Here is a 55,977-nt window from a genome sequence, read left to right as displayed (position 1 = left end):
TCGCGCAAAAACCACGACAGCACAAAGGCCAGCACCATAATGCCTGCGGCCATCAGGAATACCGCGTGAATGGCGGAGCCAAAGGCGTCCAGGTAGTCAAGGCGCAGGGTGTCAGGCAGATGATGAATGGCGGTCGGGTTCATCTCCCGCGGCAGTTCGGTACCCTCGGGTATCCGCGCCATCAGGCCCGACTGCAACACGTGGGTGAAGACCGCGCCAAACAGCGCCACGCCAATCGCCCCGCCAATAGAGCGGAACAGCGTCACCCCGGAGGTCGCCACTCCATATTGATCCGCAGAGACGCTGTTCTGTACCGCCAGCACCAGCACCTGCATTACCAGACCCAGCCCCGCCCCCAGCACGCCGGTAAACAGGTACAGCTGCCAGACCGGCGAATCAATAGTGATCCGCGTGAGCAACGCCATGCCGACTACCCCCAGCAGGGTGCCGAGGATTGGGAACAGGCGGTATTTCCCGGTGCGGCTGATAATGCGACCGCTGATAATCGAGGTCAGCAGCAGTCCGCCCATCAGCGGGATCAGCTGTAGCCCGGCCTGAGTCGGCGTGGCCTCTTTGACAATCTGCAGATAGAGCGGCAGGAAGGTCACCGAGCCAAACAGCGACATCCCGATAATAAAACCAATCAGGCTGCACAGCAGGAAGCTGCGATCCCGGAACAGCGACAGGGGGATAATCGGCTCCCACGCCAGCCGCTCCTCATAGATAAATCCGGCGATACCCGTCAGGCCAAAGGCCAGAATGCACCACAGCTGCGGATCGCTCCACTCGCGGACCGTGCCCCCTTCGCTGGTAAACAGGATGATGCACAGCAGCGCCATACTGAGGTAAATCGCCCCCAGATAGTCGATCTCATGCTTGTTGCGCTTCGCGCTGCCGTGGAAGACCGCGCCGATCACCAGCAGGGCAAACAGCCCCAGCGGCAGGTTGATATAGAAAATCCAGCGCCAGGAGGCGTGTTGCACCAGAAAGCCGCCGACCAGCGGGCCGATCACCGTCGCCAGACCAAAGACCCCGCCGAACAGGCCCTGATAGCGACCGCGCTCCGCCGGTGGGATAACATCGGCCACCGCCGCCATGCTGATCACCATCAGCCCGCCGCCGCCCAGCCCCTGCAGGGCGCGCATCAGCACCAGCTGGGTCATGTTCTGTGCCAATCCGCACAGAGCGGAGCCCACCAGAAACAGCACAATCGCGATTTGCAGCACGATTTTGCGGCCAAAAAGGTCGCCAAACTTGCCGTACAGCGGCACCACGATAGTGGAACTCAGAATATAGGCCGTCACCACCCAGGAGAGCTTATCCAGCCCGCCCAGCTCACCCACAATGGTGGGCAGCGCCGTCGAGACGATGGTCTGATCGAGAGCCGAAAGCAGCATCACCAGCAGGAGCGCGCTGAACAGCAGTCGGACAGAGGGCGCGTTTTTGGTTTGCGTTGTCGATTCGGACGCCATAAAACACCGCTTGAAATTAATTAATTGGGTAATTAATATTTAATGAAGTTATGAATCAGGTCAAGGGATGCCCCGCGTATGTCAGCACATAAAGATAATTCTGAGCCCACGCCCCAGGCCCGCCGCCCGGGACGTCCGCGTGGGAGCAAACCCACCGCCACCAGCCGGGAGCAGCTGCTGGATATCGCCCTCGATCTCTTTGCCCGCCAGGGAATTGCCCGCACCTCCCTTAATGCCATTGCTAAAGAAGCGGGCGTGACGCCGGCGATGCTGCACTACTACTTCAACTCGCGGGAGCAGCTGCTTGATGCCATGATCGAGGAGCGTTTTCTGCCGCTGCGCAGCGCTATTGCGACGCTTTTCAGCGATCACCCGGACGATCCGGTGACCGCCCTGACGTTAATGGTAAAAAAGCTGGCCGAACTGGCCGTTGAGCACCGCTGGTTCGCGCCGCTGTGGATGCAGGAGGTGATTGGTGAAATGCCGGTGCTGCGCGCGCACCTGCAGGCCAGGTTTGGTGATGAGAAATATCAGGCGACGCTGGATACCGTTGCCCGCTGGCAGCAGGAGGGAAAGCTGAACCGCGATCTGGCCCCGGAACTGCTGTTCACCACCCTGCTAAGCCTGGTGCTGGTGCCCTTTTCCCGGATGCGCAATGACGAGAGGTTACACACCCTCTCGCCTGACAGCATCGTGCGCCATGCGCTGGCGGTGATAGGTCATGGTATTGGCGCTTAAAGCGCCTTCGACAGGTAGTGCCGCTGTATTCCCGCATACGGAAAATCATCCAGCGTCATGGTCACCGCATAACCCTGCTTTTCATAAAACGGACGCGCCTGGAAACTGAAGGTATCCACCAGCGCATGGCGGCATCCCTGACGACGGGCCTCCTCTTCGGCGGCCCGCATCAGCTGACCGCCCAGCCCGGTACCGCGCGTTTCGTCGCTGACCCACAGATATTTAATGTTCAGCCACTCGCCCTGGCGGTTGCCGATCAGCCCGCCGCGCAGTGTGCCCCCCTCATCGCGGGCATAGACGGCAATATCACTCGCTATACGGGAAAAACTAATAAACTGGCTGTTATAGATCCGCAACCCTTGCAGTAACTCTTCCTGTTCGTGTTCAGTAATGGTGTCGGTAATACTCAGTTGCATATCATTCTCCCGTTACGTTGCACCCCGACTATCCCACATTCTGCCGACGATAAAAACCGCAAACTCTGGCGTAACGCGCTTAAAAAAATGTAAGTGCAATCAAGGCTAAATTGCCTTTGCGAACCGCATCACCCTTTACTACTCGTCAGCCGCCTGCCGTCACAAATTTTTCTTCCGGGCTGGCCTGTCCGTCAAATTCTGCGGCTACGCTTATTCGTACCTCTGCGCAACTATTGGCAAAATTAATACTTTCGGCTTGGGTCGCAAAGGCGGGTGTAACGATATATTTCATAAACGTGTGTGGTTTTTCCGGAGGTTTCCATGAAGTCAGCGCACCTGTTTTGCCTGGTCGTCTGCCTGCTTTTTGCCGCCTTCGTTCATGCTCAGGAACAGGTACTGAACGACCCGGTCAAATTAGAACAGATGAAACAGTCGGTTTTGAAGGATGTGAAGAAAGCCTGTGCCCCGCAACGCAAGCAGAGTGATAAAGAGTGGCAGGCGATGATCATGGCCTCTGAGGCCAATCAGATGCTGGTCAAAAATGCGGTGGTGGCGATGGAGCGGAACAACCAGGAAGGTTACTGGGATGCCGTGAGTCAGGTGGACTGCATGGAGGATTACTGATTACGCATTAAGGGGCCATCCAGCCCCCTTAATTTTTTAGCGTCGCACATCCGGAATAATTAAATCCCCGCGCAGCACATACGAACCCAGCATCTGGGTCTTCTCATTCAGCCAGCTGACGATCCGTGCCGCCATGGCGTCCATCGAGTACTCAATGGCCGGAATGGTCGGAATGCCCGGCAGATGCAGCGAGCCCGCCAGACTGAATACCATGATGTCCCCCGGAACGGATCTGTTGAACGCCTGCAACTGCGGAATGACCCGCTGCGCTTCCTGCTCGTCGGCCACCAGCAAAGCATTGAAATTGACCGTGGTGGCGTTGTTAAGCAGCTCCTGCAGGGCCACGGAGGATGACGTGGCATCCATAAAGACCAGGTTGCGATTAAACGGCAGGAAGTTCTTTTCCAGCCCATGCTTGTAGCCCAGCAGCACCTGATCGGCAAAACCGCTGCCGTGCGGGTGGATCAGGGCAATCTGACGTCGCCCCTGGCTGGCGAGGAAGTTACAGGCGGTTTCCGCGGCAAAAGCGTGGTCGTACTGGATGCTGTTGACGTTATTGGTTGCCATGCAATCCACCAGGATGACGTTCTCCTGATCGATCTGCAGCGGGAAACGGGCGCCGATAATCAGAATGTCATCGCATAACCCGCAGGAGAGTTCATCCAGCGCGCTCATCACTTCGGCTTTGGTGTTGGCGAAGCGAAGCAGCAGGTGCTTCTGGTGCTGGCTGAGCTGTTTTTCCAGCGCGTAAAGGTAACCGGTGGTCTGGTTGATGTTGTCCTGCGCGCAAATGACGCCGATACAGCCGGTAGACTGGCTGAGCAGCGACTGGGCAATCACGTTGGGCCGATAGTTCAGCTCATCCACCGCTTTCAGTACGGCCTGACGGCTGGCTTCCTTCACGCCGCGCGACCCGCTCAACACCCGTGATACCGTGGCTTTGGACACCCCGGCCAGACGTGATACATCGTTGATTGTAGACATCTTTATCCCCTGACAGGTCTCTCCAGGCCCCTGTAATTCCTGATTCCACTTCGGCTCATATTATAGCCACTCGGGAGTATATCTGTTTCCGTTTTCCATGGAAACCGATTTTCCGTTTCCACTCCATGTGATGCAAAAACAGCCAAAATACGTGACCTGAATCCGATAATCAGGGCCCATAAGTAAGGGATCTTGATGGCTGTCACACTTCTGTCTTATACCGATGGAAACCGGTTTCCATATGTTATCCAATCATCTCCGCAATAACTTTTTACATTTTGAGGATGGTTGTCGATGTTCAAGATTATGCTGTGCTGTTCTGCCGGGATGTCCACCAGCCTGCTGGTACGGAAAATGGTCGAAGCCGCGAACGAACGCGGTTTACCGGTCAAAATCGATGCGTACGGTGTTTCAGAATTTGATACAGAGTTTCCCAACTACCAGGTGGTACTTCTCGGACCCCAGGTCAAATACATGTTAAAAACGCTCTCAGACAAGGCTGCCACCCAGGGCATACCCGTACAGTCCATAGATACAATGGATTACGGTATGCAACGTGGCGATAAGGTGCTGGACTATGCTCTGTCGCTCATCGAAGCGGCACACTAAGAAGGTGTTCTCATGAGTTCGTTATATCAATCTATGGTTGCCGTCATTGAGCAGTCCATTGCGCCGCTGGCAGGCAAGCTGGGCCAGCAGAAGTACGTGATTGCCATCCGCGACGGCTTTACCGCCGCGCTGCCGTTTATGATCATCGGCTCGTTTATGCTGGTGTTCATCTTCCCGCCGTTCTCCGCCGACACGACCAACAGCTTTGCCCGCGGCTGGCTCGATTTCTCCGAGACCTACCGCGAACAGCTGATGCTGCCGTTTAACCTCAGCATGGGCGTGATGACCTTCTTCATCTCGGTGGGGATTGGTGCGAGCCTGGGCCGTCAGTTTAATCTCGACCCGGTGATGTCCGGCCTGCTGGCCTTTATGGCGTTCCTGCTGGTGGCCGCCCCCTATGCCGACGGTAAAATCTCTACCCAGTATCTGTCGGGCCAGGGGATCTTCACCGCGCTGATCACCTCTATCTATGCCACCCGCGTTTACGCCTGGCTGAAGGATCACAAAGTCACCATCCGTCTGCCGAAAGAAGTGCCGACCGGCGTGGCGCGCTCGTTTGAGATCCTGATCCCGGTCGTGGTGATCATCGGTACGCTGCACCCGCTGAACCTGTTTATCGAAGCGCAAACCGGGATGATCATCCCGCAGGCAATTATGCACCTGCTGGAGCCGCTGGTTTCCGCCTCTGACTCCCTGCCCGCCATTCTGCTCTCCGTACTGCTGTGCCAGATCTTCTGGTTCGCCGGCATCCACGGCGCGCTGATTGTCACCGGCATCATGAACCCGTTCTGGATGGCTAACCTCTCCGCCAACCAGGCCGCACTGGCTGCCGGTGCTGCGCTGCCGCACGTCTACCTGCAGGGCTTCTGGGATCACTACCTGCTGATTGGTGGCGTGGGCTCCACCCTGCCGCTGGCCTTCCTGCTGCTGCGCAGTCGCGTAACTCATCTGCGTACGATCGGCAAAATGGGCGTTGTGCCCAGTTTCTTTAACATCAACGAACCTATTCTGTTCGGTGCGCCGATCATCATGAACCCGATGCTGTTTATTCCGTTCGTGTTCGTTCCGATGATCAACGCTTGTCTGGCGTATACCGCCACCAAACTCGGCTGGCTGGCTCAGGTCGTCTCGCTGACGCCGTGGACCACTCCGGCGCCAATTGGTGCCTCCTGGGCAGCAAACTGGGCCCTCAGTCCGGTGGTGATGTGCGTCATTTGTATGGTGATGTCGGCGGTGATGTACTTACCGTTCCTGCGTGCTTATGAGCGTTCTTTGCTGAAAACCGAAGAGCAAAAAGCGCAGGCCAGCGTAGGTGCAGCAGAGACCGTCGGTAATTAAGTCAAAGAGGACGTTTTATGAAATATGCATTTCCCGAAAACTTCTGGTGGGGTAGCGCCAGTTCTGCAACTCAAACAGAAGGGGAAAGCCAGGGCAGTGGTAAAGGATTATCCATCTGGGATCACTGGTTTGCCGCAGAGCCGAATCGCTTTCACAACGGGGTGGGGCCGCAGAATACCTCCACGTTTTATCAGCACTGGAAAGCCGACATTCAGCTGTTAAAGCAGCTGAACCACAATAGCTTTCGCACCTCGATAAGCTGGGCGCGTCTGATCCCGGAAGGCGTTGGTGAAGTGAACCAGGAAGCGGTTGCTTTCTACAATCAGGTGATCGACGAACTGCTTGCCCAGGGCATCAAGCCGTTTATCACCCTGTTCCACTTCGACATGCCGATGGCGATGCAGGAGATTGGCGGGTGGGAGAACCGTGATGTGGTAGCGGCCTATGCCCGCTACGCAGAAACCTGCTTTGAGCTTTTTGGCGATCGGGTGATGCACTGGTTTACCTTTAACGAGCCGATTGTGCCGGTAGAGGGCGGGTATCTGTATGACTTCCACTACCCGAACGTGGTCGATTTCCGTCGCGCGGCGACCGTGGCTTATCACACCGTGCTGGCCCATGCCCAGGCGGTTCGCGCCTTCCGCGCCGGGCATTACCCTGGTGAGATTGGCATCGTGCTGAACCTGACGCCGTCCTATCCGCGCTCGCAGAACCCGGCGGACGTGAAAGCCGCACACCATTGCGATCTGCTGTTTAACCGCAGCTTCCTCGATCCGGTGCTGTGTGGCGAATACCCGGCGGATCTGGTGGCGATGCTGAAAGCGCACGATCAGCTGCCTGCCTGTCTGCCGGAAGACAGCGCGCTGATTGCCGACGGTAAAATCGACCTGCTGGGGGTTAACTACTACCAGCCGCGTCGGGTGAAGTGTCGTGATACGGCCATCAACCCGCAGGCACCGTTTATGCCGGAGTGGTTCTTCGATAGCTACGAGATGCCGGGCCGCAAGATGAACCCGTATCGCGGTTGGGAAATCTACGAACCGGGTATTTACGATATTCTCATTAACCTGCGGGATAATTACGGCAACCCACGCTGTTTTATTTCTGAAAACGGAATGGGCGTCGAAAACGAGCAGCGTTTTATTGAGAACGGTCAGATTAACGACCAGTATCGTATCGAGTTTATTTCTGAACACCTTAAATGGTTACATAAAGGAATTAGCGAAGGCTGTAATTGTCTTGGCTACCATATGTGGACATTTATTGACAACTGGTCGTGGTGCAATGCGTATAAAAACCGTTATGGCTTTGTCCAGCTCGATTTGGAAACGCAGCAGCGCACCATTAAAAAGAGCGGAGAGTGGTTTGCCGCCACCTCTGTGAATAATAGTTTCGATATATAGAGTAGAAGATGATGATTGCCTTAGAAGAAGCCGTAATGGAAATCATCGTCAATGCTGGTCAGTCGCGCAGCCTGTGCTTTGAAGCACTGCATGCTGCGCGGCAGGGCAACTTTGACGAAGCGAAAAGCCTGCTGCGCGAAGCCGATGGCTACGCGCGCCAGGCTCACCATATGCAGACCAAACTTATCGAGCAGGACGCAGGCGAAGCCCGTCAGCCGATGACGTTAATTATGGTGCACGCCCAGGATCACTTAATGAACTCGCTGCTGGCCCGTGAATTATCCGAAGAGATTATTCATTTATATCAGCGTTAATTATTAAATATCAGCGCCGGAGATACCGTTACGATAATAGTGTAAAGCCTCTGCATCCTAAAAAATATAAAATCAACTTGTTCTGATGATAGCGACATATTCTGTCCATCCAGAACCGGGTGGTTATTGTCTGAATAAAATTTAACTATATTGAGATAACCATGAATATGATTAAAAAACTTCCATTAACAATGGCGGTTATCGCCGCGCTTTGCCCGATTTCTGTCCTCGCCCAGGAGTTCACGCAGGAGCAAATCGACGCCATTGTGGCCAAAGCGGTGGATAAAGCCCTGGCGGATCGCCAGGCGAAAATGGATGCCGCGGTGGCGAAAAAGGCCGACGTGGTGACCGAGCCGCAAAGCGCCGCCCAGTCCCCGGATATGGCCATCCCGTTCGGGATTAAATTTACCGGCTATGCCCGCTACGGGGCGCACTTCCAGGCCGCCGATCAGAAATACGTCGCGGTGGACGGCTCCTACAACGGCGCGTCCGCGATTGGTCGTCTGGGTAACGAAGGCAACGGCGGCGAGTTCCAGCTCTCCAAAGCCTTCAGGGGTGAAAACGGCGCCATCTGGGACGTCAACGTGATGATCGACCACTGGGGCGACGAGGTTAACCTGAAAAAGGCCTACGCCGGGGTGACCAACATTCTGGAATCCAACCCGAACGCCTATCTGTGGGCCGGGCGTGACTTCCACCAGCGTCCGCAGCAGGGCATCAACGACTACTTCTGGATGAACCACGACGGCCAGGGTGCCGGGGTGAAGAACTTCGACATCGGCGGCGTGCAGTTTGACGTGGCCACCGTGGCGGCGGTGGAATCCTGCAGCCCGCAGGTGATGAATGACGAGGCCAACCCGTCGCGCATCACCTGTACCGGCGGCTCCGGCACCGGCGACAAGGGCAACTATGCCGCCACCTCCAAAATTCACGGCATGAAGCTCGGCCCCGTCGACCTGGAGCTGTACGCCAACTACGGCTTTGACTCGAAGGCCATCGACACTGAAGAGCGCACCAACGCCTGGCAGGGCGGCGTGGTCCTGAGCCACACCAACGACAGCGGCGTGAACAAGGTGATTGCCCGCTACTCGGATAACTCGGACAACAGCGTGTTCAACAAAACCGAGGACCTGACCACGGTGTACGCCAGCTTCGAAGGGCTGCACAAGTTCACCCAGGCGACCCAGGTGGAGTACATTCTGGCCTTCCACGACTACGACAACAGCCGGGACAGCACCGACAACCGCAAGAACTACAACGCCATCGTGCGTCCGATGCACTGGTGGAACGACGTGCACTCCACCTGGCTGGAAGCGGGCTGGCAGCATGTGGATTATGACAAGGGCGGGGATAACAAGGGCTGGAAGCTGACCCTGTCGCAGAACATCTCCATCGCCATGGGGCCGGAGTTCCGTCCGATGCTGCGCTTCTACGTCACCGGCGGCAAGGTGGATAACGAACGCACCGCCCGCGTGAACAACACCCAGGACGAGACCCTGGACGACTTCAACGTCGGCGCGATGTGGGAGGCCTGGTTCTGAGGTAAGTATTGCCGGGTGGCGCTGCGCTCACCCGGCCTACTAATTTTGTAGGCCCGTGCAAGCACAGCGCCGCCGGGCAAGGCTCCCATGTTATGCTAGAAAAAAATCGACATAGCAGGGGAGAACATGGGTTCCACACGTAAAGGGATGCTGAACGTCCTGATCGCCGCCATTTTATGGGGCAGCTCAGGGGTTTGCGCGCAGTACATCATGGAGAAAAGTCAGATCCCCTCGCCCTATCTGACCATGATCCGCCTGCTGTTTGCCGGCGTGATCCTGCTGACCCTCTCATTCGTCCACGGCGACAAGATTTTCTCGGTCATCAAAAATCGCAAAGATGCCCTCAGCCTGCTGATCTTCTCCCTGTTCGGGGCGCTGATCGTGCAGCTCACCTTCCTGGTGACGATTGAAAAATCCAACGCCGCCACCGCCACCGTGCTGCAGTTCCTCTCCCCGACCATTATCGTGGCGTGGTTCGCGCTGGCGCGTAAAAAGCGCCCGGGCATTTTCGTGCTGGCGGCGATCATGACCTCGCTGGTCGGCACCTTTTTACTGGTGACTCACGGCGATCCCACCTCGCTGACCATCTCCCCGGCCGCGCTCTGCTGGGGCATCGCCTCCGCCTTCGCTGCGGCGTTCTATACCACCTACCCCTCCACCCTGATTGCCCGCTACGGCACCCTGCCGATAGTCGGCTGGAGCATGCTGCTGGCCGGGTTAATGCTGACGCCGTTCTATGCCGGGCGCGGCACCGCCTTCGTGGTCGACGGCAGCCTGCTACTGGCGTTTTTCTACCTGGTGGTGATTGGCACGGCGGTGACGTTCAGCCTGTACCTGAAAGGCGCGCAGATGATTGGCGGACCAAAGGCGAGCATTCTGAGCTGCGCCGAGCCGCTGAGCAGCGCGTTACTGTCGGTGATGTTGCTGGGCGTGGCGTTCACCCTGCCGGACTGGCTGGGCACGCTGCTGATTGTGTCGTCGGTGGTGTTGATTTCGATGGACTCGAGAAGACGGGTTAAGGCATCGGCATAGCCTGATGCCCTCCCCCCAACCCTCTCCCACGGGAGAGGGAGAAAAGTACTACTTCGCCTTAACCTTCCCCGCCACCAGCAGCGCCGTCAGCAGCATTAGCGTGCCGGAAATCACCAGCGGTGACGTCAGTCCCAGATGGTCGAGCGCAACGCCGCCCACTGCCGCACCGCAGGTATTCGCCAGCTGGATCACCGCCACCTGAATCGACCCGGCTTTTTCGGCCTGGTCGGCCAGCGAGCGGGTGATCCACGTCGACCAGCCCACCGGGATCAGCGCAAAGGCAAAGCCCCAGATAATGGCAATCGCCGAGGCCACCCACTTGTCGCTACCCCACAGGATCAGCACCGCGGCGCTGATGGCCAGCACCAGCGGAGCCCCCGCCAGAGCCACTTTCAGGGAGCGTTTCAGGAACTGCGCCGACAGCGAGGTGCCGACAAAGCTGGCGATACCAAAGCTCAGCAGCACCAGCGTCAGGCCGTCAACGTCAAACCCGGCCATGGTCATAAACACCGGGCGGATATAGGTAAAGAAGGCAAACTGTCCGGCAAAAGACATAAAGATGGCAATCATCCCCGCCAGCACGCCGGGGCGTTTCAGCAGGCTGAACATGTTCTGTTTATGATGCGCGGCTTCGCCCGGCAGCGACGGTAGCGCTTTCCAGACCCACAGGATGCATAGCAGCCCCATCACCGCGGCACCGTTGAAAACATTACGCCAGCCGATAATCCCCCCGAGGAAGCTGCCCAGCGGCGCGGCAATCACCAGCGCGATGGAGACCGCGCCGAAGATAACGGAGAGCGCTTTCGGCACGGTACGCGCCGGCACCAGCCGCATGGTGAGCGAGGCCGACATCGCCCAGAATCCACCGAGCCCCAGCCCGAGGCAGGCGCGTCCCAGCAGCAGCAACATAAAGTTATCGGCAAAGGAGACCAGCAGGCAGGAGAGGGTCAGCAGGACAGAGAAGAGGATCACCACCTTACGGCGATCGGTAGTGCCAATCGCCTGGGTAATAAACAGGCTGGCAAACATGGCGACAAAGGCGGTAACGGTGACCGACTGCCCCGCCACCCCTTCAGAAATGCCCAGATCCTGCGCCATCGGCGTCAGCAGGCTGACCGGCAAAAACTCCACGGTAATCAGGCAGGCGACGCAAAACGCCACGGAAAAAACCGCCGACCAGTTCGGGCGGGAGACCGCTTTAGCATGGGGCGAAGGGGCGGATTGGATCTGTTCTGTCATGGCATCACCTGGGGAGAAAACGAGCGGGAAAGCCGTGCAGTTTAACAGTTAAAGTGTGATCTATTTAACGTTTCGACAACTTTTGGCACTTTTTGCCGGGCGGCGCTGCGCTTGCACCGGCCTACGGGGGCTGCAGGCCCGGTAAGCGCAGCGCCACCGGGGGATGTTAGCCACGTGCCGCCTTCGCCAGCCCGACAATCCACTCCTGATGCCCGTTGATCATCGGGTTTGGTACGGTGCGCGCCAGTTCCTGCGCCGGAACGCCTTTCTGCGACTCCTGGGTCAGGATGCGTACCCGGTTGCCAGGCAGGTCTTCAAACAGCCAGGCGTGAATCACGTCCAGTCGGGTGTCAGCCTCCCCCTCCACCCAGCCGTGCCAGGCGATACGCGCGGCCTGCCCCGCCATCGGCGGCACATACTCGGTAACCCGGGCTTCTACCGGAAAGCCGAAGGTGGTGAAGCGAAAACGGGCGTTGGCGCTGAGCAGCGGGCCGCTGTCGTCATGAAAGCGAATGTCGTCGGCATTGCTGTAGTACGTCGGCCACAGGCGGGTATCGTTCAGTTGGTCCCAGACGGCCTGCGCGGTCAGCCCGGCGACGATGATTTCGTTGGATGCAAAGTTATCTGTGGTGCCTGGCAGAAATTCCTGCGGCCAGACAATGGCGGATTGATTCATGGTTCACCTCATCATGTTGTTGATGAGATGATGGTGCGCCGCGTAGTGGTATAAATCTAATGATGATGTTTTATAATCCTCATCACGAGGCGTGATATCAGTGTGGTTTTTTGCCGGGCGGCGCTGCGCTTGCACCGGCCTACGGGTTTTGTAGCCCCGGTAAGCGAAGCGCCACCGGGGGATATCAGTGCAGGAAGAAGACCCCCTCTTCCGGCAGGAAGAGCTGGTTATAGCGCAGCTGGAAAGCATTCAGCTCGTACGGATCGGGCTCCATATCGCGCATAAAGCCGAGCGCCAGGCGGATCTGGGCATCGGTGATCGGCGCGGCGAGACGCGCCTTGCGCAGCAGGCGATACCAGCTCATCAGGTTGTTTTCACTGCTGTCGACAATGCAGACCTGCCAGATCAGCAGCACCTGGGCGGCATTTTGCAGGTGCGCCTCGTCCGGGCGTTCAAGGTAACGGATAAACTCATTGCCAGCGCTTTTGCCAAACTGGTCGATCATCGATTCCAGCGGCACAGGGGTGATCCCCAAACGTTCGCTGAGACGACGGATGGCGCGTCGGGAGCCCGACGTCATGACGCGAAAGCCCACCACAAACACCACGGCAAGCGTAGCCAGCATTATCCAGACCATGAATTCTCCTTACGGTTTGTCGAGCATAATATCGGGAAACGCAGCGCGTCGACAGCGGACAACGTCGTATTAATGCACTGAAAACAGGTGGTAGTGAATAATGAAAACGGATATCCGCACGCTGGATCTGAATCTTTTAAAAACCCTGGATGCGCTGCTGGATGAGCGCAGTGTCACGCGAGCAGCATCGCGCTTATCCCTGACCCAGCCTGCGGTCAGCGGCATGCTCAACCGCCTGCGCGATTATTTTGACGATCCGCTGTTTATCCGCGCCCCGCACGGCATGGTGCCGACCACCCGCGCAGAAACGCTGGCCGCCCCGGTAAAACGCATTCTGGCGGATATCGACGTGCTGCTACAGCCCACCGAATTCGATCCCCTGAGCGCCAGCCTGACCTTTACCGTCGCCGCCACCGACTACGCCCTGCGGGCGGTGATGGTGCCCTTTATTGCCGCCCTCAAAACCCGGGCACCCGCCATCCGTGTGCGGGTGGTACCCGTGGAATCCGACCGTCTGGTCAGCCAGCTTGAGCGGGGAAGCGTTGACGCGGCGCTCATCACTCCGCACACCACGCCAGATGAGCTTCACAGCCGTGCGCTTTATGATGAACGGTACGTCTGCATGATGCGCGCCAACCATCCGGAAGCCGGAAAACCGCTGACGATAGACCGATTTTGCGCCCTGGAGCATGTGCTGGTCTCTTACGAGGGCGCCGGTTTTCGCGGCGTAACGGATGGCGCGCTGGAGAAGATTGGTCGAATGCGGCACGTGGGACTCTCGGTGAGCCACTTTTTGGTCCTGCCGGACGTGCTGGCTCTCAGCGATATGATTGCCGTCGTGCCGTCACGTATAGCGGAAAACCAGACGGGGATGTTTGTCTGCGAGACACCGGTTCCCGTGCCCGGCTTTACCAAAAGCATGGCCTGGCACGGCAGAACGCACCGCAACCCCGCGCAGGCGTGGCTGCGCGGGTTGCTGCTGGAGACGAGTCAGCGCGCCTGAAGCCCTTTCAGCAGCGCCTCGTGGAAGCGTGCAGGATCCTGCATCTGCGGCGCGTGGCCCATGTCGCTAAATTCCACCAGCGTCGCGTGCGGAATGCGCTTCGCCGTCTCTTTGCCCAGCACCGCGTAGTTACCGAGCTGCTTACGCACCTCCGGCGGAGCGAGGTCTTTCCCGATGGCAGTGTTGTCCTTCGTACCGATCATCAATAATACCGGCATCTTTAACTCACTAAATTCATAGATAACCGGCTGGGTGTAGATCATGTCGTAGAGCAGCGCCGAGTTCCAGGCGACACGCTCTTTGCCCGGCCCGTTATTCAGCCCGGCGAGCATGGTGACCCAGCGCTCATACTCCGGCTTCCACTCCCCGGCATAGTAGGTATTTTTCTCGTACTGGCGAATGCCGTCAGCGCTGGTTTTCAGCTCGCGCTGATACCACTGATCGACCGTAATATGCGGCACACCGCGCGCTTTCCAGTCCTCCAGACCAATCGGATTGACCATCACCAGCTGTTCCACCGCCTGCGGCCACATCAGCGCGTAGCGGGTCGCCAGCATGCCGCCGGTCGAATGCCCGATAACCGTCACGCGATCGACGCCCAACGTTTTCAGCAGCGCATGAGTATTGTCCGCCAGCTGCTGGAAGCTGTACTGATACCGCTCCGGCTTGGTAGATTTACAGAAGCCAATCTGGTCAGGAGCGATCACCCGATAACCGCTGGCGGTAAGCGCTCGGATAGTGCCCTCCCAGGTACCGGCGCAGAAGTTTTTGCCGTGCATCAGCACCACCGTGCGGCCGTTGGCTTTTTCCGGCTTCACGTCGAGATACGCCATATCCAGCGACTGATTTTGCGAGGTGAAGGTGAAGTGTTTCACCGGCCAGGCGTAGTCAAACCCTTCCAGCTTTTCGCCGTAGGTGGGGGTATCCGCCGCCATCGCGGGTGAGGCCAGCGCCATCAGCAGCGCAAGGCAGGACAATCGTCGGGTCAACATGCAAGCTCTCCGTTAGCAAAAAGGGCTAAGGCTGCGCGAAAGGCGGCAGCGAAATAAAACTGTAGAGCATAGGGCGGAGTGGATGTGTAAAGCGGGGTAAGGTAATCGGGGTGGGAATGTAAAAAAGCCCGGCATCATGCCGGGCAAAAAGTTACCTGCACACTCAGGCTGCTTTCAAACGTTGCACGCGTTTTTCGCGGCGGATCTTGCGTTCTTCCAGCACCGCGACCATCGCCATCAGGACGATACAGCCGATGGCTGCCGCATCCAGCGCGGCGAAGGTGCCTGCCCAGCCGGTGAGGCCGAAAATCGGCGTGCCGTCGGCGATCATCCCCAGACCCAGTTTGGCGAAGCTGTCGCCGATCAGGTAGGCGAAGGTGCCCTTAATCCCATCGGCGGCGCCGATCGCTTTTTTCGGCACGAAGCCCACTGCCGCCACGCCGATCAGTAATTGCGGACCAAACACCAGGAAGCCGAGCGCGAACAGGGACGCCAGATAAACGTACTGGTTGCTGGCATGCTGGTACACGCCGAGGGTGGCGATAATCAGCGCCAGCGCGACGCAGGCTACCAGCGCGCGACGACCGTTGGCGAGATCCGAGAGCCAGCCCCACAGCAGCGTGCCGACCAGCGCGCCCACTTCGAACAGGGTGAAGCCCTGAATCGCCACCTCTTTAGAGAGTTTCAGCTCCTGGAAGGCATACACGGTCGACCACTGGTCGATACCGATGCGCACCACGTAGAGGAAGATGTTCGAGAAGCAGAGCAGCCAGATCACTTTGTTTTTCAGCACGTACTCAACAAAGATCTGCCATTTGGTCATCTCGTTCTCTTCGGTCTCTTTGTCCTCTTCGCTGATCTCCTCGTCAAACAGCTCTTCGGCTTTCCCCAGACCGTAAGATTCCGGGGAGTCGCTGCCGAAGCGCAGGCCGATAAAGCCGACGATCAGGGCGATAATCGACGGGAAGATAAACATGCCGATCACGTGACCGTCAAACAGGTAGTTCGCGCCGAACAGCGCCACGCCTGCCGCACCCGCTCCGCCGAGGTTGTGGGAGATGTTCCACATGCCGAGGTAGGAACCCCGCTTGCGGCGCGGGGTCCATTTGGTGATGGTGGAGTAACTACACGACCCGCCGGTACTCTGGAAGAAACCGCTCAGGGCGTAGAAGGCGATCATCAGGAACAGGCTAACGGAACCCGCGCCCATGCTGGCGCTGAAGCCGAGCATACAGATAGCGGAGAGGATCAGCATAAACGGCAGGAACTGCTTGGTGTTTTTGCCGTCCGCGTAGTAGGAAACGACCGTTTTCCCCACGCCGTAGGTGATGGAGAAGCCCAGGCCAATCATCCCCAGCTGCGTCATGCTCAGCCCGTAGGTGGAGATCATGTCGTTCTGCGCGATGTTAAAGTTTTTGCGGATCAGGTACATGGTCAGGTAGCCGATAAAGACCACCAGATAAGACTGCATGAAGGGTTTGAACCACATTTTGCGCCGCACATCGAGCGGCAGATCCAGGGTCGGCTTGCGCACCTGGTTTAAGAAGGCCAGCATGACTGAGTTACTCCTGAGCTGATTTTTGCCGCATTGTAAAAATCAGCCGGGAGAGACGCCTGAGACAGCGTCCAGGCGGAACCGGGAAAATTTCTTAGTTTTGCGCCATTCGGGGCGAAAAGGTGAGGCGCATCACGCTTCGCTCACCTCACGCGGGGCCTGCGCACTGAGGAACGGCAGCAGCAGCAGGGCCGAAATCCCCGCCGCGATGGCGATCACTGCGAAGAACCCGCTCCAGTGCCAGACGTCTATCACCCGCGCCAGCGGCCAGCCGGAGAGCGACGCACCGAGGTAGGCAAACAGCCCGACAAAGCCCGTCGCCGCGCCGGCCGCCTCTTTGTGGGAACACTCCGCCGCCGCCATGCCGATCAGCATCTGCGGGCCAAAGACGAAGAAGCCGATGGTGAAGAAGCACGCCGCCTGCATCACGTAGCTGGCAAACGGCATCAGCCACAGCGAGCCGACGGAGAGCAAAATCCCGGCGGCGAAAATCAGGTTCATCGGCCCGCGGTTGCCGTTGAACAGCTTATCCGAGCCCCAGCCCGCCACCAGCGCGCCGATAAACCCGCCCAGCTCGAACATCGTCACCGCCGAGTTGGCGGTCACCAGGTCCACGCCGAGCGTCTCGGACATGTACAGGTTGCCCCAGTCGTTGATCGCCGCACGCACCACGTAGACCAGCACGTAGCAGAGCGACAGTAGCCAGATGTAGGGGTTTTTCAGCACGTACTTAGTGAGGATCTCCCTGCGGGTCAGCCCCGCGCCTTCCTGCTGCTGGGCAATCTCCATCTCGTCGTGCCGCCAGTCACCCACCGCCGGCAGGCCAACGGTTTGCGGCCTGTCGCGCAGGCGCCAGCAGAGGAACAGCCCGGCGACAATCGCGAGGCCACCGGCAATCATCATCCCCGCGCGCCAGCCGTAGTGCAGCGCCGCCGCGCCCACCACCATCGGGATCAGCGCCCCGCCGACGTTATGCGCGGTGTTCCAGACGGCCCACCAGCCGCCGCGCTCGTTGCGCGAGTACCACGCGGTGAGCAGACGGGCGCAGACCGGCGCGCCCCAGCCCTGGAAAAAGGCGTTCAGCGCCCACAGCAGGGCAAAGGCCCATAGCGAGGTGGAGAAACCAAACAGGATGTTCACCACGCCGGTGGCGATCAGCCCGACGCCCATAAAATAGCGCGCGTTGGAGCGGTCGCTGACGATGCCGGAGAAGAACTTCGACAGGCCGTAGGTGATGTAAAACAGCGTCGCCAGCAGGCCAATATCGGTGCGCGTCATCACGCCGCTGGCGAGGATCTCCGGCGCGGCGGCGTTGAAGCTTTTGCGGGTGAAGTAGAACAGCGCGTAGCCGAGCCAGATGGTGATCAGGATATGCCGACGCCAGTAGCGGTAGCGGGCGTCGATTTCCGCTTTATCGGTTATCGGCGCGGCATTGGCGGGGGTTTTAAACATGGTGGCTCCTTAGCGGCAGGCTGACGCTGACGCGCGTCCCGTGGGTGCAGGAGATATTCAGCGTGCCGCCCAGCGCCTTCACGCGCTCGCGCATGCCCGCCAGGCCAAAGCCCTGTTGGCCGGAGCCCGGCGGCAGGCCGCAGCCGTCGTCCTCAATCACCAGCATCAGGCGCTCGTCCTGCTGCCAGCCCTGGATCGTGACCGCGCTGGCACTGGCGTGTTTGACGATATTGTTCAGCCCCTCCTGACAGACGCGGAACAGCGTCACGCGCTGACCTTCGCTCAGGGTAGCTTCATTGATGCGCCAGTCGAGATGGCTGACTATCCCGCGGCTTTCCAGCTCCATCTCGCGCATCAGGGAGCGTACAGCCTGCTCCAGCGTCAGGTCATCGAGCTGGCGCGGGCGCAGCCGTCCCAGCAGGCGGCGAACGGAGTCATACACCCCCAGCGAAAGCTGTTCGATATGCGCCCCGCCCTGCTTCACGCCCGCGTTTTCTGCCGCCAGGCGCTGGACAATACCCGCCTGGGTGCGAATGGCGGTGATGGTCTGGCCGATATCGTCGTGCAGCTCGCGGGCGACCTCCTGCCGCACGCTCTCTTCCGTCTCCAGCAGGCGCTCCGCCAGACGCCGGTTGCGCGCCAGTTCGGTCTGCAGGGACTGGTTCAGCTCGCGCAGGCGCTGAATGCCCGCGCCGAGCAGCAGCCCGGTCAGGCTCTGGGCCAGCAGGGAAAGCAGTAAATCCACAGGATGGTCGTGCCAGGTCTGGCTGGCAATCAGCGCGATGGCGTTCATCAGCGTGGCGATCAGCGCCCCCTGCCAGCCGTAGTGCCAGGCCAGGGCGATAATCGGCAGCGCCAGGCAAAACGGCGTGAAGCGTGACAGCTCGGCGGGCAGGCCAAGCTGTAGCCACAGGCTCACCACAAACAGCAGCAGATACCAGATGAGGTGCCGGGCGCGCCAGTTCACCGGTTGAGATACCAGCGCCGGGCCGAGCGGCTGCCAGACGGTGCTGGTGAGGTAATGCCAGATGACGAGGCAGGTCGGGGCCAGGGTCAGGCCGCCGGTCAGGGTCAGCAGCAGGGCGTTAAGCATCTCCTTCTCGCCAATCCACGGCAGGGACTGTAGCAATGCCGCCGCAATCAGCCCCGCCCCCTGACGCAGCAGGGTGCGCCAGTCGCGCTGGTGACGATAGCGGGAAATCAGCGCAACCGGGAGGAGCGTGAGCACGCTTCCGGTCATCAATAAGGGAAGGTGCGCGAGGGCGACTTCCTGCGCCAGCCAGACCAGCATCAGCCACTCTGCGCCCAGCAAAACGGGCCAGTAGCCGCGCGGGCATTGCAGCATCAGCCCCAGACGCAGGCCGAAGGGAAACAGCAGTACCGCCAGCTCCGGGCGCTCCACCAGATGCAGGCTGATGCTCCACAGGCAGAACCAGGCGGCGGAGAAGATAAAGAAGCTGGCAACGACGGCGATCAGCCGCGAAAAGACGGGACTCATTGCCAGCTGTCAAACATGCGGCGCGCCAGCTCGACGTCGTTGCTGACGTTGAGTTTTTCCATCAGGTTGGCGCGATGAACGTGTACGGTTTTCGGGGACAGATCCAGCTCCGCGGCAATCTCTTTTACCGACATCCCCTGCGCAAGTTTTTCCGCAACCTGACGCTCGCGCTTTGTGAGCGGATCCTGGCGTCCGGCCGCCAGCTTGATGGCGATATCCGGCGTTAAATAGCAGCCGCCGGTGGAGACCGTACGCACCGCGGCGATCAGTTCGTCGGGGCTACAGCGTTTAGAGAGGAACCCGCGCGCGCCCGCGTTAAGCGCCTGCTCGACCAGCGCCGGGCTGTCGTGGACCGAGAGCATGATGGTCGCCATCCCTTTCGGCAGCTGGCTTAACAGCTCAAGCCCCGAGAGATCCGGCATCGAGATATCGCAGATACAGACCTGCACTCCGCGACCCGGCAGGCCCGCCAGCGCCTCGCGACCGGAACCAAACTCGGCCACGACCTGAAAGTCAGGTTCAAGGCTCAAAAGCTGGGCAAATCCGGAGCGGACGATAAGGTGGTCGTCGATGAGAGCGATGGTGGTCATGGTGGGATCCTGATGCGTGAACGCGCCGGATGGCGGCGTAAACGCCTTATCCGGCCTACGGGTAAAGTCCTTGTAGGCCGGCTAAGCGCAGCGCCATCCGGCAAAGCCGCTTACCTTAGCGATAAGCGCGTTGCTGTTCAAGCTATGAACGATTTACACCGTCAGAGGATGCCGGTGGTCACCGTAAAACGTCGCGTTTGCGCCGGGGCCAGCATAATCAGGCTGTCGCTGCGCTGCGCCGCCAGGAACCCTTCCGGGCGGCAGGTGGCCGGGAGGGCGAAGGCTGCCACCTGCTGATCGCCGTTGTAGAGGATCCAGCGGGTGGCGTAGTTCAGCTCGGCGCTGGCGAAGCGGGTCACAAAGGTGACGCCATCGGGGGCGATCATCCGGAATTCCGGGTTATCCGTGTAGCGATCGAGCCGGTCGGTGAAGAAGACAATCTCCGGATCGTAGAATTGCGGTTCAGAGAGGGTCGTCAGGGTCGCTTCGCCCTGCTGGATACGCTGGTTGAACGCCAGCCACTGTTCGGTCGGCTTCACGTGGGCCGGGATCGACTCGCGCAGCTGAATAGCCTCATCCGGCACGTTCTGGCTGAAAGTCGCCCCCTCAACCCAGGCATAGTTCATGTGGCACATGTACTGGAGCGGCATCGGCACCGTCGCCAGATTGGTCACCGACATGACGATATCAAACAGGGCGCTGTCTTTACGCAGCGTCACCGCCGGCTGGGCCTGATAATGATGACCGAATCCCATCACATATTCATAGCGCCCGGTCACCGTCAGGCTGTCACCGTCCAGCACCAGCCAGGCCTCATCCATTGGCGCGCTGGGCATTTCGCCGTGCAGCGGGTGGGTATCTTCCGGCGACGGACAGCCGTTTGCCAGCAGGCCGGAGTGGAAGGCGAAGCAGCCATAGGTTTCGACCACCTCTTTTGCCGCTTTTGGCTGGCTGAACATATTGCGCATCGTCAGATCGCGGCCATCAAACTCCGCATCCCAAATCATCTGCCCCAGCCAGGGGAGGATCACCAGGTGACCGCGGCTGTTTTGCACCCGCAGTCCCTCCACGCCGCTGGCGTAGCGAAACGCCGTCACCGTGAAGTCATCGTTTTGCAGCAGGGTGCGCGGCTGTTCGGTAAAGAGCGCGCGCCACAGGGGAAGTTGCGTCATGGTGATCCTCCTCAGGAAGCGGTGGCTTCGGTCAGCTCGCGGCGCACTTTGCTCTCACGCCAGAAGTAGATGCCCACGTAGACAAAGCACAGCATCGAGACCAGGAACGAGGCCTGCAGGGAGTGGAACAGATCCGCGACATAGCCCTGCACCGCAGGCACCACCGCCGCGCCGACAATCGCCATCACGATAACCGCCCCGGCCATTTCAGTATGCTCGTTGTCCACGGTATCGAGGGTGCCTGCGTAGATGGTGGCCCAGCACGGCCCGAACAGAATGCTCACCAGCACCGCGACGTAGACCGCGCTAAAGCTCGGGGCCAGCGCCACGTAGGCGAGGAACAGCGCGCCGATCGCCGAATACAGAATAAGCACCTTCGCCGGGTTGAAGCGGGTCATCAGAATGTTGGCGACAAACTTGCCGATAAAGAAGCAGGCAAAGCTGTAGACCATAAAGTTGGAGGCGTCGCGTTCGTTGATGTCCCCCAGCTCCAGCGCCAGACGGATGGTGAACGACCACACCGCAACCTGCATGCCCACATAGAGGAACTGGGCCACGATACCGCGACGGAAGCGGGCGTTAGTTGCCAGATAGCGCAGGGTATCCATCGCCGACGGGCGTTTGTGCGTTGCGGTTTGCGCCACTTTACAGGTCGGGAAGCGGGTCAGCAGGAACAGCACCATCACCACGACCAGCACCATAATCATGTACTTGTAGGGCTCGAGGGTGTTCTCCAGCATCAGGATCTTAAAGTTGTGGATCTGCTCGGCGTTCATGCCCGCCATCTGTTTTTCCAGGCTGTCACCTTCGGAGAAGACCAGATATTTACCCAGCAGGATGCCCGCCGCCGCGCCAATCGGGTAGAAGGTCTGGCTGACGTTCAGACGCAGGGTGGCGTAGGCTTTCGGGCCAATCATTGAGCTGTAGGTATTCGCCGCGGTCTCAAGGAAGCTCAGGCCGATGGCGATAGCAAAAATCGCCGCCAGGAACATGGTGTAGGTTGCCATGTGCGAGGCGGGGAAAAAGAGCGTGCAGCCGACAATATAGAGCGTTAATCCAATTAAGATCGCCACTTTATAGCTGGTATTTTTAATCACCAGCGAGGCCGGAATAGCAATAAGGAAATAGCCGCCGTAAAACGCGCTTTGCACCAGCGCCGAGGCAAAATTACTGAGTGCAAAGACACTTTTAAACTGCGTAATTAAAATATCATTTAAAGCAGCAGCGCATCCCCATAACGGGAATAAGCAGGATAACAAAATAAACTGGAACAGAGGGGTTTTATTCAGATAGCCGTCAGGCATCTGAATGATGTTTTTATCGTTCATAGTGCTACCTTTTATTTCGCAGGGTTTTATTATTCGTTCAATGCCAGATACTCATTGAATTGTTCAATGCTGGGGTAAGACGACTGGGTGCCTTTCCCGGTGACGCTAAAAGCGGCAAAGAGGGAGGCTTTTTTCATGGCGGCTTCAACATCGCCGCTCTGGACGTAGTAATGGGCGAAGCAGCCGATAAAGGCATCCCCGGCCCCGCTGGTATCGACGGCATTGACCTTAAATGCCGGGACCTTAACTTCCCGATCGCGGGTCATCCATAGCGCGCCTTTTTCACCCATGGTGACAATAATATTGTTCAGCCCTTTATCCACCAGCGAGCGGGCGGCAAGGCAGATATTTTCGTAGGTATTCACCGGCATCCCGGTCAGTATTTCCAGCTCGGTTTCATTCGGCACGAAGAAATCACATTTACAGGCATAGGACATATCTAATTCACGTAATGCCGGGGCCGGATTTAATAGCACCTGAATACCGTGTTTTTTACCAAACTCGATGGCGTGATAAACCGTCTCCAGCTGCACTTCGAGTTGCAGCACAATAAGCTGGCACTTTTTCAGATCGTCTGCCGCGCGGTCGATATCTTCCGGCGAGAGGAATTTATTGGCCCCCTTCACAATCAGAATGCTGTTGCTGGAGTTGGCGTTCACAAAGATCGGCGCCACGCCGCTGCTGGTGCAGGGCACTTTTTCCACATAGGTGGTATTGATGCCCCAGGACTCCAGATTGCGGATGGTGTTATCGGCAAAAATGTCGTCACCGACCTTGGTCAGCATCATCACCTTCGAATTGAGCTTGGCTGCCGCCACCGCCTGATTCGCCCCTTTGCCGCCGCAGCCGATTTTAAACGCTGGCGCTTCGAGGGTTTCGCCCTCCTTCGGCATCTGATTAATGTAGGTGATGAGATCCACCATGTTGGAGCCGATAACCGCGATATCCATGTTTACTACCTCTCTGAAACAATCACATAACAATGATATTATCGTAACATTATCATGTTATTTCCGTATCATTTGTGACTGCGATCGCGATTAGCGGATCCGCCAGGCTGATTAATGTTTGAGCGACACAGGGCGTGAAAAGTGTGATGCAACGACGCAATTTGAAAATAAAACGATAAATTACAGTGCATTGAAGGTTGCACACAGATGGAGAAGTGGCTTTTCTTTCCTGCCGGGCGGCAGTATAGTATGTCGCATCAAAAATGTTCCTGATGCATCATTAATGTGATTTCAGGAACATCAAAAAGTGCGGAGAGGGTGAATGGAGACGAAGCAAAAAGAACGAATCCGGCGTCTGGTGGAGCTGTTAAAGAAGACCGACCGCATTCACCTGAAAGAGGCCGCCCGGATGCTTGAGGTCTCCGTCATGACCATCCGCCGCGATCTCAGCCCGGATAACCATGACGTCGTGCTCCCCCTGACGCTGCTGGGCGGCTACATCGTGATGGTCAACAAACCGGCCACCGCGCCCGCGGCACCCGTGGTACGCAGCCAGACGCACCACCCCGACGATCTGCCCATCGCCATTCTGGCGGCCGGGATGGTAGCGGAGAACGATCTGGTCTTTTTCGATAACGGGCCGGAAATGCCGCTGGTGATTAGCATGATCCCCGACGACATAACCTTTACCGGCATCTGCTATTCCCATCGCGTGTTTATGGCGCTGAATGAAAAGCCCAACGCCACCGCCATTCTGTGCGGCGGCACCTACCGGGCAAAAAGCGATGCATTTTACGACACCAGCAATCCGTCGGTACTGGACTCCCTGAACCCGCGTAAGGTGTTTATCTCCGCCAGCGGCGTGCATGAGCACTATGGCGTGACCTGGTTTAACCTCGACGACCTGGCCACCAAGCGCAAGGCCATTCAGCACGGCATCCGCAAGATCCTGCTGGCCCGCTACGCCCTGTTTGATGAAGTGGCCCCCGCCAGCATCGGGCCGCTATCGGCTTTTGATGTGCTGATCAGCGACCGCCCGCTTCCGGCAGACTATCCGGCCCACTGCCGGAACGGCTTTGTGAAGATAATCACCCCGGACGCCGCCGGGGAGTAAGTTACTCGAAGAACACCGCAATTTTGTTAAACATGGTGGGATCGGACTGGTTACGCACCACTTTCACCACGTCCTCCAGCTTGTCGATCTGCGCCATCATCTGCTCAAGGCGCTGATCGTCATTCACCAGCAGCCAGATACGGCTGTGCTCGCTACCCTGAATCGGCAGACAGAGAATGCCCTCCACGTTGAACGCCCGGCGGGCAAAGAGCCCGCAGACATGGGTCATGACCCCAGGATGGTTGCGGACGGTCAGCTCCAGGATGACGTTATCATTTTGTTTTTGCATGGCTTATTCCCCCACCATTTCAGTATTGGCCGCACCGGGTGGGACCATCGGATAGACTTTTTGTTGTGGATCGATACGGACGTGGATCAGCGCCGGGCCCGGGCGTGAGATCGCCGCCTGCAGCGCCGCGTGGGCATCCTCTTCGGCATTCAGATCGCAGGTGTGCAGACCAAAACCGGCAGCAATCTGCATAAAGTTAATCATTCCCGGATAGGTGGCAGCAAAGACGCCCTGCTTGTAGAACAGGCTCTGCTGCTGATGCACCAGGCCCAGCGCCTCGTTGTTCATCAGGATGATTTTCACGTCTAACTGGTTTTCGGCCGCGGTGGCCATCTCCTGAATGTTCATCATCAGGCTGCCGTCGCCGGAGAAGCAGATCACCTTGCGGTCCGGGTTCGCCAGCGCCGCGCCCACGGCCGCAGGCAGGCCAAAGCCCATGGTTCCCAGCCCGCCGGAGGTCAGCCACTGGCGCGGACGGTTCAGCGGGTAGGCCTGGGCAGTCCACATCTGGTGCTGGCCCACGTCGGTGGTGATGATGGCGCTGTCGTCCACGCAGGCAGCCACGGCGTTAATCAGCCCGTAATGGCTGAGCGGATCGCCTTCAGTCGGGATGGCACCCGGGAACTCCTGCTGCAAACCGGATACCTGCTGATGCCACGCGCTACGCGGGGTGGCGTCGATGTGCGGCAGCAGCTGCGCCAGCACCTCGTTGACGTCGCCCTGGATCGCCACGTGCGGCTGTTTGATTTTGCCCAGCTCCGCGCGGTCGATATCCACGTGAATGATTTTGGCATTCGGGCAGAACTGCTCGGTTTTGCCAATCGCCCGGTCATCAAAACGCGCCCCGAGAACAATCAGCAGATCCGCCTCCTGCAGAATAAAGTTGGTGCTGCGCGCGCCGTGCATCCCGAGCATCCCCAGCGACAGCGGGTGTGCTTTTGGCAGCATACCCAGCGCCATCAGGGTCATGGTGGTCGGCAGGCTGGCTTTCTCGGCCAGGGCGCGCACCGCGTCAGGCGCGTCGATCACTCCGCCGCCCAGATAGAGCACCGGGCGCTGTGCGGCGTTGATCATTGCCGCCGCCTCGCGCACGCTCTCAACGCTGAAGGCTGGCGATGGCGCGCGGGTGCCGGGCTCCGGCAGCACGTCGATCTCAATTTCAGCGGTCTGCACATCCTTAGGAATGTCTATCCACACCGGGCCCGGACGGCCGGACTGGGCGATACGGAACGCATCGCTGATAACCTGCGGTAATTCGCTGATATCGCGCACTAAATAGTTGTGCTTGGTGATGGGGATAGAGATGCCGTAGGTGTCCACTTCCTGAAACGCATCGGTGCCGATCATCGAGGCAGGCACCTGGCCGGTAATGCAGACTAACGGGATTGAGTCGAGACGCGCGTCGGCGATGGCGGTCACCAGGTTGGTGGCACCCGGCCCGCTACAGGCCATACAGACCGCCGGTTTGCCCTGAGTACGCGCCATGCCCTGGGCGATAAAGCCTGCGCCCTGCTCGTGACGCGCCAGCACGTGGCGGATCTGCGTGCTCTGGCTTAAGGCGTCATACAGCGGGAGTACCGTCCCGCCAGGAATACCCGCTACCGTGGTAATGCCCTGACGTTCCAGCAGATGAACGATTAACTGCGCGCCTGTGAAACGCGTCTTGTGTGATGTTGTGCCCGAACTTGCCATGCTCCAGTCCTTTTCTTCTGGGCCGACTTTCCGGGGGGCTTTTAACGAAAAACCCCGCCGGTTTGCGCCGGCGGGGTTTGGAATCGTGTGTTGATTCAGTCCCTACGGCGCATTGCCGACGACCACCACCACACGCACGACGACCACTGCGGCTGGTTGCGCAGTTTTTAGTAGGGTCGAGGTCAGCATGGAAGCGTTCATTAGGAACCTGTCTCTGGAATCATTGAGTGGATTTATACAAGCACAGGTTTACAGGCGTGACAACGGAATTATTTTCATCTGCCTGAAAATGCGCCAGGGATCACGTTTCGCTTGTCGGGTGATGAAAACAAAAAACCCCGCCGGAGCGAGGTTTTTTTACAGCGTTTGCGGCTGGTGACCGCAGAGCACACTGTGTTACATCAACGCACGAAGTATACGCGATCGCACGGGAACGCGCAATTTACGGCACGGATTTTGACGCCTTTGAGTATGGCTCCCGCTTCACGTTTTGTCCATAAATTACTGTTCATATATACAGTATTTATCTATACTGGGTGTGTTCACAGGGTGTGAGGGGAGCCGCTCGTAGTACACCGGCGCAACGAAGTCCTGGCTGAAACGGGTGGTGCCGTCAGCGCCTCCACTCCCCACCTGAGCACACTGTGTTACATCAACAAAGGTGCTGGTTACAGGCGGCGGAAAGGTACGCCAGCACCGTGCTCCTTAACCAGAGGAGACGCGTATGAGCGTAGTGGATATGGTTGTACTTATCCTCAAACTCATTGTTGCAGCACTGCAACTGCTTGATGCTGTCCTGAAATACGTTAAGTGATTCAGGTTCAAGCCGCACCTGAGAGGGGCGGGAAACCGCCCCTCTTTAATAACGAGGGAATGCTATGTTGCGTTTATTAATTGAGCCTGTCACGCCGGACGAACCGGGGTATATCGCGCTCAAAACCGAGAGCACTGCGCTCAATTTTAATATGTTGCGTCGGCTGGAAGAGAACTGGGAGCGAGGTGAAAACCGTTTTAACGCCCCGGGAGAAAAGCTGCTGGGTGCCTTTCTGAACGGCAAACTGGTGGGGATTTGCGGGCTAAACCGCGATCCGTTCAGCCAGCAGCCGCGGGCCGGTCGCATTCGTCATCTCTATATCAGCGAAAGCTGTCGTGGGCTGGGTATCGGCGGGCAGCTGCTCGCCGTGGTGATGGCCGATGCCAGCGTCTGGTTCGATTTTCTCAATACCCATGCGCCCCACACCGCCTGGGCATTCTACCAGCGGGCTGGCTTTACGCTGGTCGCGGATGAACCGCGCGTCACCCATCGCCTTTTTTGTGCGGTTTAAGCAGCTGGCAGCATCCGGCGGTGAATGTTACATTCTTGTGACAATACATTGTCAGACACGCCATGACCCTTACCGTTTTCTGCATTCTGCTGTTCGCCGCGCTGCTGCATGCCAGCTGGAACGCCATCGTTAAAGCCGGAACGGACAAGCTCTACTCCGCCATTAGCGTGAGCGGTTCCGCAACCCTTATCGCCCTGGTGTTACTCCCGTTCTCACCGCAACCCTCGGCGGCAAGCTGGCCATTTTTGATGGTCTCCTGCGCCTTACAGGTGGTGTATACCGTTCTGGTCGCGAAGACCTATCAGGTCTCGGATATGAGTCAGACCTACCCGCTGATGCGCGGCACCGCACCGCTGCTGGTGGCGCTGATCGGCACGCTGTTGCTCGGCGATCATCTCTCGTGGCTCGCCTGGTCCGGCATCGGCGTGATCTGCCTGTCGATACTGATCATGGCGCTGAACGGACGCATGCAGTCGCGCAAAGGGATCTGGCTGGCGCTGCTGAATGCCTGTTTTATCGCGGGCTATACGCTGGTGGATGGCACCGGCGTGCGGCTGTCGGAAACCGCGCTGGGCTATACGCTGTGGACCTTCTTTATGAATGGTTTTTGCCTGCTCGTCTGGGCGATGGTGGCGCGTCGCCGTGAAGCCTCTGGCTACCTGCGCCTGCACTGGAAAAAAGGTCTGCTCGGTGGCATCGGTACAATGGGTTCTTACGGTCTGGCACTCTGGGCGATGACCCAGGCGCCGCTGGCTGTTGTCGCGGCGCTGCGTGAAACCTCGATACTCTTTGGGGCGCTTATTGCCTTTGTGCTTTTAAAAGAGAAGGTTATGGGTCTGCGTATCGCGGCGGCGCTGGGTATTGCAGGGGGTGCTATTCTGCTGCGCCTGGCCTGAATCGCTGGCAATATTAGTTGCCGATCTTGTTTACAAATCCTGCCTTTTTCCGCTTATCCATTCATCACCGCAATACTCAACTTGCCCTCTCACTGTGGTAGATTCCTCGCGCATTTATGGGAATGCGCAGTCACTTACTCTTTATTTATCACTTTTGGCAAAATTATTCAGCGACATGAAAAGACAGCGGAACGTTAATTTACTCTTGATGTTGATATTGCTGGTCGCCGTCGGTCAGATGGCGCAAACCATCTATATCCCGGCCATTGCGGACATGGCGAAGGCACTCCACGTTCGTGAAGGCGCGGTGCAGAGCGTGATGGGCGCGTACCTGCTGACCTACGGCGTCTCGCAGCTGTTCTACGGCCCGCTCTCGGATCGCGTTGGCCGTCGCCCGGTGATCCTGGTCGGGATGACAATTTTTATGATCGCCACGGTGATTGCCATGACGACCCACAGCCTGAGCGTGCTGATTGCCGCCAGCGCGTTGCAGGGCGTCGGCACCGGCGTCGGCGGGGTGATGGCGCGCACGTTGCCACGCGATATGTATCAGGGCACCCAGCTGCGCCATGCCAACAGCCTGCTGAACATGGGCATTCTGGTCAGCCCGCTGCTGGCCCCGCTGATTGGCGGCATGCTGGATACCCTATGGTCCTGGCGGGCCTGCTACGGCTTCCTGCTGGTGCTGTGCATCATTGTCACCTTCAGCATGGCGCGCTGGATGCCGGAAACCCGGCCTGCCGAAGCGCCGCGCACTAAACTTATCACCAGCTACAAAATCCTCTTCGGCAACGGGGCCTTCAACTGCTACGTGCTGATGCTGGTGGGCGGCCTGGCGGGCATCGCAGTTTTCGAAGCCAGTTCGGGCGTGCTGTTAGGTGCCGGGCTGGGCCTCAGCAGCATGGTGGTCAGTATTCTGTTTATCCTGCCGATCCCGGCGGCGTTTTTCGGCGCCTGGTTTGCCGGACGCGCCAATAAACGCTTCACCACCCTGATGTGGCAGTCGGTAGTGAGCTGCCTGCTGGCAGGGCTGATGATGTGGATCCCGGGGCTGTTCGGAGTGATGAACGTCTGGACCCTGCTGATCCCGGCGGCGCTGTTCTTCTTTGGCGCGGGGATGCTGTTCCCGCTGGCGACCAGCGGCGCGATGGAGCCCTTCCCGTTCCTCGCCGGCACCGCCGGGGCGCTGGTGGGCGGTCTGCAGAATATCGGCTCCGGCGCACTGGCCTGGCTCTCGGCGATGATGCCGCAAAACGGACAGGCGAGCCTCGGGCTGCTGATGACCTTAATGGGGTTGCTGATTGTCCTCTGCTGGCTGCCGCTGGCCTCCCGCGCCTCGCATCACGAGCAGGCGGTGTAATCATATGATGGCCCGATCTGTCTTGCCGGGCTCTCTCCAGCGAACTTCTTTTAGCTTATAGTTAAATTGAGTAGTAGAATTTACGCCTCGTCGAGAAATGACGATTAGGGAGTCTATCGTGACATTCAAAATTCAGCATTTGCAGGCAGCAGTGGCACTGGTTATTGTCAGTCTCCAGCCGCAACCTAAAGCGGTTGCGTGTCAGCCTACGATTGTCGAACGGGTTTACGCGATGGGCGCTAAAGTTAACAAGACCGATATTAGCGAGCTTACAGCGGCACTTAATGATATTGCTGAAGATCTGCGGTCAAGCCGCGCTGAGCTCGCGCGGTATGCGGATAGCGACTTCGACGCCGCAGCTAAACTTGCGATGCAGCTTTCGAGCCAAACTATCTATGCCGCAGGTATCGCAGAATCCTTTGTCCTGATGCTGCCCGAAAAAGATATCATCATGGCGTATGACAAAGGTTCTGTGGAATTTGCGTTTGTAAAAGCCATCAGGATGGTCAGTTTGGCTACAAAAAATTATCTTAGCCTCATTGATCAACTTACGCGTAAGACAAGTCCGCGAGACTCAGGAGTGGATTTCGTGGCGATGCAGCATTTGCTTGAAACCGGCAACAAGGCTGCGTCCAGATGGCTGTAACGGCTGAATACAGCAATGTTACATGGGATGCGTTCTTCCTTCCCACTTTTAGCGTTCATCCCGGCCTCGAACCTCAGCTTAAATCTGAATTTATCACTTACAAATCAACAGGTGCGCCTTCCGATCTCCTTGGACGGGACGCACCTTTTGACTTTCCGCCCTTTGCGGTTGACGCTAACGTTCACCACATACACGTTAATCTGCATTACGAAAAGAACTGGCGAGAGCGTCAAGAGAACTACCACCGGACCAGCGATCATTACCTGATTTATACCGAACATATGTGGGAGTCAGGCAGATTCATGTTGATGGGCCTGATTACACCGGCTCACCAACGTATGTCTTCAGGTGATAACCGTCTACTTAGCTACTTTGCAGATGTTGCAGAAAATTTTCATTCCTCCTGACTTTCAACATCAACCTGTCATTTCCAGCCCATTGCTTCGTATAGCATAAGCCAATTATCGCTTGCACTCGGCGGCACCTTCCTGCTTTCTTTCATTATCTAGCGCGAAGAGATCTCTTATGGAAAATGCAAACATCAGCACTTTAATCGCACAGTATCCTCTGGTGGAGGATCTGATCGCCCTGAAAGAAACCACCTGGTTCAACCCGAACGCCACCACCCTGGCCGCTGGCCTGCCCTATGTTGGCCTGACCAACGCCGACGTGGAGGATGCCCGGGCGCGCCTGAACCGCTTTGCGCCTTACCTCGCTCTCGCGTTTCCGGAAACGGCGGCCACTCACGGGATTATCGAATCTGAACTGGTGGCTATTCCGGCAATGCAAAAGCGGCTGGAGAAGGAGTTAAATATCCCTATTCCCGGCACCCTGCTGCTGAAAAAAGACAGCCACCTGCCGATCTCCGGCTCGATTAAAGCCCGCGGCGGGATCTATGAAGTGCTGACCCACGCCGAAAAACTGGCTCTGGCCGCCGGGCTACTCAGCCTCGACGACGATTACAGCATCCTGCTGGAGCCGCGCTTCAAAGATTTCTTCAGCCAGTACAGCATTGCCGTGGGATCAACCGGCAACCTCGGGATGTCTATCGGTATCATGAGCGCCCGCATCGGCTTTAAGGTAACGGTGCACATGTCTGCCGACGCCCGCGAGTGGAAGAAAGCAAAACTGCGCAGCCACGGCGTGACGGTGGTGGAGTATGAGCAGGATTACGGCGTGGCGGTGGAACAAGGGCGCAAGGCGGCGGAAAACGATCCGAACTGCTTCTTTATCGACGATGAAAACTCCCGCACCCTGTTCCTGGGCTATGCCGTGGCAGGCGAGCGCCTGAAAGCGCAGTTTGCCGAACAGGGCCGGGTGGTGGATGCGGAGCACCCGCTGTTTGTCTATCTGCCGTGCGGCGTGGGCGGCGGGCCTGGCGGAGTGGCGTTTGGGCTGAAGCTGGCTTTTGGCGACCATGTTCACTGCATTTTTGCCGAACCGACCCACTCCCCGTGCATGCTGCTGGGGGTCTATACCGGTCTGCACGATAAGATTGCGGTGCAGGATCTGGGGATCGATAACCTCACCGCGGCGGATGGACTGGCGGTAGGTCGCGCCTCCGGCTTTGTTGGCCGCGCCATGGAGCGCCTGCTCGACGGGTTCTATACCCTCTCCGATCAGAGCATGTACGACATGCTGGGCTGGCTGGCGCAGGAGGAGAACATTCGCCTTGAGCCGTCGGCACTGGCGGGCATGGCCGGGCCGGTGCGCCTCGCCGCCTCCGGTCACTATCCGCTGGAGAACGCCACTCACCTGGTGTGGGCCACCGGCGGCGGGATGGTGCCGGACGAGGAGATGGCGAAGTACCTGGTGAAAGGGCGTTAACTTGCCCGGTGGCTCTGCTGTAGCAGGGCCATCAGCTCCAGGGGTGAACGGTGATGGCGGATTAAATCGCGCATCACCCGCATATGCGGGGCGGAGTGGCGGAAAAATGCCTGATATCCGGCACAGAGCGCGCTTTTGCCCTCAATGCGGTGTTTCGGGCAGTCGCCGTTGCACAGATGACGCATCGGACAGGCCTGACATTCGGCGGATAAGTCGCTTTGCTTGCGCAGGCCAAAAGCGATGGCCGCCTCGCTGCGATTCAGCTCTGCCAGCGGCGTCTGATGGATGTTGCCCAGCCGGTACTCGGGCCAGACGTAGTGATCGCACTGGAAGAGATCGCCATTGGCCTCCAGCGCAAAGGCGTGGCCGCAGGTGGCGGCAAGGGAACACATCTGCGACGGGTAGCCGCACCACACCCCCAGCGTCGAGTCGAAGAGCTGGACATAGACGCGACCAATATCCTCCCGCACCCAGACGTCAAATACCGTCGACAGGAACGCTCCCCACTGCTCATCGCTCACCGATTCCGGATTATCCTGCTCCTGCAGGGGAAGAAACTGCAGATACGGGGTGCCCAGCGCGCGCAAATAGCGATACATGCGCTCCGGCTGGCGGCTGTTGTGCCGGTTAATGACCGTCAGCAGGTTAAACGACACCTGATGGGCGCGCAGTTTTTCGATCGCCGCCATCACCTTGTGATGGGTGGGATTGCCGCTGCGGCTGACGCGGTACGCATCATGCAGCGCCGCCGGACCGTCCAGCGAGATCCCCACCAGCCAGCCCTGCTCACGGAAGAACCGACACCAGGCATCGTTAAGCAGGATCCCGTTGGTCTGAAAGGCATTGGTGATGCGCTTTCCCCCGCCATAGCGGTGCTGCAGTTGTGCGACGCGGCGGAAGAAATCCAGCCCGCAGAGCGTTGGCCCCCCACCCTGCCAGGCAAACTGCACCTCCGGCCCGGGCTGGGCGGCGATATGCTGCTGAATGAAGGTCTCCAGCGTGGCGTCATCCATGATCGGTTGCTGGGGTTTATCGATATAAAAGCAGTAGCGGCAGTTGAGATTGCAACGTGAACTGGCCGGCTTGGCCATGACCTGACATCCTGTCATGCAAAATCCCTGATAAAAATAATGAGATGGTGAACGTGACTAGCAGCAAACAGTAATGCGAGGGATAACACTGCGAGGGAGATCATAAATTTAATACGCACCGGTCGGGATGCCGAAAAATCATACAGCGAGACATCCATTTTTGCGCGACTGCGGGTGTAATGCCAGAGGATCAGCGCCACCATCGCCAGCACCCCCAGTGCCACCCAGAACAGCGGGCCCGCCTGCTGCCAGTTATGCCTGACCGCCAGCACCATCAACGCCCCGTAGCCAAACAGGGTGCGCAGCCAGGCAAGCGAGGTGCGCTCCGGTTGCAGCCCCGGATCGGCCAGACGGCGCGCTTTGCGGCTATCCGCCATACAGCACCAGCCCCATCGCAATCACCGCCACTATCATCAGGATCAGGCTGACCATCAGCAGGCTGCGGGTGTAGGGGAGATCTTCTTTCAGGCGCATCGCCTTTTCATTCCGCAGCCAGCGCAGGTAGCCGTAGATCGCCAGCCCGCCGGAAAAAAGGCACAGCAGCAGCGCCAGCAGCTGGCGGATCACCGGCGTGGCAAAATCGGGGGCCAGCTGGTCGAGACCGACACCGGCCGCCAGAAAGCCCAGCGCGGTGCGGATCCACGCCAGAAAGGTACGCTCGTTTGCCAGCGAGAAGCGATAATCCGGCGCTTCGCCGAGGCGGGAAATTTTCATGACGTCTCCTGTCTGACTGTCCGGTGTACAAAACTGCGGCAATAGTAACGTATCCAGGGAAGTAATTCCCACCCGCAGGATCTGATGGCGGAAGCGGTATAACGCCAGCCAGGGGAACAGCTTACAGGCACCGTAAATGCGGCAAGTAACACGAGGCCGTAACTTGCCGCTGAGGATAGCGTTAAATTAATGAACGCAGCTCATCGTAAGTGAATATTCTGCCGCGATAGCCCAGGCCGGTATCAATATTGTAAATCGATACCCCAATATTATTATCGATATCAAAAACGAAGAACGATTGCTCGGCTCCGAAATAGACATTGTAATAATCATTACCAACATCAAATACCGATGACGTGAGTTCGCTACGCTGCCCTGGGAAATGAAACTGATCCAGGCGCTGCACCGTCGCGGCGGTTAAATCAATAGCAAGAATAGTGGGGAGAGAATCCAGTTCGGCGGCAGTATAAGTTACCGGTTCCGCTTCAATTGTACGGACCAGCTCATTACCTTGCTCATCTGCACAGGAGTTGTTATTGAACAGGGAGACAACGAACCTGTTTGCACCCCGCCACGCCTGGTACCGGCTGTTGTGCGTCACAAATACGGCATGCTCCCCGTTGGGATAGCTGAAATTATCCCCATCCACCACCTGCAAATTCAGGGCGCTGTTCAGCACCGGAAAGGCCGGGTTATCGATAATCCACTCCGGCTCCCCGGTCTCGCTATTGAGGCCCAGCACCGTACAGCTGGAGCGGGAATTGACCATCAACTGCCCGGTCTCTGCGACATATTCCAGGCTGTTGAAATGCACATCATTGGTGTCGGTATTGTCCAGCACCGTGGCACCCATAAATTCCCGGGAGTAGTCACGCTGCCAGAGCAACGCCCCGCTGGCGATGTCGTATTTATAGAGAATGCACTCCAGCTTTTGCTCGTCACTCCAGCCATCGAGCAGGGAGCCTAACACCCAGAGATTGCCTGTACCGTCGGTGGTGATGTCGTGATGAAAACCATACCCGGCAGGTGCGGCGTAGGTTTGCGCGACCTTACCGGCGAGATTGAAGCGGTATAACGTTGGCGCAAAGGCATGCTTGTCAGGATCCCAGGTTTCGCTGGCCAACGCCGACCAGAGCGCGTTTTCGATAATTTTTAAGTTACCGTACATCCAGGGGAACAGGCCAGTAATGCGCAGATCGCCATTGATGTCATAGCCATTCCACGCGCTGGTGACAAACCAACCCTGTCCTAACGTGCTCTCCGCCATCGCGTCGTCAGTAATATTAATCGCCAGCGTCAGAGGGACATCACCATAGTCCTGCCCCTGCGTTGATATCACTATCTGAAAGGTTTCGACAGCGTTATCCCTGGTGTAAAGATTCAGGGTGACGGTATTGACATAATTGGCATACAAACCGACCACGGTGATGTCCGGATTAACGCTGTATTGATCGGTGCCATAATGAAAGCTGGCGTTCGCAGTTTTACCCTGGACGGTATAGTCAAACTTTAGTGCCTCCGGACTATCAATGGTAATTAATGCGCTAAGTTTGTTTTTATCATAGGGATTGATTTTTACAGTATAGGTTGCGTTCATTCTTTCAGTCCTTTGTTTAAAGAAAAGAGAAATTACTGCGTGTTGCGAAAATAAACCTATACCTCCAACTAAATTAAATATGTGGCTAACACCACAAAATAAAGCGGTTGCTAATAATTAATTTAACAGCGTAACGTAATAATCCCCAGATCAATAATCGAAGTTAAAATATCCAGCAACTATATATTTAACCCTCTGATAGCGACATACCTCTTCATTCACAGTGCCATTTTATATATAAAAAAACTATCAAATTAAATTTTGAATAATCAGACTTAATACAACCCTAATTTTGCAAATAGAATCACAAAAAATCACTTTCAATCTTCTAATGACCAGATTTGATTATTAGAGTGCATTTGCTGTCAAACATATTTGCCTTAATTACTACTCGTCGTTCCGTTATTAAATAAGAAGCAATACTGAGCTGGATTTCCTTAATCCGGAAGCGAATGTCACGGAGGTTGACTGCATTATGTTTTCTGACTTTATTTCAGTAATACAATCTTTTCTAACCGAACCCGCTATTTTAATTGGGCTGCTGGTAGGATTAGGTTATGCCCTCGACAAGAAATCACCGATAAAAATTATTACCGGTATGGTTAGCGCCATGGTGGGATTAATGATGGTGCTCTTTGGCGGGTTTCAGTTTTCAGCGACCTTTAAACCCGTCGCCGATGCGGTGAGCAAATCTTATGGCATCCATGGTTATTTAATGGATTCCTATGCCATGAAAGCGGCAACCCAGATTGCACTCGGGGATAATTTTGGTTTTGTGGGCTATGTGTTTGTCCTGGCCTTTTTTACCAATCTGCTGCTGGTCCTGTTTGGTCGCTACACAAAGGTGAAAGGCATTTTCCTCACCGGCAATACCGGGGTGTCTCACTCCCAGGCGGTGCTGTGGCTGATCGTCTTCTGGCTGGGCTTTGGCTGGGTGCCGTCGATTATTATCGCCGGGATTTTAACCGGGGTCTTCTGGGCCTTTGCTACCACCCTGATTGCCAAACCGGTCGCTAAAATCACCAACAATGCAGGCTTTACCATTGCCCATAACCAGATGCTGGGGATCTGGTTCTTCTCGAAATTCGCCCATCTGTTTGGCGATGCCGAGAAACAGGATGCCGAGAACATGAAGCTTCCCGGCTGGCTGGCGATTTTTAACCATAACGTCACCTCCATCGCCATTGTGATGACGCTGTTCGTCGGCGGGTTCTTACTGACCACCGGCATTGATAACGTGCAGGCGATGGCAAAAGGGAAGCCCTGGTATATCTACATTATTAACCTCGGCCTGCAGTTCTCCATGTATATGGTGATCCTGTTGCAGGGGGTACGCATGATGGTCGGGGAAATTAACGCCTCGTTTAAAGGCTGGCAGGATCGGTTAATTCCGGACGCGATTCCCGCCGTCGATGTCGCGGCATTACTCCCCTTCTCCCCGAATGCCGCCACCCTTGGATTTATCTTCTGTACCTTCGGCACTATTTTCTCGATGGGTATTCTGCTTATTACCCACAGTCCTATTATGGTGCTCCCCGGTTTTGTGCCGTTATTTTTCGCCGGCGGTCCGATTGGGGTATTAGCCAACCGGCTGGGGGGCTATCGCGCCGTGATAATTTGTACGTTCCTGCTGGGGATTATTCAAACCTTCGGCACCGTATGGGCTATTCCCTTAACCGGACTCGCCGCCGAAGGGGTGGGCTGGACCGGTATTTTCGACTGGGCGACATTATGGCCTGCCATTTGTGAAGTGCTTAAATTTATTGCCTCAACGTTCCATCTCGGGCCTTACGCGGGCTAACTCTTCTCATTGTGAAAAGGATATCGTCATGAAAGACAAAATTAATATTCTGTTTGTTTGCGGCTACGGTGTCGGCAGTAGCGTGATGTTGCAGACGGTAGTGAAAAAAGCCTTAGCGAAATATGACATTCAATTCGACATGGAGCATACCGCCGCGGGCGAAGTCGGTGGATTTACGGAATGGGCGGATATTTACGCCATTTCGAAAAAACTGATTGATGTGGTGAGCCTCGATCCGCGCCACGGGCAGTATCTGATCCCCATCGAAAATATTATGGACGGAGAGACCATCGGCAAACAGATCTACACGGTGGTTGAAGAGCATTTCCCACACCTCATCAAGGCCCGTTAAGGAGCGACGATGAAAGCGATCATTCTGCTCTTCGACAGCCTGAATAAACACTATCTGCCGCCATACGGGGATATGATCACTCAGGCACCCAACTTCCAGCGTCTGGCGGCCCGCTGCGCCACCTTCAACAACAGCTATGTCGGCAGTATGCCCTGCATGCCCGCCCGCCGGGAGCTGCACACCGGCCGGTACAATTTTCTGCACCGGGAGTGGGGGCCGCTGGAGCCGTTCGACGACTCCATGCCGGAGCTGCTGAAAAAAGCGGGCGTCTATACCCACCTGATCAGCGACCATCTGCACTACTGGGAGGATGGCGGCGGCAACTACCATAATCGCTACAGCTCATGGGAGATCATCCGTGGCCAGGAGGGGGATCACTGGAAGGCCAGCGTGGCCGACCCGGCGATCCCCAAGGTGTTGCGGGTGCCGCAGAAGCAAACCGGCGGTGGCGTCTCCGGGCTCTGGCGACACGACTGGGTCAACCGCGACTACATCCAGCAGGAAGCGGACTTCCCGCAAACCCGGGTCTTCGATGCCGGATGCGAGTTTATCGACAAGAACCATCAGCAGGATAGCTGGCTGTTGCAGGTGGAAACTTTTGACCCCCACGAGCCGTTTTATACCACGGAGGAGTATCTCTCGTTGTATCAGGATCCGTGGGACGGCCCGCACTACGACTGGCCGCGCGGCAAAGTGGAAGAGAGTCCGGAGGCGGTGGAGCATATTCGCTGCCGCTACCGCGCCCTCGTCTCCATGTGCGATCGCAACCTGGGCCGCATTCTTGACCTGATGGACCGCCACGATTTGTGGCGCGATACGATGTTGATTGTCGGTACCGATCACGGCTTTTTGCTCGGGGAGCATGGCTGGTGGGCGAAAAACCAGATGCCCTATTACAACGAGGTGGCGAATAACCCGCTGTTTATCTGGGATCCGCGCAGCGCCCATCAGGGGGTACAGCGGGATGCGCTGGTGCAGATGATTGACTGGGCCCCGACGCTGCTGGAGTTCTTCAACCAGCCCATCCCACCCGACGTCCAGGGTCGTCCGTTAGCCCGCATCCTTGAGGATGACACCCCGGTGCGTGACGCTGCGCTGTTCGGGGTTTTCAGCGGCCATGTCAACGTCACAGACGGGCGCTATGTCTATATGCGCGCCGCGCTGCCCGGACGTGAGAATGACATCGCCAACTACACCCTGATGCCGATCAAGATGAATACCCGCTTTACCCCGGAAGAGCTGGATTCAATCGCCCTGGCCCCCCCGTTCCGCTTTACCAAAGGGGTGAAAACGCTGCGTATTCCCGCCCGGGAAAAATACCCGGGGGTCAATCGCGTCGGCCATCTGCTGTTCGATTTACACAGCGATCCGCACCAGCAGTGCCCAATTGAAGATAAAGCCATCGAAACGCGGATGATCGCCCTGCTGGTGCGTCTGCTACGTGAGAGCGACGCCCCGGCAGAGCAGTTCGCCAGATTAGGCTTAGAGGTTTAACCCATCCCCCAGAACAGCACCGCCAGCAGCTGCGGTGTGATAATGCGCATGAACATCACCAGCGGATAGACCGTGGCGTAGGAGAGCGCCGCCGCCCCGCTGGTGGCGTGCAGGTTGTTGGCAAAGGCCAGCGCCGGAGGATCGGTCATCGAACCGGCCAGCATGCCGCACAGTGTCAGGTAGTTCATCTTCGCCAGCAGCCGCGCCAGAATGCCCATGGTGATCAGCGGAACGGCGGTAATAAGAATGCCATAGCCAATCCAGCTGACCCCGTCGCCGCGGGCCAGCGTCTCAACGAAGTCACCACCCGATTTCAGCCCTACCACCGCCAGAAACAGCACGATCCCCAGCTCGCGCAGGGCGAGGTTGGCGCTCGGGGGCATAAACCAGTAGAGCTTACCCACGCAGCCGATACGCCCGAGGATCAGGGCCATAATCAGTGGCCCGCCCGCCAGCCCCAGCTTGAGCGCCACCGGGAACCCCGGCACGTACAGCGGAATGGAGCCCAACAGGACGCCAAGACCGATGCCGATAAACACCGGCAGCATCTGTACCTGCTGCAGTTTTTGTTGCGCGTTGCCCACCATATTGGCCACGGCGTCGATGGAGGCCGGACGCCCGACCAGGTTGAGGATATCGCCAAACTGCAGGCTGGCGTCCGGGCTGGCCACCAGCTCAACCCCGGCGCGGTTCAGGCGCGAGATCACCACGTCATAACGCTCTTTGGCCTGCAGTTCGCGGATTTTCTTGCCTAATACCTTCTCGTTGGTGACCACCACCCGCTCGACCCGCATATCGGTGCCGCGCGTAGAGAGCGAGGTATCCACCTCCTGGCCGATCACCAGCCGGGCATTGTTCAGGTCCGCCGGCTGGCCGACGAGGTGCAGCAGGTCGCCGGTCTGGATCACCGTGCCGGGCAGAGGCACCATCAGGGTCTGCTCGCGCTTCAGGCGGGAACAGATAATGTTGGCGCTGTTCAGGATCGGCACATCCTGAATCGCCAGGTTGTTGAGATTGGGGTTGTCGACGCGAATGTTGATGGTTTTAATCAGCGCCTGACCCTGGCTAAGGGTGGATTCGTGCTGCTGGGCCTCTTGCTCTACGTTAATGCGAAACAGAACGCGCATCAGCCACATGGTGAGCAGAATGCCGCAGATGCCGAACGGGTAGGCCATGGCGTAGCTCATGCCCATCTGATCCACGATGCCAGGCTCAATCCCCAAGTCGCGCAGGATTTGCTGCCCGGCCCCCAGCGCAGGGGTGTTGGTGACCGCCCCGGAGAAGATGCCCAGCACCACCGGCAGGGGGATGGCGAAGAGTTTATGCAGCAGAGCGGTGACCAGCCCGCCCATCACCACAATCCCCATCGCAAAGAGGTTAAGGCGCAGCCCCGAGACGCGCAGCGAGGCGAAAAAGCCGGGGCCGACCTGAATCCCGATGGTGTACACGAAGAGGATCAGGCCAAACTCCTGAATGAAATGCAGCATTTGCGCGCTAAGCGTAATGCCCAGCTGGTCGGCAAAGTGGCCGACAAATATCCCGCCAAACAGCACGCCGCCAATGCCGAACCCGACGCCGCGGATTTTGACATTGCCTATCCACAGCCCGACCACCGCAACCAGTGCCAGAATACTGACCGTTAACGCTATATCACTCATGACGGCATCCCTGTGAATAACATTATTATTAACAGGGATTTTCGCAGAGCGCAGGCGGGTTGTATGGGCGATGGCGCACAAAAAAGCCTCGCGGAGCGAGGCTTCAGATTTGCCCGGCGGCGCTTCGCTTGCACGGGCCTACGGGCTATGTAGGTCGGGTTAGCGAAGCGCCACCCGACACGATAGCATTAGCTGTTCAGCGCCGGCCGTTCGCTGATGGCGATCCGCTGCGGAGCAATCTCTTCCGGCACGTTGCGGGTAATGTCGATATGCAGCAGCCCGTTGGTGAAGGTTGCGCCCGTCACTTCCATATGTTCAGCGAGGGTAAAGCTCAGGCTGAACGGCTGAGTGACCAGCCCCTGGTGCAGCCATTTGGTTTCGGTCTCCGGTTTTTCCGGGGTGCCTTTCACCGTCAGGCGTGTGCCTTCCAGCTGGATATCCAGGTTCTGCTGGCTGAATCCCGCCACCGCGAGCGTAATGCGATAGTGGTTATCGTCGCTCTTTTCGATGTTATATGGCGGGAAGGTCTGGCTTTCGGTGGTGCTTTGCAGCGCGTTAGCCAGTTTGTCAAAACCGATCCACTGACGCAGCAGCGGGGATAAGTCGTAATTACGCATGGTAGTTCTCCTTCTGAGAAGCGAGTTCGGCACAATGTTGTGCGCAGTTGTCCCGGCAAATCCTGTTGGATCCGCCTCTGCTCCCGATATCGGCAAGCATTCAGGTATGGGCCGCCGCAGCGACCCGGGCAATTAATTAATTTCGATACGGCGCGGTTTTTTCGCTTCCGGAATGACACGTTCCAGATCGATATACAGCAGGCCGTTGACCAGGTTCGCGCCGTGAACGTGAATGTTCTCAGCTAACTGGAACTTACGTTCAAAGTTACGTTCGGCGATGCCCTGATAGAGATAGGTACGTTCTTTCTGCTCGCCCGCATGAGCGCCTTTCACCACCAGCAGGTTGTCCTGCGCGGTGATCTCCAGTTCGCTTTCAGCAAAACCGGCCACGGCAATCGCGATGCGATAGTGGTTTTCGTCAACCAGTTCAACATTGTATGGAGGGTAGCCGTTGCTCTGGCTTTGGTTGTTTTCTAAATGATTGAACAGACGATCGAAGCCAATGGCTGAACGATAAAGCGGAGAAAGATCAAAGTTACGCATACAGTTAACACTCCTGAAATCAGCAAGAATTGTCGCCTTCCACGGTGGACAGGCTGGGGTATCCCAAACGCCCCTCAGGCACGCTTGTTCATCGATACACTCTTAAAATGGGTCTGCTTCCGTTCTTTTCAAGAGCAGCGCAGCGAGAATTTTTTGCACTTTGCGGGTACTGGAATAGACTGGGACTACAGCACGTAAGGTTAAAATGCGATAGGTGCCACAGAGCGGTACTTTTCAACTATTCATTTTGACAATGGCCCGTTATAAACCCGATTGCGGGTCTGTTGCAGGCCATTGATGATGACTGACTGATAATGAAAAATGTTCTGATAAAGTTGACGATGTTCAGCGCGGCGGTTGTGCTTTGCGGGTGTTCGAGCGTGATGTCTCACACCGGCGGTAAAGAAGGAACGTATCCCGGGACGCGCGCCAGCGCGAACATGCTGGCAGATGACGACACCAACTGGGGCACCAAGTCTCTGGTGGTGCTGGATATGCCGTTTACGGCCGTTGTTGATACCCTGCTGCTGCCGTGGGATCTCTTCCGCAAGGATAAATCCGTTCGCTCCCGCGTGGAGCAAAGCGAGGAGAAGACGCTGGCGACCAACGCCGTCATCCCACCCGCTGCCATGCCCTCTCGCTGATTAGCACCCGGTTTCTGTCATCCAGATTTGACGGAAGCCGTCGACCTCCTCCATCCAGGCCAGATAGCGCCCGTCAGGCGAATAAACCACCGCATCCCCCGACGGTGGGTTGCCGTGATCGGACGTCAAAAACGTTACCGCCCCCGAGGCGGCATCACACTGCGCAATACGATCTTCCAGCACAAACCCCAGGGAATGGCCCGCCGGATGCCAGTTAAACGCCGACTGGATATCACTGTGATGATGAGTAAGCTGACGAGGCGCTCCCCCTTCCGGGGCGATCAGCCACAGCTGGACCACCCCTTTATCATCCCGCATCAGGAACGCGATTTGTGTCGCCTGCGGGTTACTGCGTACCCAGTGGCGCGGCACGTTTACCAGCCCCGGATAGCGGTGGTTGTGGGTGAAGGTTAAACGGCGCTGCACCACCCCGGCAGGCGGAGCGGGCAACCGATCCGCCGTGCCCTGAAGCGGCAGATCGCCCGCCTGCTTCCAGCCCTGTTCGTCTTTCGGCAGATTGACGATAAACAGCTCCGGCACTTTTTCACCGCGAGCGGAAAGGGTATCGCCGATAAAGGCCAGCCGATCGTTGCCCACCCAGCCCTCTTCATAGGCGCGGTTGATCTCGTCGCTGCCCGGTTCTGGCATCGGGGTCGTGCGGCTGACCAGCACGCTCCAGTGGGTGCCGCCATAGTTGCGCGGATGATCGCCCTGCGGGCTCACCGGACCGTAAGGCGCGGCCACGCCCACGTTGCGTAAATCGAGCTTCGGATCGCGTTCGTGCAGGACATGGTCGTTATAGGTAAAGCTGACGAACTGCCCGTTCGGGCTGTACACATGCACATGGCTGCCGCCGCGCAGCGCGCCGGGCGTGAAGGGTTCGGTGATATCCATCGCATCGAGATGGCTTACCTGGTTATCTTGCGCAATCACCCCCTGGCGGTGGTGAAAATCGTACTGCCAGTGGGCATCGGGGTTTTGTGGGCCGTGAATAAAGACGTATCTATTTTCTGCAGGATGAACGGTCACCACGCCAACATGCGCGCCGTTGCTGGCGCGATAAATCACCTCCACCTCGCCCGTGTCGACCTTAACCCGCTCGATGGTTTCGCCGGTAAAAGACGCCCCGGAAGGTCGGACGTCAAAAACCAGCCACTGGCTGTCTGCGGTCCAGGTGCGGGTGTTGGTGAGCTGGTGATTGCGGGGAGCGAAGGTGATTTGTTTCATGAGGATACCCTGATGCGCGGATGTCGCATCAGGGTATAGCATTGCCGGGAATTAGCCTACCCGTTTCACGTCACCCACCAGCAGGATGTAGGAGAGTGCGCCGATCAACGCTACCGCTGAGATATAGACCAGCGCCGGACCGAAACCGTAGTCCTGCGCCAGGTAGCCGATCACCAGCGGCACGGTGATCCCGCCCAGCCCGCCAACGAAGTTAAACACCCCGCCGGTGAGGCCAATCAGACGCATCGGTGCCAGGGACGATACCAGTGACCAGGTGATAGAGGCGAAGCCATTCCCGAAGAACGCAATCGCCATCAGGGTCATAATCCACACCGGATCGTTGGTGTAGTTCGCGCCCATGATGCAGGTGGAGATCAGCAGCCCGCAGATGATCGGCGTCTTACGCGCGATACCGAGGGAGTAGCCTTTTTTCACCAGTTTATCCGCCAGCCAGCCTGAGAGCAGTACGCCAACGAACGCGGCAAGGAACGGCACGGTGGTCATAAAGCCCGCCTTCAGCGCGGTAATGCCTTTCTCCTGGGTCAGGTAGTTCGGGAACCAGGTGAGGAAGAACCACAGCGTCGAGGTGACAGCAAACTGGCCGAGGTAAACGCCCACCAGCTTACGGTGGAACACCAGCTTCCAGTCGGCTTTGGTCAGCGGCTGACGCGCCTCTTTTTTGACCGGCGCATCGCCGTCCACCAGACCGCCGCCATCGCGGATGTAGTCCAGCTCGGCTTTGGTGATGCTTTTGGTCAGGCGCGGCGGCTGATAAACCTTAATCCAGATCAGCGACCAGATGATGCCGATCCCGCCGGTGACGATAAACACCCAGTGCCAGCTCAGCAGCTCCTGGATCCAGATCAGCAGCGGGGTCAGGAACGCCAGGCCGACAAACTGGCCGGAGGTATAGAACCCGACCGCAGAGGCGCGCTCATGCTCCGGGAACCAGCTGGTGACCATCCGGTTGTTGGTGGGGAATGCCGGGGCTTCGAAAATACCGGTGATGGCACGCAGGCCAATCAGCGACATCAGCCCGGTGGCAAAGCCCTGGAACAGGGTCGCCACGGACCAGCCGAAAATGGCGATAAAGTAGGTCAGGCGCGAACCCACGCGGTCGAGGAACCAGCCGCCCGGGATCTGGCAGAGCGTATAGAGCCAGGCAAAGGCCGAGAAGACATAGCCCATCTCCGCTTTGGTGATGCCAAACTCTTCCTGAATATGGGCCGAGGCCACGGCGAGGTTGGCGCGGTCGACATAACAGATGACCACGGTAATAAAGATCATCATCAGCGTCAGGTAACGGCGACGCCCGGTTTTGGTAGCAGTAACTGGAATATCCATCGCAATCTGTCTCCAGATTTTGGGCATAGCGAAGCCGCTCACCATGCCCTGTAAATTACAGAGGGTTATATTTTTATCTGTGAGAATTTTGCCCGGTGGCGCTACGCTTACCGGGCCTACGGGGTGGTGATTACCACTCCGCTACACTGCCGTCTTCGTGTCGCCATAACGGGTTACGCCAGTCCGGCGCATTTTTACTCAGCTCAATGACTTTGGCTTCGTCGATCTCCACGCCAAGGCCCGGCTTCGTTAACGGTTTGAAGAAACCGCCTTCCATGTTGAAATCTTCTTTGTTCTTCACAAAGTCGAGCAGCTCCGCGCCCTTGTTATAGTGAATGCCCATGCTCTGTTCCTGGAACACGGCGTTGCGGGAGACAAAGTCCACGTGCAGACAGGCGGCCAGCGCAATCGGCCCCAGCGGGCAGTGCGGCGCCAGCGCCACATCGTAAGCTTCGGCCATCCCGGCAATTTTGTAGCATTCGGTGATGCCGCCCGCGTGGGAGAGATCCGGCTGCAGGATGGCAACACCGCCCGCCTCCAGCACGCGTTTGAACTCGAAGCGCGAGAACATACGCTCACCCGCCGCGATAGGAATGTGGGTCTGTTCAGCCAGTTTCGGATAGTACTCCGCCTGCTCGGCCAGCACCGGCTCTTCGATAAACAGCGGGCGATACGGCTCCAGCTCTTTAATCAGCACTTTCGCCATCGGCGCGCTGACGCGGCCGTGGAAGTCCAGACCAAACTCAATCTCGTTGCCGAAGGCCTCGCGGATCTGCGCCACGGTATTCACCGCGCGATCCACCGCACGCGAGTTATCGATAATGCCCATCTCTTCGCAGCCGTTGAGCTTGAAGGTGTCGAACCCGATCCCGCGCAGCTTGTTAATACCGTCGATCACTTCCGCCGGACGGTCGCCCCCTACCCAGCTGTAAGCCTTGATCTTGTCGCGCACCAGGCCGCCCATCAGCTGCCAGACCGGCGCATTCAGCACTTTACCTTTGATATCCCACAGCGCCTGGTCGATACCGGCGATGGCGCTCATCATGATCGGGCCGCCGCGATAGAAGCCCGCGCGATACATTACCTGCCACAGGTCATTAATGCGTGCCGGATCCTGACCAATCAGGTAGTCGCCCAGCTCATGCACCGCCGCTTCAACGGTGCGCGCACGCCCTTCGATGACCGGTTCGCCCCAGCCAACCACCCCTTCGTCGGTTTCGATTTTCAGGAACATCCAACGCGGAGGTAAACGGTACGTGGTGAGTTTGGTTATTTTCATTTCACTGCCTCTCGATACGCTTTAACAAATGCCGCCGCCTGCTGCGCGGTACGTTCTACGGACTGCCCGGCGCGATAGAGATCGCTGCCCAGCCCCGCGCCGACACACCCGGCTTTCATCCACTGGTCCAGGTTTTCTGGCGTTACGCCGCCCACGGCAAAGACCGGTACGCTGGCGGGTAAGACCGCTTTCAGCGCTTTGATGTAATCCGGGCCAAAGGCCGACGACGGGAAAATTTTGAGCGACTGCGCGCCCGCATCGAGAGCGGTAAAGGCTTCTGTCGCCGTGGCGCATCCCGGGCAGACGGTCATGCCGTAGCCCACCGCACGGCGGATCACCTCAGGGTTGATATTGGGCGTCACAATGAGCTTGCAGCCCATCTTCGCCAGCCTGTCCACCTGCTCCGGCTGTAACACGGTGCCCGCGCCGATCAGCGCTCTGTCACCAAAGGCATCCACCACCGCCGGAATGCTTTTTTCCCACTCCGGTGAGTTGAGCGGGATTTCGACCGCGTCGAATCCGGCGTCGATAACCGCGCCAACGTGGGCTAACGCCTCGTCCGGGGTGATGCCGCGCAAAATAGCGATAAGGGGAAGATCAGTTTGCCACTGCATGAGCGATGCTCCTTATTCCTGCCTGAAATGCCGTGTCGCCCTCCACTGCCGCCACGTCACGGCCGATGGCGTGAAACGCCTGGCGGTAACGTGAGGTCAGCGATGAACCCGCGACGAGGGTGATGGACTGCTGCCCGGCGAACTGCTCGCTCAGGGTGGCGACTTCTGCGCCAATCAGCAGGCCCGATAAAAATTCGCTCACCTGCTCGCGGGGAAGGGATCCCAACACGTGCGAGGCGCGAACCTCAAAAAGCTGCGGCAAAACGGCAGGGGAAGCGAGCCCGCGTTCAAGCCCGGCGGCAAATGCCTCGGGGGAGGCATCCTGCACTGGCAGACCGGCACCGATCAGCGAATGCGCAAGCAGCAAATGGTGCAGTTCGCCGGTCATCACGGTGCGAAAATCGTGGATCTGCTCAGCATCGGCCTGCACCCATTTGCAGTGCGTTCCGGGCATCACGTAGACGGAAGAAGGAGAGAGCGTGCGCGCGCCGAGCAGCTGAGTCTCTTCGCCGCGCATCACGTTGTGGTTATCATCGCGGGAGACGCACAAGCCAGGAACGATCCAGACCTTGTCGCCAACGGACGTTAACTGCTCACCAATGGCAGAGAAATGAGCGGGAACCGGCAGATAAGGCGCGACTTTCCAGCCTACGTTGCTGCCGACCATGCCCGCCATGACCACCGGCGTGGCGTCGTCGCGCCAGTTTTGTGTCACCTCTGCTAACACCGCCTCGGGGGATTTACCGTTCAGACGCGTGACGCCTGCTTCGGATTGCCTGCTCTCCAGGCACTCTTCGCCCTGGTAGAGCCAGGCGCGCAGATTGGTCGATCCCCAGTCAATGGCGATGTAGCGAGATGTCATGTGATTTCCTTCAACCTTCGTGTTGAGCTGGCGATCATGGTTAACGCCGCCTGCTCTGCCGCATCGCTGTCCTGATGCCGGATCGCATCGAACAGCGCTTTATGTTCCTGGAGCGTCTTCGGCATGTTGGCCTCATCACCCATCCAGGTTCGTTCAAATACTGCTCGCTGTAGCGAGCTGATCGCCACGCTAAGCTGCTGTAACACCGGGTTATGCACCGACTGCAACACCGCCTCGTGATAGCGGATATCCGCTTCGTTAAAGGCATCCCGGTTCTGGTTGTTGGCGATCATGTCGTTTAAAGCCGACTCAATCTGCGCCAGGTCACCGGAGGTTGCGCGTTCCGCCGCCCAGCGGGCGATGGCCGGCTCGACCAGGTTTCGCACCTCGCTCATCGCGCCGATCAGCCGTGGGTCATAGTCGTTTTCCAGCACCCACTGCAGCACGTCGGTATCGAGGTAGTTCCACTGGTTGCGCGGGGCAACAAAGGCGCCGCGGTAACGCTTCATTTCAATCAGCCGCTTCGCCATCAGCGAGCGGAACACTTCCCGGATGATGTTGCGCGAGGTTTCAAACTCCTCACACAGCTCAGCTTCGGCGGGCAATGGCGAGCCGGGAACGTACTTGCCACCCACAATCTGGGTGCCCAGCGTAATGACGATGCGATCGGTTTTATTGAGAGTCATGGAGAGTCCTTGTGCTCTGTATGTCCATCACTACTTTACCGCGACCGCTGAATTTCGCCTCAATTTTGCAGTACAAACGTGACGCCATTCGTCATTGCCGTGGTGGTAATGTAGTACAATCACATAATGTTGTACTACAATCTGGATCACAAAAAGAACAATCCGTGAAAGGAATGTTAAAGAAAGGTTCCTGCAGGAATAAAAAAACCCGCACGGGTGCGGGTTATGAAGAGCGGGGTTTTGCGGATCTTAATTGAGGACAAACTTCTCAATAGCGTAAGCCACGCCGTCTTCGAGGTTGGATTTGGTAACGAAGTTAGCCACCTCTTTCACTGACGGGATCGCGTTCTCCATCGCCACGCCTAAGCCAGCATATTCCAGCATCGCAATGTCGTTTTCCTGATCGCCCAGGGTCATGATCTCTTCCGGTTTGATCCCCAGCGTGTCGGCCAGCGACTTCACGCCGGTGCCTTTATTGACGCGTTTATCGAGGATTTCGAGGAAGTACGGCGCACTTTTCAGCACGGTGTACTTCTCTTTCACGTCTGCCGGGATGCGGGCGATAGCCTGATCCAGAATGGCAGGCTCATCAATCATCATCACTTTCAGGAACTGGGTGGTCGGATCCATCTTATCCGCTTCGCAGAACACCAGCGGGATGGTGGCAACGAAGGATTCATGCACCGTGTAGTAGCTGATGTCGCGGTTGGCGGTGTAGAGCGTGTTGCGGTCGAGGGCGTGGAAGTGCGAGCCCACCTCGCGGGAGAGTTGTTCCAGATAGCGGTAATCGTCATAGCTCAGCGCCGTTTGCGCCACCGTGCTGCCGTCGGCCGCTTTCTGCACCAGCGCGCCGTTATAGGTAATGCAGTAATCACCTGGCTCACTCATATGCAGCTCTTTCAGGTAGCTATGAACGCCTGCGTATGGACGACCGGTGCACAGCACCACGTTCACGCCTTTCGCACGGGCTGCGGCGATGGCGTTTTTAACGGCAGGAGAGATAGTGTGGTCTGGCAGCAGCAGCGTGCCGTCCATGTCGATTGCAATGAGTTTGATAGCCATGAGTTCCCCGGGATAAATGAGTGCTGCCTCATGCTAACGCGATTAAGCCCACAAAAATAGAGCTACATTGTGCAACAAAAACACCCCTTTTACGCGCATCCCGGGGAACGACGACTCACTCGCGGGTGAGAACGATTTTACCAAACGCGCCGCGATCCAGATGTTCGAGCGCCTGTTCGAGTTCCTCAAAGCGGTAGCGATGTTCAATCACCGGTTTTAGCACCATGATATCAACGGCACGGACAAAATCTTCCAGCGCCCGGCGATGTCCCACGCCAATCCCTTGAATAACCGGGGATTTCAGCAGCAGTTCGCCAGCAGACAGAGAAATGTCCGTCCCGGCCAGCACGCCAATGACCGATATACGCCCGTGAACGGCAACGGCACGCAGGGAATGCTTCAGGTTCTCACCCCCCACGGTTTCGATAATATGGTCGATGCCGCGATCCTGCGTGAGCGCCAGCGTATTTTCAGCCCAGTCGCCTTTCAGCCGGTTGATGCCCTGACTGGCCCCCAGCTTTTTGGCCTGTGCCAGTTTTTCATCACTTCCCGAGGTAACAAACACCTCTGCGCCGTGCGCTTTTGCAATTTGCAGAGCGAAAATCGCTACGCCGCCTGTTCCCTGAACCAGCACCGATTGCCCGGCACGTAAATGACCGCGTTCCACCAGCGCGAACCATGCAGTAAGGCCTGCGCAGGGTAAGGTGCTGGCCTCTGCGTCATCCAGGGTCTCCGGAGAGGTCACCAGCGCGTCTTCACTCACAATCACATATTCGGCCAACATGCCCTGAAAGTATCCACCGGAGGTTTTATAGGGCAAAGTGCGCGCGTCCGCCTGCGGCTTACCGTCGATCCACTCAGGGAAGAAGGTTGATGTGACGCGCGCGCCAGGTTTGAAACGTGTAACACCTTCGCCGATGCTGTCCACCACGCCCGCCATATCCGATCCTGGGGTAAAGGGGAAGGTACGCGAAATCGGCATGATGCCTTCAATAACCAGCTTATCGCGATAGTTGAGCGCGACGGCATTTACCCGCACGCGTACTTCCCCGGGGCCCGGCTGTGGAACAGGCTCCTGAATAAGTGTGAGGTTTTTGCGCCCGAGGGCGTTCATTGACCAGCGTTGCATGTTCTCTGTCATTTTTTTCTCCTGCCATCAAATGAGCTTCAGTACTGACAGTTTAACGTTGACGCAGAATCTCCAGTGGCGATAACTTTTCCCACTATTGACGCCATAATGGAGACAATCCATGACCAGTACGCTGAAGGATATTCCCGTTTTTGTGGCCGCCGTTGAGGCGGGAAGTTTTGCGCAGGCTGCAATCCGTTTGCATTTGTCGCGCTCGGCGGTGGGAAAGAGCATCGCCCGGCTTGAAGAGCGTCTGGGGGTACGTCTGTTTCAACGCACAACTCGTAGCCAGAGCCTGACCGATAACGGGGCCCTTTTTTATGAGCGCTGCCTGCGCGCGCTGGAGGAGATACGTGGCGCAGAATCCCTGCTGGAAACAGGGAAACAGCAGGTGAGTGGCCGCCTGCGAGTCGCCATGCCGGTCCTGTTTGGTCGGCAGTGCATCGCCCCGCTGCTGATAGAGCTGGCGCAGGAGCATCCCGGACTTGAACTGGAAATGTCATTCAGCGATCGCGTGGTGGATCTGGTGGAAGAAGGGTTTGATATGGCGGTGCGCAACGGCACGCTGGCGGACAGCGCCGCGCTGGTTGCCAGACGACTGGGAGAACACAGAATGATCCTGTGTGCCGCGCCGGACTATCTGATGAAAAAAGGCCAGCCAGCAACCGTTGCCGATTTACGCCAGCATACGGCTATTAACTATCTGCGTGCAGGCCGAGTTTTACCCTGGCAGCTCGCGGATAGCGAAGGTACACCGCAGACAATCATGCCTCAGTCATCGCTTAATATGGATGATTTACAAGCTATCTGCGACGCGGCGTTAGCCGGACACGGTATTGCATGGTTACCCTGCTGGATGGTGCGCAAAGAAATCAGGCATGGAAAACTTATCCCGCTCTTTAAACAGGCCCCGGATGTGCGTTTCGACGTTCATGCGGTCTGGCAGCAGACGCCCCATCTGCCGTTACGGGTGAGAATGGCTATTGATACGCTGGTCAGCCGTTTACCCTCAGTCATGGCGTTGGATCCGGAGACTGACGCTCCTGCGCCAATAAAAAAGCCGCGCTAAATGCGCGGCCTTTGTGTTGCGGAGTAACGACATTAAATATCGATGTTCGCCGCTTTCAGGGCGTTCTCTTCGATAAAGGCACGACGTGGTTCAACCGCATCACCCATCAGGGTGGTAAACAGCTGGTCCGCTGCAATCGCGTCTTTTACGGTAACGCGCAGCATACGGCGGCTTTCCGGATCCATGGTGGTCTCCCACAGCTGATCCGGGTTCATCTCGCCCAGACCTTTATAGCGCTGAATGGAGAGGCCACGACGGGACTCTTTCACCAGCCACTCCAGCGCCTGCTCGAAGCTGGCTACCGGCTGACGGCGTTCGCCACGTTCGATGAACGCATCATCTTCGATCAGACCGCGCAGCTTCTCGCCCAGAGTACAGATACGACGGTACTCCGCACCGGTCACAAACTCCTGATCCAGCGGGTAGTCGGTATCCACACCGTGGGTACGCACGCGGATCACCGGCTCGAACTGCTGCAGCTCGGTGTTCTCGTTGACGTCGAACTTCCACTGGCTGCCGTGCTGCTCGTTCTCGTTCAGATCGGTCACCAGGGTGTTCACCCAACGGGTCACGGCCTGCTCGTTGCTGAGGTCGGCTTCGGACAGGGTCGGCTGATAGACCAGCGCTTTCAGTAGCGTGCGCGGGAAGCGACGCTCCATGCGGCCAATCATCTTCTGGGTGGCGTTGAACTCAGACACCAGACGCTCCAGCGGTTCACCCGCCAGCGCCGGGGCGCTTGAGTTGGCGTGCAGGGTCGCACCGTCAAGGGCGATAGCGATCTGGTACTGATCCATCGCTTCGTCGTCTTTGATGTACTGTTCCTGTTTGCCTTTCTTCACTTTGTACAGCGGCGGCTGGGCAATGTAGACGTGACCACGCTCAACGATTTCCGGCATCTGACGGTAGAAGAAGGTCAACAGCAGCGTACGGATGTGCGAGCCGTCGACGTCCGCATCGGTCATGATGATGATGCTGTGATAGCGCAGCTTGTCCGGGTTGTATTCGTCACGGCCAATGCCGCAACCCAGGGCGGTGATCAGCGTCGCCACTTCCTGAGAGGAGAGCATCTTGTCGAAGCGCGCCTTCTCAACGTTAAGGATTTTACCCTTCAGCGGCAGGATCGCCTGGTTCTTACGGTTACGGCCCTGCTTGGCAGAACCGCCCGCGGAGTCCCCTTCCACGAGGTACAGTTCGGACAGCGCCGGGTCGCGTTCCTGGCAGTCCGCCAGTTTGCCCGGCAGGCCTGCTAAGTCCAGCGCGCCTTTACGACGGGTCATTTCACGGGCTTTACGCGCCGCTTCACGGGCACGGGCCGCATCGATAATTTTGCCGACCACGATTTTGGCGTCGGATGGGTTTTCCAACAGGTATTCGCTCAGCAGTTCGTTCATCTGCTGTTCAACCGCCGATTTCACCTCTGAAGAGACCAGCTTGTCTTTGGTCTGAGAGGAGAACTTCGGATCCGGCACTTTTACGGAGACAACAGCAATCAGGCCTTCACGGGCATCGTCACCGGTGGCGCTGACTTTCGCTTTTTTGCTGTAGCCTTCTTTGTCCATGTAGGCGTTCAGGGTACGGGTCATCGCCGTACGGAAGCCGACCAGGTGCGTACCGCCATCGCGCTGCGGGATGTTGTTGGTAAAGCAGTAGATATTTTCCTGGAAACCGTCGTTCCACTGCAGCGCCACTTCCACACCGATACCGTCTTTCTCGGTGGAGAAATAGAAGATGTTCGGGTGAATTGGCGTTTTGTTCTTGTTCAGGTACTCAACGAACGCCTTGATCCCGCCTTCGTAATGGAAGTGGTCTTCTTTGCCGTCGCGCTTGTCGCGCAGGCGGATAGAGACGCCGGAGTTCAGGAATGACAGCTCGCGCAGACGTTTGGCGAGGATCTCATATTCAAACTCGGTGACGTTGGTGAAGGTTTCATGGCTTGGCCAGAAACGGACCTGCGTGCCGGTGACGTCAGTTTCACCGGTCACCGCCAGCGGAGCCTGAGGCACGCCGTGGATGTAGGTTTGCTGATGCACTTTGCCTTCGCGGCGGATCAGCAGTTCCAGCTTCTGCGACAGGGCGTTAACCACAGAGACGCCAACGCCGTGCAGGCCGCCAGAAACCTTATAGGAGTTATCATCGAACTTACCGCCTGCGTGCAGGACGGTCATGATCACTTCCGCCGCAGAGACGCCCTCTTCCGGGTGGATACCGGTCGGGATGCCACGGCCATCATCGGTTACGGAGACGGAGTTGTCGGCGTGGATGGTCACCACGATGTCTTTACAGTGACCCGCGAGCGCTTCGTCGATAGCGTTATCCACAACCTCAAATACCATGTGGTGCAGACCGGTGCCGTCATCCGTGTCGCCGATATACATACCCGGGCGCTTACGCACCGCATCCAGCCCTTTCAGGACTTTGATACTGGAGGAGTCATAAGAATTCGACATCAACGTTTCTCGCTCATTTATTCTTGGGTTAATCCGTTATTTTACCCTTTTCCACGGTGAACATCTTCGAATTTTTGTCCGACATGTCCATTACGTGTTCAGCGCTGATGGCGCTGACGAAAACCTGCGACTGCGTGGCTTTTAAGCGGCTGGCAAGCAGCCCGCGCCGCGCGTCGTCGAGTTCCGAGGCAAAATCATCAATCAGGTACAGGCAGCGTCGCCCGCTTTCGCGGGTTAAGAACTCACCCTGCGCCAGGCGCAGGGCACACATCAGGAGTTTGAGCTGCCCACGTGACAAAGTATCTTCCACCGGCGCACCGTCGGCACGAATGCGGAAATCCGCCTTGTGCGGGCCGTGCGCGGTGTAGGTCAACATGCGATCGCGCTCGAAGCTTCGCTCCAGCACCTCGGCATAGTCGGTCTCTTTCTCCCAGCCGCGCTGGAAGGAGAAGCTCAGAGAGAACTCGGGTAAAAACTGTTGGCAGGTATCCGCCATGTCCTGCGCGATCCCGGCGCTGTATTCGGCGCGCCAGCGGCTGATCTGCTCCGCCAGCGGGATCAACTCTTTGTCCCACGCCCGCAGTTGGGCGTAGCGGGTCACCTGGCGCAGCGCGGCATTACGCTGCTTGAGCAGCCGTTTCAGGTTGCTCCAGGCAGTGAAGAAGCCCGCTTCGTTATGGAAGCATCCCCAGTCGAGGAAGGCTCTTCTGTATTTGGGGCCGCCGTTGAGTAAAGTAAACCCCTCGGGGGTGATCAGCTGCATCGGCATTAGCAGTGCCAGCTCGGCGACTTTGTGTCCGTCGGTACCGTCGATGCGCACCTTGCTGTCGCCCTGCTTGTCTTTGGTCAGGCCGATGGCCGTTTCATGATCCTCGCCCTGCAAACGGCCATGCAGGATAAACGCCTCCTGCTCGTGGCGAATAACGCGGCCAATCTGCAAACTGCGAAACGCCCGGCCATGGCCGAGCGTATAGATGGCTTCCAGCACGCTGGTTTTGCCACTGCCGTTGGCGCCAACCAGGAAATTAAAGCCGG

56 protein-coding genes (2 of these 56 running past the window's edge) are annotated in these 55,977 nt (G+C 57.7%); 22 read left to right on the top strand and 34 right to left on the bottom strand.

Translation table 11 applies throughout. The features are described from left to right. A protein-coding gene (locus WFO70_RS18040) for an MDR family MFS transporter (RefSeq protein ID WP_337018075.1) crosses the window boundary here: on the bottom strand, positions 1 to 1,472 show its 5' portion. The gene continues 28 nt to the left of window position 1, outside the view; 1,472 of the gene's 1,500 nt are visible here — the first part of the coding sequence; the start codon lies at positions 1,470 to 1,472; its stop codon lies off the left edge, out of view. A 78-nt stretch (positions 1,473 to 1,550) separates the two neighbouring features. On the opposite strand from WFO70_RS18040, the gene WFO70_RS18035 reads away from it, so the two are divergent. Then, positions 1,551 to 2,210, top strand: a complete 660-nt coding sequence (locus tag WFO70_RS18035; protein WP_337018073.1) for a TetR/AcrR family transcriptional regulator — start codon at positions 1,551 to 1,553, stop codon at positions 2,208 to 2,210. Here WFO70_RS18035 and WFO70_RS18030 read toward each other — a convergent pair. Beyond that, positions 2,207 to 2,626, bottom strand: coding sequence for a GNAT family N-acetyltransferase (locus WFO70_RS18030; RefSeq protein WP_337018071.1), 420 nt, complete (start codon positions 2,624 to 2,626; stop codon positions 2,207 to 2,209). The genes WFO70_RS18035 and WFO70_RS18030 overlap by 4 nt on opposite strands. A 321-nt stretch (positions 2,627 to 2,947) precedes the next feature. On the opposite strand from WFO70_RS18030, the gene WFO70_RS18025 reads away from it, so the two are divergent. Next, positions 2,948 to 3,250, top strand: coding sequence for a YicS family protein (locus WFO70_RS18025; RefSeq protein ID WP_337018069.1), 303 nt, complete (start codon positions 2,948 to 2,950; stop codon positions 3,248 to 3,250). 36 nt (positions 3,251 to 3,286) lie between these two features. On the opposite strand, the gene WFO70_RS18020 is transcribed toward WFO70_RS18025, so the two are convergent. Then, positions 3,287 to 4,234 carry a LacI family DNA-binding transcriptional regulator gene (locus WFO70_RS18020; protein WP_337018067.1) on the bottom strand — a complete coding sequence of 316 codons (948 nt, stop codon included), beginning with the start codon at positions 4,232 to 4,234 and terminating at the stop codon, positions 3,287 to 3,289. Positions 4,235 to 4,528: 294 nt separating this feature from the next. Here WFO70_RS18020 and WFO70_RS18015 point away from each other — a divergent pair, with 294 nt between their 5' ends. From WFO70_RS18015 to WFO70_RS17990, 6 genes are all read left to right on the top strand, one after another. Continuing rightward, positions 4,529 to 4,843, top strand: a complete 315-nt coding sequence (locus WFO70_RS18015) for a PTS sugar transporter subunit IIB (protein ID WP_337018065.1) — start codon at positions 4,529 to 4,531, stop codon at positions 4,841 to 4,843. A 12-nt stretch (positions 4,844 to 4,855) separates the two neighbouring features. Beyond that, positions 4,856 to 6,181: a PTS sugar transporter subunit IIC gene (locus tag WFO70_RS18010; RefSeq protein ID WP_337018064.1), complete on the top strand. Its 1,326-nt coding sequence runs from the start codon at positions 4,856 to 4,858 to the stop codon at positions 6,179 to 6,181. A 17-nt stretch (positions 6,182 to 6,198) separates the two neighbouring features. Further along, complete coding sequence (locus tag WFO70_RS18005) at positions 6,199 to 7,584, top strand: glycoside hydrolase family 1 protein (RefSeq protein ID WP_337018062.1); 1,386 nt, start codon at positions 6,199 to 6,201, stop codon at positions 7,582 to 7,584. An 11-nt stretch (positions 7,585 to 7,595) separates the two neighbouring features. Further along, positions 7,596 to 7,898 (top strand): PTS lactose/cellobiose transporter subunit IIA, encoded by a 303-nt coding sequence (locus WFO70_RS18000; protein WP_072250852.1) that lies wholly within the window; start codon positions 7,596 to 7,598, stop codon positions 7,896 to 7,898. 161 nt (positions 7,899 to 8,059) lie between these two features. Next, a complete protein-coding gene (locus WFO70_RS17995; RefSeq protein WP_337018060.1) occupies positions 8,060 to 9,439 on the top strand; it encodes a carbohydrate porin in 1,380 nt (459 codons plus the stop codon). A gap of 126 nt (positions 9,440 to 9,565) precedes the next feature. Next, entirely contained in the window at positions 9,566 to 10,471 is a 906-nt protein-coding gene (locus WFO70_RS17990; protein ID WP_337018058.1) for a DMT family transporter, read from the top strand. Between the two features lie 48 nt (positions 10,472 to 10,519). Here the strand turns inward: WFO70_RS17990 and nepI are convergent, their stop codons facing one another. From nepI to WFO70_RS17975, 3 genes are all read right to left on the bottom strand, one after another. Beyond that, positions 10,520 to 11,710, bottom strand: coding sequence for a purine ribonucleoside efflux pump NepI (gene nepI, locus WFO70_RS17985; RefSeq protein WP_337018056.1), 1,191 nt, complete (start codon positions 11,708 to 11,710; stop codon positions 10,520 to 10,522). Between the two features lie 166 nt (positions 11,711 to 11,876). Then, complete coding sequence (locus tag WFO70_RS17980; RefSeq protein WP_337018055.1) at positions 11,877 to 12,386, bottom strand: SRPBCC domain-containing protein; 510 nt, start codon at positions 12,384 to 12,386, stop codon at positions 11,877 to 11,879. A gap of 184 nt (positions 12,387 to 12,570) precedes the next feature. Further along, complete coding sequence (locus tag WFO70_RS17975) at positions 12,571 to 13,023, bottom strand: DUF1198 domain-containing protein (RefSeq protein WP_337018054.1); 453 nt, start codon at positions 13,021 to 13,023, stop codon at positions 12,571 to 12,573. A gap of 100 nt (positions 13,024 to 13,123) precedes the next feature. On the opposite strand from WFO70_RS17975, the gene WFO70_RS17970 reads away from it, so the two are divergent. Further along, entirely contained in the window at positions 13,124 to 14,026 is a 903-nt protein-coding gene (locus WFO70_RS17970; RefSeq protein WP_337018052.1) for a LysR family transcriptional regulator, read from the top strand. On the opposite strand, the gene WFO70_RS17965 is transcribed toward WFO70_RS17970, so the two are convergent. The 8 genes from WFO70_RS17965 to rbsK all read right to left on the bottom strand — a co-directional run bounded on the left by WFO70_RS17965 (position 14,014) and on the right by rbsK (position 23,563). Further along, on the bottom strand, positions 14,014 to 15,018 hold the full coding sequence (locus tag WFO70_RS17965) for an alpha/beta fold hydrolase (protein ID WP_337018050.1): 1,005 nt from the start codon (positions 15,016 to 15,018) through the stop codon (positions 14,014 to 14,016). The two genes, WFO70_RS17970 and WFO70_RS17965, sit on opposite strands and share 13 nt — an antisense overlap. A 163-nt stretch (positions 15,019 to 15,181) precedes the next feature. Next, on the bottom strand, positions 15,182 to 16,573 hold the full coding sequence (gene uhpT, locus WFO70_RS17960) for a hexose-6-phosphate:phosphate antiporter (protein WP_337018048.1): 1,392 nt from the start codon (positions 16,571 to 16,573) through the stop codon (positions 15,182 to 15,184). 132 nt (positions 16,574 to 16,705) lie between these two features. Beyond that, positions 16,706 to 18,025: an MFS transporter gene (locus tag WFO70_RS17955; RefSeq protein WP_337018046.1), complete on the bottom strand. Its 1,320-nt coding sequence runs from the start codon at positions 18,023 to 18,025 to the stop codon at positions 16,706 to 16,708. Continuing rightward, a complete protein-coding gene (gene uhpB / locus WFO70_RS17950) occupies positions 18,018 to 19,523 on the bottom strand; it encodes a signal transduction histidine-protein kinase/phosphatase UhpB (protein ID WP_337018044.1) in 1,506 nt (501 codons plus the stop codon). Before uhpB ends, WFO70_RS17955 begins: the two co-directional genes overlap by 8 nt. Continuing rightward, complete coding sequence (gene uhpA / locus WFO70_RS17945; protein WP_337018042.1) at positions 19,520 to 20,113, bottom strand: transcriptional regulator UhpA; 594 nt, start codon at positions 20,111 to 20,113, stop codon at positions 19,520 to 19,522. Before uhpA ends, uhpB begins: the two co-directional genes overlap by 4 nt. A 161-nt stretch (positions 20,114 to 20,274) precedes the next feature. Continuing rightward, positions 20,275 to 21,285 (bottom strand): aldose 1-epimerase family protein, encoded by a 1,011-nt coding sequence (locus WFO70_RS17940; RefSeq protein WP_337018040.1) that lies wholly within the window; start codon positions 21,283 to 21,285, stop codon positions 20,275 to 20,277. Between the two features lie 11 nt (positions 21,286 to 21,296). Next, positions 21,297 to 22,613, bottom strand: a complete 1,317-nt coding sequence (gene fucP, locus WFO70_RS17935; RefSeq protein ID WP_337018038.1) for an L-fucose:H+ symporter permease — start codon at positions 22,611 to 22,613, stop codon at positions 21,297 to 21,299. Between the two features lie 29 nt (positions 22,614 to 22,642). Continuing rightward, a complete protein-coding gene (rbsK, locus tag WFO70_RS17930; protein ID WP_337018036.1) occupies positions 22,643 to 23,563 on the bottom strand; it encodes a ribokinase in 921 nt (306 codons plus the stop codon). Positions 23,564 to 23,885: 322 nt separating this feature from the next. On the opposite strand from rbsK, the gene WFO70_RS17925 reads away from it, so the two are divergent. Then, positions 23,886 to 24,677 carry a DeoR family transcriptional regulator gene (locus tag WFO70_RS17925; protein ID WP_337018035.1) on the top strand — a complete coding sequence of 264 codons (792 nt, stop codon included), beginning with the start codon at positions 23,886 to 23,888 and terminating at the stop codon, positions 24,675 to 24,677. Between the two features lies 1 nt (position 24,678). Here WFO70_RS17925 and ilvN read toward each other — a convergent pair whose 3' ends face one another. The 3 genes from ilvN to ivbL all read right to left on the bottom strand — a co-directional run bounded on the left by ilvN (position 24,679) and on the right by ivbL (position 26,859). Next, positions 24,679 to 24,966, bottom strand: coding sequence for an acetolactate synthase small subunit (ilvN, locus tag WFO70_RS17920; RefSeq protein WP_039032259.1), 288 nt, complete (start codon positions 24,964 to 24,966; stop codon positions 24,679 to 24,681). Between the two features lie 3 nt (positions 24,967 to 24,969). Next, complete coding sequence (ilvB, locus tag WFO70_RS17915; RefSeq protein ID WP_337018033.1) at positions 24,970 to 26,658, bottom strand: acetolactate synthase large subunit; 1,689 nt, start codon at positions 26,656 to 26,658, stop codon at positions 24,970 to 24,972. Positions 26,659 to 26,760: 102 nt separating this feature from the next. After that, entirely contained in the window at positions 26,761 to 26,859 is a 99-nt protein-coding gene (gene ivbL / locus WFO70_RS17910; RefSeq protein WP_337018032.1) for an ilvB operon leader peptide IvbL, read from the bottom strand. Between the two features lie 523 nt (positions 26,860 to 27,382). Between ivbL and tisB the strand changes: the two genes are divergently transcribed. From tisB to dsdA, 7 genes are all read left to right on the top strand, one after another. Beyond that, on the top strand, positions 27,383 to 27,472 hold the full coding sequence (gene tisB, locus WFO70_RS17905) for a type I toxin-antitoxin system toxin TisB (RefSeq protein ID WP_039032257.1): 90 nt from the start codon (positions 27,383 to 27,385) through the stop codon (positions 27,470 to 27,472). Positions 27,473 to 27,536: 64 nt separating this feature from the next. Beyond that, positions 27,537 to 27,983 carry a GNAT family N-acetyltransferase gene (locus WFO70_RS17900; protein WP_337018031.1) on the top strand — a complete coding sequence of 149 codons (447 nt, stop codon included), beginning with the start codon at positions 27,537 to 27,539 and terminating at the stop codon, positions 27,981 to 27,983. 62 nt (positions 27,984 to 28,045) lie between these two features. Next, on the top strand, positions 28,046 to 28,879 hold the full coding sequence (locus WFO70_RS17895; RefSeq protein ID WP_337018029.1) for an EamA family transporter: 834 nt from the start codon (positions 28,046 to 28,048) through the stop codon (positions 28,877 to 28,879). A gap of 175 nt (positions 28,880 to 29,054) precedes the next feature. Next, positions 29,055 to 30,239 (top strand): multidrug efflux MFS transporter EmrD, encoded by a 1,185-nt coding sequence (gene emrD, locus WFO70_RS17890; RefSeq protein ID WP_337018027.1) that lies wholly within the window; start codon positions 29,055 to 29,057, stop codon positions 30,237 to 30,239. Positions 30,240 to 30,357: 118 nt separating this feature from the next. Next, positions 30,358 to 30,885 carry a hypothetical protein gene (locus WFO70_RS17885; RefSeq protein WP_337018024.1) on the top strand — a complete coding sequence of 176 codons (528 nt, stop codon included), beginning with the start codon at positions 30,358 to 30,360 and terminating at the stop codon, positions 30,883 to 30,885. Next, a complete protein-coding gene (locus WFO70_RS17880) occupies positions 30,876 to 31,292 on the top strand; it encodes a type II toxin-antitoxin system YafO family toxin (protein WP_337018023.1) in 417 nt (138 codons plus the stop codon). Before WFO70_RS17885 ends, WFO70_RS17880 begins: the two co-directional genes overlap by 10 nt. Positions 31,293 to 31,410: 118 nt before the next feature. Continuing rightward, positions 31,411 to 32,712 (top strand): D-serine ammonia-lyase, encoded by a 1,302-nt coding sequence (gene dsdA / locus WFO70_RS17875; RefSeq protein WP_337018021.1) that lies wholly within the window; start codon positions 31,411 to 31,413, stop codon positions 32,710 to 32,712. Here the strand turns inward: dsdA and WFO70_RS17870 are convergent. From WFO70_RS17870 to WFO70_RS17855, 4 genes are all read right to left on the bottom strand, one after another. Then, entirely contained in the window at positions 32,709 to 33,821 is a 1,113-nt protein-coding gene (locus WFO70_RS17870; protein WP_337018019.1) for an anaerobic sulfatase maturase, read from the bottom strand. The genes dsdA and WFO70_RS17870 overlap by 4 nt on opposite strands. After that, on the bottom strand, positions 33,818 to 34,180 hold the full coding sequence (locus WFO70_RS17865) for a DUF202 domain-containing protein (protein ID WP_337018017.1): 363 nt from the start codon (positions 34,178 to 34,180) through the stop codon (positions 33,818 to 33,820). The genes WFO70_RS17870 and WFO70_RS17865 overlap by 4 nt, the downstream gene beginning before the upstream one ends. Further along, positions 34,170 to 34,517 carry a YidH family protein gene (locus WFO70_RS17860; protein WP_337018015.1) on the bottom strand — a complete coding sequence of 116 codons (348 nt, stop codon included), beginning with the start codon at positions 34,515 to 34,517 and terminating at the stop codon, positions 34,170 to 34,172. The genes WFO70_RS17865 and WFO70_RS17860 overlap by 11 nt, the downstream gene beginning before the upstream one ends. A gap of 181 nt (positions 34,518 to 34,698) precedes the next feature. Then, positions 34,699 to 36,114 (bottom strand): aryl-sulfate sulfotransferase, encoded by a 1,416-nt coding sequence (locus WFO70_RS17855; protein WP_337018013.1) that lies wholly within the window; start codon positions 36,112 to 36,114, stop codon positions 34,699 to 34,701. Positions 36,115 to 36,589: 475 nt separating this feature from the next. Here WFO70_RS17855 and WFO70_RS17850 point away from each other — a divergent pair, with 475 nt between their 5' ends. The 3 genes from WFO70_RS17850 to WFO70_RS17840 are packed head-to-tail and all read left to right on the top strand — an operon-like array spanning position 36,590 to position 39,761. Then, positions 36,590 to 37,915: a PTS sugar transporter subunit IIC gene (locus WFO70_RS17850; RefSeq protein WP_337018011.1), complete on the top strand. Its 1,326-nt coding sequence runs from the start codon at positions 36,590 to 36,592 to the stop codon at positions 37,913 to 37,915. 28 nt (positions 37,916 to 37,943) lie between these two features. Then, positions 37,944 to 38,267, top strand: coding sequence for a PTS sugar transporter subunit IIB (locus tag WFO70_RS17845; protein WP_337018009.1), 324 nt, complete (start codon positions 37,944 to 37,946; stop codon positions 38,265 to 38,267). Between the two features lie 9 nt (positions 38,268 to 38,276). Then, the gene (locus WFO70_RS17840; protein ID WP_337018007.1) at positions 38,277 to 39,761 is read left to right on the top strand and encodes a sulfatase; all 1,485 of its coding nucleotides are present in this window, start codon (positions 38,277 to 38,279) and stop codon (positions 39,759 to 39,761) included. Here the strand turns inward: WFO70_RS17840 and WFO70_RS17835 are convergent. From WFO70_RS17835 to ibpA, 3 genes are all read right to left on the bottom strand, one after another. Beyond that, entirely contained in the window at positions 39,758 to 41,419 is a 1,662-nt protein-coding gene (locus tag WFO70_RS17835; protein ID WP_337018005.1) for a putative transporter, read from the bottom strand. The genes WFO70_RS17840 and WFO70_RS17835 overlap by 4 nt on opposite strands. A gap of 188 nt (positions 41,420 to 41,607) precedes the next feature. Next, entirely contained in the window at positions 41,608 to 42,036 is a 429-nt protein-coding gene (gene ibpB, locus WFO70_RS17830) for a small heat shock chaperone IbpB (protein WP_142487671.1), read from the bottom strand. A 132-nt stretch (positions 42,037 to 42,168) separates the two neighbouring features. Next, complete coding sequence (gene ibpA, locus WFO70_RS17825) at positions 42,169 to 42,579, bottom strand: small heat shock chaperone IbpA (RefSeq protein ID WP_032615564.1); 411 nt, start codon at positions 42,577 to 42,579, stop codon at positions 42,169 to 42,171. 311 nt (positions 42,580 to 42,890) lie between these two features. Here ibpA and WFO70_RS17820 point away from each other — a divergent pair, with 311 nt between their 5' ends. After that, on the top strand, positions 42,891 to 43,223 hold the full coding sequence (locus WFO70_RS17820; RefSeq protein WP_337018289.1) for a YceK/YidQ family lipoprotein: 333 nt from the start codon (positions 42,891 to 42,893) through the stop codon (positions 43,221 to 43,223). Here WFO70_RS17820 and WFO70_RS17815 read toward each other — a convergent pair whose 3' ends face one another. The 8 genes from WFO70_RS17815 to WFO70_RS17780 all read right to left on the bottom strand — a co-directional run bounded on the left by WFO70_RS17815 (position 43,224) and on the right by WFO70_RS17780 (position 51,438). Then, a complete protein-coding gene (locus WFO70_RS17815; protein WP_337018001.1) occupies positions 43,224 to 44,450 on the bottom strand; it encodes a DUF3748 domain-containing protein in 1,227 nt (408 codons plus the stop codon). It lies immediately after the preceding gene. 51 nt (positions 44,451 to 44,501) lie between these two features. Next, positions 44,502 to 45,839 carry an MFS transporter gene (locus WFO70_RS17810; protein WP_337017999.1) on the bottom strand — a complete coding sequence of 446 codons (1,338 nt, stop codon included), beginning with the start codon at positions 45,837 to 45,839 and terminating at the stop codon, positions 44,502 to 44,504. 85 nt (positions 45,840 to 45,924) lie between these two features. After that, positions 45,925 to 47,073: a galactonate dehydratase gene (gene dgoD, locus WFO70_RS17805; RefSeq protein WP_337017998.1), complete on the bottom strand. Its 1,149-nt coding sequence runs from the start codon at positions 47,071 to 47,073 to the stop codon at positions 45,925 to 45,927. Then, positions 47,070 to 47,687, bottom strand: a complete 618-nt coding sequence (locus tag WFO70_RS17800; protein WP_337017996.1) for a 2-dehydro-3-deoxy-6-phosphogalactonate aldolase — start codon at positions 47,685 to 47,687, stop codon at positions 47,070 to 47,072. Before WFO70_RS17800 ends, dgoD begins: the two co-directional genes overlap by 4 nt. Beyond that, on the bottom strand, positions 47,671 to 48,549 hold the full coding sequence (locus WFO70_RS17795; RefSeq protein ID WP_337017994.1) for a 2-dehydro-3-deoxygalactonokinase: 879 nt from the start codon (positions 48,547 to 48,549) through the stop codon (positions 47,671 to 47,673). The genes WFO70_RS17800 and WFO70_RS17795 overlap by 17 nt, the downstream gene beginning before the upstream one ends. Then, positions 48,546 to 49,235, bottom strand: a complete 690-nt coding sequence (gene dgoR, locus WFO70_RS17790; RefSeq protein WP_337017992.1) for a D-galactonate utilization transcriptional regulator DgoR — start codon at positions 49,233 to 49,235, stop codon at positions 48,546 to 48,548. Before dgoR ends, WFO70_RS17795 begins: the two co-directional genes overlap by 4 nt. A gap of 249 nt (positions 49,236 to 49,484) precedes the next feature. Next, positions 49,485 to 50,297 carry a sugar-phosphatase gene (yidA, locus tag WFO70_RS17785; RefSeq protein WP_337017990.1) on the bottom strand — a complete coding sequence of 271 codons (813 nt, stop codon included), beginning with the start codon at positions 50,295 to 50,297 and terminating at the stop codon, positions 49,485 to 49,487. 115 nt (positions 50,298 to 50,412) lie between these two features. Then, the gene (locus tag WFO70_RS17780) at positions 50,413 to 51,438 is read right to left on the bottom strand and encodes a zinc-dependent alcohol dehydrogenase family protein (protein WP_337017988.1); all 1,026 of its coding nucleotides are present in this window, start codon (positions 51,436 to 51,438) and stop codon (positions 50,413 to 50,415) included. 109 nt (positions 51,439 to 51,547) lie between these two features. Between WFO70_RS17780 and WFO70_RS17775 the strand changes: the two genes are divergently transcribed. Further along, the gene (locus WFO70_RS17775; RefSeq protein ID WP_337017987.1) at positions 51,548 to 52,495 is read left to right on the top strand and encodes a LysR family transcriptional regulator; all 948 of its coding nucleotides are present in this window, start codon (positions 51,548 to 51,550) and stop codon (positions 52,493 to 52,495) included. A 32-nt stretch (positions 52,496 to 52,527) separates the two neighbouring features. Here the strand turns inward: WFO70_RS17775 and gyrB are convergent, their stop codons facing one another. Both gyrB and recF read right to left on the bottom strand, forming a co-directional pair. Beyond that, complete coding sequence (gyrB, locus tag WFO70_RS17770; protein ID WP_337017986.1) at positions 52,528 to 54,942, bottom strand: DNA topoisomerase (ATP-hydrolyzing) subunit B; 2,415 nt, start codon at positions 54,940 to 54,942, stop codon at positions 52,528 to 52,530. A 28-nt stretch (positions 54,943 to 54,970) separates the two neighbouring features. Beyond that, a protein-coding gene (gene recF / locus WFO70_RS17765; RefSeq protein WP_337017983.1) for a DNA replication/repair protein RecF crosses the window boundary here: on the bottom strand, positions 54,971 to 55,977 show its 3' portion. Its footprint extends 67 nt past the window's final position; the window shows 1,007 of its 1,074 coding nt (coding positions 68-1,074); its start codon lies off the right edge, out of view — the gene reads right to left on this strand; its stop codon occupies positions 54,971 to 54,973.

Origin of the sequence: Leclercia sp. AS011 (assembly GCF_037152535.1) — a bacterium.
Taxonomy (GTDB): Bacteria; Pseudomonadota; Gammaproteobacteria; order Enterobacterales; family Enterobacteriaceae; genus Enterobacter.
The sequence above is the reverse complement of the archived record's forward strand: the minus strand, read 5'-3'. Positions and strand labels throughout refer to the sequence as shown.

Bases quoted from the DNA above. Each gene is read 5' to 3' on its own strand.
- WFO70_RS18035 (WP_337018073.1), top strand. From the start codon at position 1,551: ATGTCAGCACATAAAGATAATTCTGAGCCCACGCCCCAGGCCCGCCGC.
- WFO70_RS18030 (WP_337018071.1), bottom strand. From the start codon at position 2,626: ATGCAACTGAGTATTACCGACACCATTACTGAACACGAACAGGAAGAG.
- WFO70_RS18025 (WP_337018069.1), top strand. From the start codon at position 2,948: ATGAAGTCAGCGCACCTGTTTTGCCTGGTCGTCTGCCTGCTTTTTGCC.
- WFO70_RS18020 (WP_337018067.1), bottom strand. From the start codon at position 4,234: ATGTCTACAATCAACGATGTATCACGTCTGGCCGGGGTGTCCAAAGCC.
- WFO70_RS18015 (WP_337018065.1), top strand. From the start codon at position 4,529: ATGTTCAAGATTATGCTGTGCTGTTCTGCCGGGATGTCCACCAGCCTG.
- WFO70_RS18010 (WP_337018064.1), top strand. From the start codon at position 4,856: ATGAGTTCGTTATATCAATCTATGGTTGCCGTCATTGAGCAGTCCATT.
- WFO70_RS18005 (WP_337018062.1), top strand. From the start codon at position 6,199: ATGAAATATGCATTTCCCGAAAACTTCTGGTGGGGTAGCGCCAGTTCT.
- WFO70_RS18000 (WP_072250852.1), top strand. From the start codon at position 7,596: ATGATTGCCTTAGAAGAAGCCGTAATGGAAATCATCGTCAATGCTGGT.
- WFO70_RS17995 (WP_337018060.1), top strand. From the start codon at position 8,060: ATGAATATGATTAAAAAACTTCCATTAACAATGGCGGTTATCGCCGCG.
- WFO70_RS17990 (WP_337018058.1), top strand. From the start codon at position 9,566: ATGGGTTCCACACGTAAAGGGATGCTGAACGTCCTGATCGCCGCCATT.
- nepI (WP_337018056.1), bottom strand. From the start codon at position 11,710: ATGACAGAACAGATCCAATCCGCCCCTTCGCCCCATGCTAAAGCGGTC.
- WFO70_RS17980 (WP_337018055.1), bottom strand. From the start codon at position 12,386: ATGAATCAATCCGCCATTGTCTGGCCGCAGGAATTTCTGCCAGGCACC.
- WFO70_RS17975 (WP_337018054.1), bottom strand. From the start codon at position 13,023: ATGGTCTGGATAATGCTGGCTACGCTTGCCGTGGTGTTTGTGGTGGGC.
- WFO70_RS17970 (WP_337018052.1), top strand. From the start codon at position 13,124: ATGAAAACGGATATCCGCACGCTGGATCTGAATCTTTTAAAAACCCTG.
- WFO70_RS17965 (WP_337018050.1), bottom strand. From the start codon at position 15,018: ATGTTGACCCGACGATTGTCCTGCCTTGCGCTGCTGATGGCGCTGGCC.
- uhpT (WP_337018048.1), bottom strand. From the start codon at position 16,573: ATGCTGGCCTTCTTAAACCAGGTGCGCAAGCCGACCCTGGATCTGCCG.
- WFO70_RS17955 (WP_337018046.1), bottom strand. From the start codon at position 18,025: ATGTTTAAAACCCCCGCCAATGCCGCGCCGATAACCGATAAAGCGGAA.
- uhpB (WP_337018044.1), bottom strand. From the start codon at position 19,523: ATGAGTCCCGTCTTTTCGCGGCTGATCGCCGTCGTTGCCAGCTTCTTT.
- uhpA (WP_337018042.1), bottom strand. From the start codon at position 20,113: ATGACCACCATCGCTCTCATCGACGACCACCTTATCGTCCGCTCCGGA.
- WFO70_RS17940 (WP_337018040.1), bottom strand. From the start codon at position 21,285: ATGACGCAACTTCCCCTGTGGCGCGCGCTCTTTACCGAACAGCCGCGC.
- fucP (WP_337018038.1), bottom strand. From the start codon at position 22,613: ATGAACGATAAAAACATCATTCAGATGCCTGACGGCTATCTGAATAAA.
- rbsK (WP_337018036.1), bottom strand. From the start codon at position 23,563: ATGGATATCGCGGTTATCGGCTCCAACATGGTGGATCTCATCACCTAC.
- WFO70_RS17925 (WP_337018035.1), top strand. From the start codon at position 23,886: ATGGAGACGAAGCAAAAAGAACGAATCCGGCGTCTGGTGGAGCTGTTA.
- ilvN (WP_039032259.1), bottom strand. From the start codon at position 24,966: ATGCAAAAACAAAATGATAACGTCATCCTGGAGCTGACCGTCCGCAAC.
- ilvB (WP_337018033.1), bottom strand. From the start codon at position 26,658: ATGGCAAGTTCGGGCACAACATCACACAAGACGCGTTTCACAGGCGCG.
- ivbL (WP_337018032.1), bottom strand. From the start codon at position 26,859: ATGAACGCTTCCATGCTGACCTCGACCCTACTAAAAACTGCGCAACCA.
- tisB (WP_039032257.1), top strand. From the start codon at position 27,383: ATGAGCGTAGTGGATATGGTTGTACTTATCCTCAAACTCATTGTTGCA.
- WFO70_RS17900 (WP_337018031.1), top strand. From the start codon at position 27,537: ATGTTGCGTTTATTAATTGAGCCTGTCACGCCGGACGAACCGGGGTAT.
- WFO70_RS17895 (WP_337018029.1), top strand. From the start codon at position 28,046: ATGACCCTTACCGTTTTCTGCATTCTGCTGTTCGCCGCGCTGCTGCAT.
- emrD (WP_337018027.1), top strand. From the start codon at position 29,055: ATGAAAAGACAGCGGAACGTTAATTTACTCTTGATGTTGATATTGCTG.
- WFO70_RS17880 (WP_337018023.1), top strand. From the start codon at position 30,876: ATGGCTGTAACGGCTGAATACAGCAATGTTACATGGGATGCGTTCTTC.
- dsdA (WP_337018021.1), top strand. From the start codon at position 31,411: ATGGAAAATGCAAACATCAGCACTTTAATCGCACAGTATCCTCTGGTG.
- WFO70_RS17870 (WP_337018019.1), bottom strand. From the start codon at position 33,821: ATGACAGGATGTCAGGTCATGGCCAAGCCGGCCAGTTCACGTTGCAAT.
- WFO70_RS17865 (WP_337018017.1), bottom strand. From the start codon at position 34,180: ATGGCGGATAGCCGCAAAGCGCGCCGTCTGGCCGATCCGGGGCTGCAA.
- WFO70_RS17860 (WP_337018015.1), bottom strand. From the start codon at position 34,517: ATGAAAATTTCCCGCCTCGGCGAAGCGCCGGATTATCGCTTCTCGCTG.
- WFO70_RS17855 (WP_337018013.1), bottom strand. From the start codon at position 36,114: ATGAACGCAACCTATACTGTAAAAATCAATCCCTATGATAAAAACAAA.
- WFO70_RS17850 (WP_337018011.1), top strand. From the start codon at position 36,590: ATGTTTTCTGACTTTATTTCAGTAATACAATCTTTTCTAACCGAACCC.
- WFO70_RS17845 (WP_337018009.1), top strand. From the start codon at position 37,944: ATGAAAGACAAAATTAATATTCTGTTTGTTTGCGGCTACGGTGTCGGC.
- WFO70_RS17840 (WP_337018007.1), top strand. From the start codon at position 38,277: ATGAAAGCGATCATTCTGCTCTTCGACAGCCTGAATAAACACTATCTG.
- WFO70_RS17835 (WP_337018005.1), bottom strand. From the start codon at position 41,419: ATGAGTGATATAGCGTTAACGGTCAGTATTCTGGCACTGGTTGCGGTG.
- ibpB (WP_142487671.1), bottom strand. From the start codon at position 42,036: ATGCGTAATTACGACTTATCCCCGCTGCTGCGTCAGTGGATCGGTTTT.
- ibpA (WP_032615564.1), bottom strand. From the start codon at position 42,579: ATGCGTAACTTTGATCTTTCTCCGCTTTATCGTTCAGCCATTGGCTTC.
- WFO70_RS17815 (WP_337018001.1), bottom strand. From the start codon at position 44,450: ATGAAACAAATCACCTTCGCTCCCCGCAATCACCAGCTCACCAACACC.
- WFO70_RS17810 (WP_337017999.1), bottom strand. From the start codon at position 45,839: ATGGTGAGCGGCTTCGCTATGCCCAAAATCTGGAGACAGATTGCGATG.
- dgoD (WP_337017998.1), bottom strand. From the start codon at position 47,073: ATGAAAATAACCAAACTCACCACGTACCGTTTACCTCCGCGTTGGATG.
- WFO70_RS17800 (WP_337017996.1), bottom strand. From the start codon at position 47,687: ATGCAGTGGCAAACTGATCTTCCCCTTATCGCTATTTTGCGCGGCATC.
- WFO70_RS17795 (WP_337017994.1), bottom strand. From the start codon at position 48,549: ATGACATCTCGCTACATCGCCATTGACTGGGGATCGACCAATCTGCGC.
- dgoR (WP_337017992.1), bottom strand. From the start codon at position 49,235: ATGACTCTCAATAAAACCGATCGCATCGTCATTACGCTGGGCACCCAG.
- yidA (WP_337017990.1), bottom strand. From the start codon at position 50,297: ATGGCTATCAAACTCATTGCAATCGACATGGACGGCACGCTGCTGCTG.
- WFO70_RS17780 (WP_337017988.1), bottom strand. From the start codon at position 51,438: ATGACAGAGAACATGCAACGCTGGTCAATGAACGCCCTCGGGCGCAAA.
- WFO70_RS17775 (WP_337017987.1), top strand. From the start codon at position 51,548: ATGACCAGTACGCTGAAGGATATTCCCGTTTTTGTGGCCGCCGTTGAG.
- gyrB (WP_337017986.1), bottom strand. From the start codon at position 54,942: ATGTCGAATTCTTATGACTCCTCCAGTATCAAAGTCCTGAAAGGGCTG.